Source organism: Antribacter sp. NEAU-D49 (assembly GCF_057158775.1).
This window is the reverse complement of the sequence record NZ_JBXTSN010000011.1, coordinates 1-57,671: the sequence shown is the minus strand read 5'-3', so window position 1 is coordinate 57,671 and position 57,671 is coordinate 1. Positions and strand designations below refer to the sequence as shown.

Here is a 57,671-nt window from a genome sequence, read left to right as displayed (position 1 = left end):
GACCAACGAGTTCGAGCACGACGGCCTGCGGCTCGGTGACGTGCTGGACCGGCTCCTGGCCCGCCTGGACGCGCGGGGCGGCCCCCGCCGTTAGGGCCGCGGCGGCGAGCCGCTAGAGCAGGCCCGCCGCCGCGAAGGCCCGGCCGTAGATCTCACGGATCACCTGCTCCTTGCGCGCGTTGTACTGCATCACGTGCTCGCCGGCCGCGTTCGACGCGGAGGCCGCGGCCAGCTTGGCGTCGCGGTACAGGTCCCGGTCCTGCGGGTCGGCACGGAGCCAGTCCCGGAAGATCCGGTGGCGCACGGGCTCCGCGGCGTCCGGCCCGAACACGTGGAGGTTGGACCGCGGGGCGGTGAACCGGAGGCAGCGGTGCTCGTACCACCAGGGCTCGCGCACGGTGAGCACGAAGCCGGCTGCCTCCAGCGCGGGCAGCCACGCCGGCTCGTCGGCCGGGTCGGCGACGATCAGGTCGACGTCGATCACCGGCTTGGCGGGCAGGCCCGGGACGGACGTGGACCCGACGTGGTCGAGATCGAGGACGGCGTCGCCCAGGGCGGTCCGGATCGTCACGGCGAGGCTCTCGTACAGGGCGGGCCAGGCCGGGTCCGGGTCGACGACGGCGATGGTCTCGCCCCGCGGCGGGCCGGCCACCCAGGGCACCGCCCCCTCAGGGGGCTCGAAGGTGTCGAACGTCGTGATCTCGGCGGGAGTCGGCATCCGCCCAGGCTAGCGCCAGGATCCGGGGCGCTCAGCGGCGAGGCACGAGGTGCGGCACGGACGCCACGAGGTACACGCTCGACGCCACGATGTCGCCGGGCCGCATCGGCACGTCGAGCGCGGGCACGCAGAGGTTCACCTCGAAGCCGCCGGTCCGGACGCGTGCCGTGTCGAAGGACTGGCCGGTCCTCGACACCGTGCGTCGCGACACCTCGAGCACCGTCCCGTTGAGCCGGCCCACGGCGTCGACCTGAGCGGTGAACGCCCCGTCCGGGCTGAACGACTCGGGCTCGAACCGCAGCGGCTCCATGCCGTCGTCGTCCGGCTGGTCGGCAAACGTCATGAGGGAGGCGTCGGAGGCGTAGAACGCGTCCTCGTCGGGGAACACGTCGAGCGTGCGCCCGAGGCCCACGATGCAGGCAGGGCCCAGGACGGGCTGCGCCGCGGCGCCGAGGAGGGCGATCTCCTCCAGCTCGCAGGCGAACGCGGCCACGACCTCCTCCGTCTCGTCGAGCACCTCGGCGATGACGAGGCCGCCGTCGGCCGCCTGGACGTCGGCCATCCGGGCGCCCAGCGGACCGGCGAACGAGATGGTCACGGCCCGGACCAGGTCGCCCTCGGTGGTGATCACGAGGCGGGCGCCGGACGGGTCGGTCCACACCTGGAGCGTCACGTCGCGCTCCCGGGCGATGACGACGCTCTCGCCGAGCGCGGCGTGCACCAGGTCGCGGAACCCGCTGCGGTTCCGCACGTCCAGTCCTACGCAAGCAAGATTGGTGGCCATGGGGTCACACGTTAACGCCCGTTTGTTGTGGGTATGGCTGTGGCGCCAATTCTGACCGGAATTCCCGCCACAGCCATACCCACAGCGGAACGGGGTCAGTCGGGGGCATGCTTCTCCAGGAACGCGTAGACCTCGGTGTCGTCCACGCCGGGGAACGCGCCGCGCGGCAGGGCGGCGAGCACCTGCTGGTGCATGCGTGCGGACGGCCAGGCGGCGTCGGCCCACCGCGCGGCCACGTCGGGCGCGGGGCGCTGGCAGCAGGACGGGTCGGGGCAGGTGGAGACCCGCCGGACGGTGGTGTCCCGCCCTCGGAACCACTTGGCGTGCGCGTACGGCACGCCCACGGTGATCGAGAACGCCCCCGCTCCGGAGGGACCGAGCGAGCCGGTCTGCGTCGAGCACCAGAAGGTCCCCGCCGGTGTGTCCGTGTACTGGTAGAACTCCGTGGCCCGGTCGCGGCGCGTGAACGACTCCCGCGCCGCCCAGCGGCGGCAGATCAGCTGGCCCTCGATGGCCCCGGTGACGTCCTGGGGGAACGGCAGGCCGTCGTTCGCGTACCCGCGGAAGAGGGCGCCGTCGTCGCCCACGCGCAGGAAGTGCAGCGGGACGCCGAGGTGCACCGTCGCCAGGTTGGTGAGCCGCATGGCCGCGGCCTCGTGCGTCACGCCGAACGCGTCGCGGAAGTCCTCGACCGCCAGGTCCTTCTCCCGCTTGCGCGCCTCGAGGAACGACACCGCGAACGACTGGGGCACCAGGCACGCCGCCGCGAAGTAGGTGATCTCCACGCGCTGGCGCAGGAACTCGGCGTACGACCGGGGCCGCGCGTGGTCGAGCACCCGGTGCGCGATGGCCTGCAGCGCCAGTGACCGCAGCCCGTGCCCGCCCGGCGTCGAGGCGGGCGGCAGGTAGATGCGGCCGTTGCGCAGGTCGGTGACGGTCCGGGCGGAACGCGGCAGGTCGTCCACGTGCAGCAGGGTGAACCCGAGGTCCTCGGCCAGCCGCGCCACCGTGCGGTGCGTCAGCGCGCCCCCGGTGTAGCCCGCCCGGCGGACGAGGTCCTCGGCGATCGCCTCGAACTGCGGGTAGTGGTTGTCGCGTGCCTGACGCTCCAGGCGCAGCTCCGTGTTGGCGCGACGCGCCTCCTCGGGGGTGGCGATCGCCTCCTCCTCGCGCCGCGACAGCTCCTCGTGGAGGCCCACGAGCTGCTCCAGCACCGGGGTGGGCAGCTTCTGGCTCGGCTTGACCGCAGGCAGGCCCAGGCCCGCGAACAGCGGGCCTCGCTGCGCGCGGTCGAGCGCGATCTCCAGGGCCGCCCGGCGCGACGGCGGCTCGCCCGACAGCAGGTCGTTGAGCGGCACGCCCACCGCCTCCGCGATGCCGCGCAGCAGGGACAGCCTCGGCTCCCGCCGTCCGTTCTCCACCAGCGACAGCAGGCTCGGCGCGGCGTTCACCAGCTCGCCGAGCGCGTCGAGGGTGAGCCCGCGCGCGGTGCGGGCATGCCGCACGCGCCGTCCGAGGGTGATCAGGTCGGTGTCGGTGGCGCCGCCCGTGCCCGTGCCCGACGTCGCCCCGGCCTCCCGCGCCTGCACCATGTCGCCTCTCCCGTCCGCCGGACTGCCCGGGACCGGGCAGCAGGACCTCACTCCTTCACCGTACGTGAAGATCGGCGAATCTTGACAGCAGATTCGCTAGAAATCCAGTCCCGATAGCGGACATCGTGGAAACCCGGACCGCATCAGCAGATCGGAGCACACCATGTCCATGCTCGCCAACCCCCGCCGCACCCGACTCGTCGCCGAGCTCGTCGAGTCCCCCGAAGCCACCACCTACGAGGCCGGCGCCGCCCCGCACGCGGCGACCCGCTCCGCCGTCGGGCAGAAGGATGTGCGCGCCTGGGTGGAGAGCGTGGCAGCTCTGACCCGGCCGAGCGAGATCGTGTGGTGTGACGGCTCCGCCGGCGAGAAGCAGCGCCTGATCGACCAGATGATCGAGGCCGGGACGCTGGTGCCCCTGAACCCCGAGCTCCGCCCCGGCTCGTACCTGGCCCGGTCAAACCCGAGCGACGTGGCGCGCGTGGAGTCGCGCACGTTCATCTGCTCCGAGCGCGAGGACGACGCCGGCCCCACGAACAACTGGCGCGAGCCGGCCGCCATGCGGGCCGAGCTGCAGGGCGTCTTCGAGGGCTCCATGGAGGGCCGCACCATGTACGTGGTGCCGTTCTCGATGGGTCCCGTCGGCGGCCCGATCTCGCAGGTCGGCGTCGAGATCACCGACTCCCCGTACGTGGTGGTCTCCATGCACGTGATGACGCGGGTGTCGGCCCGCGTGCTCGACCTGATCGACGGCGGGCAGCAGTGGGTCCCGGCCGTGCACAGCGTCGGCGCTCCTCTGGCGGAGGGCGAGGCCGACGTGCCGTGGCCCTGCAGCGACACCAAGTACATCGTCCAGTTCCCGGAGAGCCGCGAGATCTGGTCGTACGGCTCGGGCTACGGCGGCAACGCGCTGCTCGGCAAGAAGTGCTTCGCGCTGCGGATCGCGTCCGCGATGGCGCGCGACGAGGGCTGGCTCGCCGAGCACATGCTCCTCATCCGGGCCACCTCCCCCGTGGGCCGCCAGTACCACCTGGCCGCGGCGTTCCCCAGCGCGTGCGGCAAGACGAACCTCGCCATGCTGCAGCCCACCATCCCGGGCTGGAAGGTCGAGACCCTCGGCGACGACATCGTGTGGATGCGCCCCGGCCCCGACGGGTCGCTGCGGGCCATCAACCCGGAGGCCGGGTTCTTCGGCGTCGCGCCCGGCACGGGCGTGGACACCAACCCCACGGCCGTGGCGACCTTCTCGCACGACACGATCTTCACGAACGTCGCCCTGACGGACGACGGCGACGTCTGGTGGGAGGGCCTCACGCCCGAGCCGCCGGCCCACCTCATGGACTGGCAGGGCAACGACTGGACGCCGGCCGACGGCGCCGCCGGCCGCCCGGCCGCCCACCCGAACTCGCGGTTCACGGTGTCCGCGGCACAGTGCCCCACCATCGCGGACACCTGGGAGGCGCCGGAGGGCGTGCCGGTCGACGCGATCATCTTCGGCGGGCGCCGCGCCACGAACGTGCCGCTCGTCGCGCAGTCGTACGACTGGGAGCACGGCGTGTTCATGGGCGCCACGATCTCGTCGGAGCGCACCGCCGCTGCCGAGGGCGCGCTCGGCGAGCTGCGCCGCGACCCCTTCGCGATGCTGCCCTTCTGCGGCTACAACATGGCCGACCACTGGGCCCACTGGCTGCACATGGGCGAGGTGCTGCGCGACGGCCGACGTCCGTTCATCTTCCAGGTCAACTGGTTCCGCCGCGGCGAGGACGGCTCGTTCCTCTGGCCCGGGTTCGGCGAGAACTCGCGCGTGGTCGAGTGGATCGTCGGCCAGGTGGAGGCGGAGCGCGGCCTGCGTCCCGACGCCTCGTACGGGTCGCCGGTGGGCCGGCTGCCCCGGCCGGGCGCGCTCAACCTGGACGGCCTGGACCTGACGGAACGCGACCTCGAGGCGCTCTTCGACGTGCCGACCGAGCCGTGGTTCGCCGAGGCCGACCTGACGCGCGACTTCTTCGACCAGTTCGGGGACCGGGTGCCCGAGCAGCTGTGGGTCCAGCTCGCGCGCCTGCGGGACCGTCTGGCGCGCTGACCGAGCTCCCCCGGCGAGGAAGAGGCACCTGGCCGGGGGCCGACGGAGTGACGACCTCGCCGGTGTGGAACCGCCGAGGGAGTCAGGCTGTCCGACGAGCTGACTACCTCGCCGGTGTGGGATCGCCGGGGTAGTCAGCTCGTCCGCCGTTGCGGCGACCGTAGGGGGTGGGGCGGCGACCGTAGGGTAGGGCTGTGCTCCGCCAGACCCTTCGCCGGCAGCTCGACCTCACCTGGTCGCTCGCCGACCAGTACCACCTGCCGGCCGTCACCGAGGAGAACGCCTTCTGGCACCCCTCGCCGAACGTCTGCACCGTGCTGCCGGACGGGACCGTCCAGCTGCCGGACGAGACCTCCTCGCCGGTTCCGACGCCCACCGTCGCCTGGCTCCTGTGGCACGTCACCTGGTGGTGGACCAACGCCCACCGCTGGGCTGACGGCGGGACGCCCGTGCCCTGGGACGAGCACCCGTGGCCCGGGTCGGCCGGGGCTGCGGTCGCGCAGGTCCGCTCGCTGCACGCCGCCTGGGTCCCGAGGGTCGAGGAGGCCGACCTGGACGCCGCGGTCTCCGGCCCCTGGGCCGACGACGCCACGTTCGCCCGCCTCGCCGGCTGGGTCAACCTGGAGCTCATGAAGAACGTCGCGGAGATCGGGCAGCTCGTCGGCCTGCACCTGAACCGCTGACGCCCGCCCGCGGCCCCAGGGGCGCCGTCGGCTGGGAGAATGGGCCCGTGCTTCCCGACCACGCCGCCGCCGAGCCCGCCGTCCCGCTGGTCCACGTCGTCTACTTCGAGCCGCGCATCCCCGGGAACACCGGCTCCGCGATCCGGCTCGCGGCGGTCACCGGCGCTCGGCTGCACCTGGTCGAGCCGCTCGGCTTCGACCTGTCGGAGGCCAAGCTGAAGCGCGCCGGCCTCGACTACCACGACCTCGCGGTGATGGACGTGCACCCGTCGCTCGACGCCGCCCTCGACGTGCTCCCCGGCTCCCGGGTCTTCGCCTTCACGACCCGCGCGACCACGGGCTACACGGACGTGAAGTACCGGCCGGACGACGTGCTGCTGTTCGGCCCGGAGCCCACCGGCCTGCCGGACGAGGTGCTGGCGCACCCGCGCATCACCGACCAGGTGAAGATCCCGATGTTGCCGGGCCGCCGGTCGCTCAACCTGACGAACGCGGCCTCGATCGCGGTCTATGAGGTCTGGCGCCAGGCCGGCTTCCCGGGCGCCTGAGCTTCGCGGCCCCGGCCGGCCCGCCAGCCCGCCCACCCCGCCCGAGAACAACACTGTGCAGGCAACCGGCGTCGGTTGCCTGCACAGTGTTGTTCTCGACGCGGACGCTCAGCCCCGCCGCCACCCGTGCAGCCTCAGAAAGTGCACCAGCTCTCCCGTGACCGCCCCGGGTGGCCAGAGCTGGTCCGCGTAGTACCTCAGCAGGACGACGCCACCGTCGCCGACCAGCCCGTTCTGCCGCCCGGTGTCGTGCCGGAGCGCGGCGTCGCCGGTGTGGAACTCCACGCTGTCCATCTCGACCACGAGCCATCGTCCGTCACGCAGCCACCAGAGCAGGTCACCCCTGCCGAGGAAGCGGCCGCCGGCGTCGCGGAGGTCGCGCTGGAGATCGTCCGGCGGTATCCCCGCGTCCGTGGCCTGGAGCCGGAGATACGTCTCCGGGGGCGACTCGGCCCGCCCGTCTGCCTCGTCCACCCGGGCCGCACAGGCTGCGGCGGCCCGACGGCCACGGAGCGACTCCCGCACCCTCGTCAGCCCCGCCGGCTCGATCAGCCTCCGGTTGAGGGCCGAGTCCAGCGCGGCGACGGCGGCGAACCGAGGCAGTGCCGGGAGCGCCTGCACCAGTGCGCTCTCGACCGATGCGACCGTCACACCGCCCACCTGGGCGGTCTCGAAGGACCGGTACTGCCGCACCGTCACGGTCGAACCCTCCCGGCCGAACCGCCCGCCGGGGAGAACGACCTCGGGCACGATCCTCCTCGGAAGACCCCTGACGCCGTGCAGGACCAGTGCGGCGGCCCCGACCACGACGGCCTCGGGGTGCGACAACCGACCGAGCCAGGCGGAACGTCGTCGGGCCACGTCATACGGATGCAGACGGTTGTCCACCTCGCCGGTGTCGAGGACGCCGCGTGCGGCACGCCTCCACAGGCCGCATCCGACGAGCCTCTCCCGATGGCTCCGGGTCACGCCGTGGGCGTCGCACTGCTCGACACTGAGGAGCCCCGCCTGCCGACGCGCAAGGATCACGAGAGCCTGCGGTACGGCTCGGGTTCGGGGCATGCGTCGATGCCACCAGATTTCACCGCACGGCGCCGATGGTCATCCACAGGCGCGCCGCCTCTGCCCGCCCGAGAACAACACTGTGCAGGCAACCGGCGTCGGTTGCCTGCACAGTGTTGTTCTCGGCGCAGGGCCTTAGCCCAGCAGCCAGGCGGCCGCCCGGCGCAGCAGCTCCTGGTGGGTGGGCGACGCGTACGACCGCAGGTCGTGGCCCAGCGCGCTGTAGACAGTGCGCCCGCCGTGCGCCTCCTGGACCCACAGCACGGGGTGCGACGTGGTGCCGGACCCGGCCGAGCCGTCGTCGGCCACCGCGTCGCCGGGCCCGCCGCCACCCGCAGCCGGGCCCTCCACCGAGCCCAGGACCTGCGCGCCGGGGCCGACCCGGAGGAAGCAGTACCGCTCGTCGAAGGCCTCGACCGCCGGGAGCCCGTCGGTGATGGCGTGGCCCGGCTCCAGGCGGAACGTCGCCTCGCTGATCGGCGGGTGCATCGAGGTGCCGGCGATCCATCGTCCGCCCAGGACCTCCTCCCAGCCGGGCGCGTCGGAGAAGGTGTTGGCCGCCTGGTGGACCGCCAGGATCGCGCCGCCGGCTCGTGCCCACTCCTCGATACGGGCGTGGAACGCGCGCCAGTCGTCGTCGGCGCCGTCGAACTCCGGGTCGGGGCGGCCGTGGCCGCTGTTCACGGCCAGGAGGTCGACGGTGTCCAGGTCCTCCAGAACGTCGCGGAACGCGGAGCGGACCTCGACGTGCGGCTCGCCCCCGGCCGTCACCTGGCCCAGGATCGTGGCGAGGGCGTGGGACGTGGCGGCGTGGTCGTGCCAGGGGTCCTCGTACCGCCCGCGCCCGGCGAGGACGACGATGTGCCGCTCCGCCGTCACAGCGCCCGGGCCAGCGGCTCGATGGCCTCGATCTCGTCGGCGCTCAGCGGCGCCGCGTCGAGCGCGGCGACGTTGTCCTCGAGCTGCTTCACGGACGACGCGCCGATGAGCGCCGACGTGACGCGCGCGTCACGGAGCACCCACGTCAGGGCGAGCTGGGCGAGCGTCTGGCCGCGGCCGGAGGCGATCTCGTTCAGCGTGCGGGCCCGCGACAGGTAGTCCTCGGTGAGGTTGCCCGACGACAGGAACGGCGAGTCCGGGCGCGCCGCCCGCGACCCGGTGGGGGCGTCGCCGGAGAGGTACCGGTCGGTCAGAAGCCCTTGCTGGAGGGGCGAGAACACGATGGTGCCGACGCCGAGGTCGCCGACGACGTCGAGCAGCGACTCGGTCTGCGCGCCGTCGTAACCGTCCACGTGCCCGGCGTCCTCGATGTGCCGGTTGAACATCGAGTACGACGGCTGGTGGATCAGCAGCGGCACGCCGAGGTCGCCGAGGATCCGGGCGGCGTCGCGCGTGCGCGCGGGCGAGTAGTTGGAGACGCCGACGTACAGGGCCTTGCCCTGCTGCACCGCGCTCGCGAGCGCGCCCATGGTCTCCTCGAGCGGCGTCGAGGGGTCGGGACGGTGGTGGTAGAAGATGTCGACGTAGTCGAGCCCCATGCGGGTGAGCGACTGGTCGAGGCTGGACAGCAGGTACTTGCGCGACCCGTGGTCCCCGTACGGGCCCGGCCACATGTCGTAGCCGGCCTTCGTGGAGACGACCAGCTCGTCGCGGTAAGGCGCGAGGTCGGCGGTCAGGTGACGGCCGAAGTTCGCCTCCGCCGCGCCGTACGACGGCCCGTAGTTGTTCGCCAGGTCGAAGTGCGTCACGCCCAGGTCGAACGCCCGGCGCAGGATCGCGCGCTGCGTCTCGAACGGGTTGGTGTCGCCGAAGTTGTGCCACAGGCCGAGCGAGAGCGCGGGCAGGTCGAGGCCGCTGCGGCCGCAGCGGCGGTAGGTCATGGCGTCGTACCGGGCGTCGTCGGCCAGGTAGCGGGGTGCGAGAGGCATGCCCCCATCTTGCCCCGGCGTCGGGCGCGGCGGGGTCAGTGACCGCCCGAGACGAGGAAGGCGAGACCCGCCAGGACGGCCCCCACACACACCGCGAGGCAGAGGTAGCCGCCGGCGCGGCGGACAGCGCCGGGCTTCGCCAGCAGGCGCAGACCCAGCGCGAACAGCGCGGGCACCCCGCCACCGACGAGCAGCCCCACCGCCACGACGAGGCCGAGGGCCTCCCACTCGATGATGCCGCTCATGCGCCCGTCCCCTTCGTGCCTCCGCCGACGACCTCGACGGCGTCGATCGCCTGGGCGACCGGCGAGGCCGCCCCCGTCTCCACCGGCGCCACGTGCATGGGCCCGGCCTCGCCCGTGGTCGCGGCGACGGGCTGCAGAGCGGAGCCCTTCTCCTCGTCCCAGGCCTCGTTCACGTTGGTGTGGTCCACCGGCTTGCGTCGCGACGCCAGCCAGATGGCCAGCGACGAGCCCAGGAGGATCGCGAGCACCAGGACGCTGCCCAGCGCCCCGCCCACCCCGTGCTGCACGCCGTAGCACGCGGCGCCCACCAGGCCCGCTGCGGGCAGGGTGAGCATCCAGGCGGCGAGCATGCGACCGGCGACGCGCCAGCGGACGGTGGCGCCCGGCATGCCGACGCCGGAGCCCAGGATGGAACCGGTCGCGACGTGGGTGGTCGACAGGGAGAACCCGAAGTAGCTGGACAGCATGATGACCGACGCCGACGACGTCTCGGCCGCCATGCCCTGGCGGGTGTCGATCTCGACGAGCCCCTTGCCGAGCGTGCGGATGATGCGCCAGCCGCCCAGGTACGTGCCCACGGCCATGGCCGCCGCGCAGGAGACGATCACCCAGAACGGGACGCTCGCGTCAGCCGGGACGGCGCCCGCCGTGATGAGGGCCAGCAGGATGATGCCCATGGACTTCTGGGCGTCGTTGGTGCCGTGCGCCAGCGAGACCAGGGAGGCCGAGCCCACCTGTCCCCAGCGGAAGCCGCGCGACGTGGCGTCCTGCGGCAGCCCCCGGGTCAGGCGCGCCACGAGCCAGGTACCCGTCGCGGCGACGCCGACAGCGACCACGGGGGCGACCAGGGCCGGGACCAGCACCTTGGCCAGCACCCCGGTCCAGAGCACGCCGGAGGAGCCGACCGCCGCGAGGACCGAGCCCACCACGCCGCCGACCAGGGCGTGCGACGAGCTCGACGGCAGGCCGAGCAACCAGGTCAGCAGGTTCCAGACGATGCCGCCCACGAGACCGGCAAAGACGATCTCGAGCGTGAGGATCTCGGCGTCGACCAGCCCCTTCGCGATGGTGGCCGCGACGGACAGGGAGAGGAACGCGCCGACGAGGTTGAGGACCGCCGACAGCAGCACTGCTGTACGCGGCTTGAGGGCCCGCGTGGCGATCGAGGTCGCCATGGCGTTGCCCGTGTCGTGAAAGCCGTTCGTGAAGTCGAAGGCCAGCGCCGTCAGCACCACGACGGCGAGGAGGAGCGTCTCAGTCACTGCTCCATGGTGCGGTGTGCATGGATCACAGTTGACCAGGAAGTGTCTGATAGGTGAACAGTTCGGGAAGTGTTCACCTGATGTTCATGTTGCGTCAGGGTCAGCCCGAGTCACGGACCACGAGCGTGGGCTCGAAGATCACCGAGCGCACGGCGGGCTCTCCGGCGTCGACCTGCTCCAGGAGCATCCGCGCCATCTCGGCGGCCATCTCCTCGACGGGCTGGCGCACGGTCGTGAGCTTCGGGCGCGACTGGGCGGCCACGGGGCTGTCGTCGAAGCCGACCACGGCGACGTCGTCGGGAACCCGCCGGCCCGCCGCCTCCAGGGCGTGGACCGCACCGCGCGCCATCAGGTCGTTCGACACGAAGACGCCGTCGAGGCCGGGCGCCGCCGCAAGGAGCTCTGCCATGGCGGACTCCCCGCTCTCGAACGTGAAGTTGCCCTCCGCGCTCGGTACGAACGCGTGCCCGCGGCGGGCCGCGGCGTCACGGAAGCCCTCGAGGCGGTCACGCGCGGCGGGCACGCCGACCGGGCCGGAGACCACGCCGAGCGACCGGCAGCCCCGGTCGAGCAGGTGGTTCGCGGCCAGGCGCGCGCCGTCGGCGTTGGCCACGTCCACGTAGCTGACCGGGACCGCCCGGCCGGGCCGGGCGAACAGCACGGTGGGCCGGCCGGTGGCCAGCAGCCGCCCGGGGAGCGGGTCGTCCGCGTGGGTGGAGACGAGGAGGGCGCCGTCGGCGTTGCCGAACCGGACGTAGGAGACCACCTGGTCCCGGGTCTCGTCGTTGTCGGCGAACATCAGGACGGGGTGCACGTCGTGCGGCCGGAGCGCCCGCACGAACGAGCCCACCACCCGGCCGAAGAACGGGTCGGCGAAGACGCGGGACAGGTCGAGCTCCTCGCCGGGGTCGGGGTCCGCCCCCGACACGACGACGGCCACCGTGCCCGTGCGGCGTGTGACCAGCGAGCGCGCGGCACGGTTGGGCACGTAGCCCGTTGCGGCGACCGCCTCGAGGACGACCTCCTGGACCGCCGGCGCGACCTTCCGCTTGCCGTTGACCACGCGGGAGACGGTGGCGCGCGAGACGCCGGCGACCTTCGCCACGTCTTCCAGAGTCGGCGCCGTCCGCCGCGGATCCTCGCTCACAGGGCGACGATAGCAGGGTAAGAGCGCTTTCCCTCTGGTGGCCGGCAAGGCGTCGTCGGTGCAGCGGCAGGGCCGAGGCGGACCGGCCTTTCCCTGCTGCTGTCGCGGCAAGACCTACTAAACCGCTAGTTCTTGCCCAAAAAGAGGTCGCAGCACCCGTGAGAGCGCTCTTGACGCCCCGCCAAGCTCGGGTAAAGACTGACCCCGGTAAGAGCGCTCTCCCACCTCTGCCCGCGGCGCACCGGAGCGGCGCGGGACCCGGCTCGACGACGAACCACGCCCACCGGCCGCCTCGGCGGACCGCGGGCCACGGAGAGGAAGTACCCATGATCACCAGTCCGTCCGGCGCGCCCACGCGCCGGTCCCGGCGCGGGCTCCGCGCCGGCGCTGCCGCCCTGGCGACCGGCCTCCTGGCCGCCACGGCGCTGCTCGTGCCCGCCACCACGGCCCAGGCCAAGCCCGTCCTGCTCTCGCAGGGCAAGCCGGCCACTGCGTCCTCGGTGGAGAACCCCGACTACACGCCCGCGAGCGCCGCCGTGGACGGCAACCTCGGGACGCGCTGGTCCAGCGCGTTCAGCGACCCGCAGTGGATCCGCGTCGACCTCGGGGCGAGGGCCGACCTCGACCGGGTCGAGCTGGTCTGGGAGGCGGCGTACTCCACGGCGTACCAGGTCCAGGTGTCCGACGACGGCACCACCTGGTCCACCGTCTACTCGACGAGCTCGGGCGACGGCGGCACGGATGTGCTCGCCGTGGACGGCACGGGCCGCTACGTCCGGCTGCTGTCCACCGCGCGCTCCGGCGGCTATGGCAACTCCCTGTGGGAGCTGCGCGTGTTCGGCGAGCCGGGCGGCGGCCCGACGCCCACTCCCACCCCCACGAACCCGACCGACCCCTCCTACGTGAACCCCGGCCACCCGGCCGTGCCGGTGCGGGACTCCGGCCCCAGCGTGGTGAAGGTGGTGGGCGGTAACGGCGCCTGGGACCTCCAGGTGGACGGGCGCCCGTACACGGTCCGCGGCTTCACGTGGGGGCCGTCGTTCAGCGCGGCGAACCACTACCTGCCGCCGCTCACCCGGATGGGCGCCAACACGATCCGGACCTGGGGCACCGGGGCAGACACGGTCCAGCTCCTCGATGCCGCGGCCGCGCACGACGTCCGCGTGATCATGGGCTTCTGGCTCCTGCCGGGCGGCGGCCCGGGCTCGGGGGGCTGCATCGACTACCGCACCGACACCGCCTACAAGAGCAGCACCAAGGCCGACATCCTGAACTGGGTCCAGACGTACAAGAACCACCCCGGCGTCCTCATGTGGAACATCGGCAACGAGGCGATCCTGGGCCTGCAGAACTGCTACTCGGGCACCGACCTGGAGCAGATCCGGCACGCGTACGCCGCCTTCGTGAACGAGGTGAGCGTCGCGATCCACCAGGTGGACCCCAACCACCCCACCACCAACACGGACGCCTGGGCGGGTGCCTGGCCGTACCTCGAGGCGAGCGCCCCCGACCTGGACCTGCTGTCGATCAACGCGTACGGCGACGTCTGCAACCTCGAGGAGGCCTGGACGGCGGGCGGCTACGACCGGCCCTACGTCCTGACCGAGGGCGGCGCGGCCGGCGAGTGGGAGGTGTCGGACGACGTCAACGGCGTCCCCGACGAGCCCTCCGACCTGGAGAAGGGCGCCGCGTACGTGGACTCGTGGCGCTGCCTGCGGGAGCACGAGGGTGTGGCCCTCGGCGCGACGTTCTTCCACTACGGCACCGAGGGCGACTTCGGCGGCGTGTGGTTCAACGTGATCCCGGGTGACAACAAGCGGCTGGGCTACTACTCGATCGCGCGGACCTGGGGCGTGGACACGTCCACGATGAACACCCCGCCCCGCATCACGTCGATGGCGGTTGCCGACGCCACGGCCGTCGAGGCGGGCGAGCAGTTCACGGTCACGGTGGACGTCAGCGACCCGGACGGCGACCCGATCCGGCCGAACGTGATGCTCAACAGCAAGTACATCAACGGTGCGGGCGGCATCGCGCAGGCCACGTTCACGCAGACCGCGCCCGGCACGTTCCGCGTGACGGCGCCGCAGCTGCTCGGCGTGTGGAAGGTCTACGTGTTCGCCGAGGACGGCCAGGGCAACGTCGGCGTCGAGACGAGGTCCTTCCGGGTGGTCGCCCCGCAGGTGGACGGCACCAACATCGCCCAGGGCCGGCCTGCGACGGCGTCGTCCTTCGACCCGTGGAACGGCGACTGGACGCCCGGCCGCGCGGTCGACGGCGACCCGGCGACGCGGTGGGCGAGCCAGTGGGGGCCCACCGCCTGGTACCAGGTGGACCTCGGCTCGGTGAAGACGTTCCACCACGTCCAGCTCGTGTGGGAGACGGCGTTCGGTCGCTCCTACCAGGTTCAGACGTCGAACGACGGCACCACCTGGACCACTGTCCGGACCGTCACGGGCGGCGACGGCGGCGTCGACAGCCTCGACGTCTCCGGCACCGGCCGCTACGTGCGGCTCAACCTGACCGAGCGCGGTACCGAGTGGGGCTACTCCCTGTACGAGCTCGGCGTCTACCAGTGAGACCACCAGTGAATGGAGGAGGAACCATGCGCACTCCCCGCATCCTGGCGAGCATGCTCGCCACGACCCTGCTCGCTTCGTCCCTGACGGCTGCGGCCGGCGGCGGCGCGGCGGCCGCGCCGAACACCCTGCTCTCGCAGGGCCGGCTCACGGCGGCCTCGAGCTCGGAGTCCGCCGGGCTCGGACCGCGCTTCGCGGTCGACGGCGACCGCACCACCCGCTGGGCCAGCGCCGCGACCGACGCGGAGTGGATCCGCGTCGACCTCGGCGCGGTCCACGACCTCGACCGCATCGTCCTGGAGTGGGAGGCCGCGTACGGGTCGGCCTTCACGCTCCAGGTCTCGTCCGACGGCGCGGCGTGGAGCACCGTGCGGTCCGTGACCGGCGGCACCGGCGGAGTCCAGTCGTTCGCCGTGGACGCGTCGGGCCGCTACGTGCAGCTCGTCGGCTCCCAGCGGGGAACCGGCTACGGCTACTCCCTCTGGGAGTTCCAGGTCTTCGGCGAGGGCACCGCGGTGGACCCGGACGAGCCGCCGCAGTGGCCCGGGGACGAGGTGACCCACCACGAGTTCCAGGCCAACTGCACGTTCTCCCACTTCCGGCCCGACGACCCGATCGTCTTCCCGGGGCAGCCGGGCGCGTCGCACCTGCACACCTTCGTCGGCAACCGGGTGACGAACGCGTTCACCACGGCCAACGACCTGTACGCGAGCCCATCGTCGACGTGCACCGTGCCCCAGGACCACTCGTCCTACTGGTTCCCCGCGCTCGAGAAGGGCGGCGTGCCGGTCCAGCCGAACATCCCGATGACCATCTACTACAAGTCCGGGATCGACGACTACCGGGACGTGGTCCCGTTCCCCGCCGGCCTGCAGTTCGTCGCCGGCAACATGATGGCCACGGTGGACGAGTTCCGCACCGCCCCCGGAGCGGTCGAGGGCTGGGAGTGCGGCGACATCTCGCGCAGCTGGGAGATCCCCGCGTACTGCGCGCCGGGCACGCAGCTCAACATCCGGTACCAGGCGCCGAGCTGCTGGGACGGCGTGCACCTCACGCCCGAGGCGGCGTCGCACATGGGCCACGGCACCCACATGGCGTACCCGGTGGCGGGCCAGTGCCCGCTCACCCACCCAGTCGCGGTCCCGATGCTCGAGTTCAAGATCGCGTGGCCGGTCAGCGGCGACATGTCGGACGTCCGCCTCGTCAGCGGGTCCGACCAGTCCTGGCACTACGACTTCATCAACGCCTGGGAGCCCGTGGTGCTCGAGCGGCTCGTCGAGCACTGCATCAACGGTGGCCTCCAGTGCAACCCGCGGGGCTACGACCTGTACAAGCCGCACCGCGGCACGGTCCTCGACGAGAACTACCAGCTGGTGGGGTAGGTCGTCGCTGCCCGACGGCGGCCGTGGGCGCCTTCCGTACGGAGGGCGCCCAGGGCCGTCGTCGGGCTGCCGCGAAGACAACCTCAGTTGGCATCCGCTCCGCCAAAGACAACCAAACGCGGGTGCGAGTTGCTATCTTCGGATCAAGAGCAACTTGCGCGGCTGCTCGGAAGGCAGCGTTTCACCTAGTTGACTAGGTTTCATTCATGGACGCTTCGCGCTTTGCCAAGAGCCCTCTGGGCCAGCTCGTCCCGATCTCGGGCCACGATGGCCGGAACCGGCGATCATTCGAGCACGTCGCGTTCGTAGCGAACCCACTTGGTGAAGACCCCGCACTCGATGGCGAGACGTGGCGCTCCGTCTCCCGGGCGGGGCGGGCGATCGCCCGTCTGGATCAAGCCTCCCGCCAGATCCCGAACCCCGAACTGCTCCGGCAGCCCACCCTTCGCCGGGAGGCGCAGAGCACCTCCGCGCTCGAGGGAACCTACGCGCCGATCGAAGACGTCCTGGCCGCCGACGGCGGCCCCTCGGACGCGCCGTCGGACGAGCTCCGCGAGGTGATGAACTACGTCGCTGCCGCCGAAGCCGCTTTTCGATCGGTCGCCACGTATGAGCGCATCACCATTCCACTCTTACTGGACGCCCATCGAACGCTCGTCGCCGGGACTCAGTCGGACAACGACGACGCAGGCCGGGTTCGTACCACGCAGGTCGTCATCGGCAGCCCGAACGGGCGGGTCGAAGACTCGCGATTCATCCCCGCGCCACCCGAGCACGGCCTTGAGCCGGCACTGCGAGACCTCACGGACTGGATCAACGACAGCGGATCACGCGAGCCGGTTATCGCTGCCGCGATGGCGCACTACCAGTTCGAGACCCTCCACCCCTTCAATGATGGCAACGGTCGCATCGGCCGGCTGCTCATCGTCCTCCAACTGATGCGAGAGGGTCTGCTCGCCGAACCGCTGCTCACGGTGTCACCGTGGTTCGAAGCCCGCCGGGCCGAATACCAGGAGCATCTGGCCGAAGTGTCGGCCACAGGTGACTGGGCGCCATGGGTGCGCTTCTTCAGTGCGGGCCTGGAGGCGTCGGCGATCGACACGGCCCTCAGGGTGGATCGCCTGCTTGCCATCCGGTCGGACCACGTCGCACGCCTACAGAGGGGCAACGTGCGTGGGTCACTTGCTCGCGACATCGTCGACATCCTCGTCGAATCACCCATCGTGACCGTACGCGGTCTGGCGCGACGCTTCGGCAAGTCCATCCAGGGTGTGGAGAAGGCGGTAGGCCGGCTCGTTGAGCTCGGAATCCTCCAGGGACCCATCGGGTCCTACAACCGGCGGTTCGTGGCCCGCGACCTCGTCGACGCGATCGTTGGACCCGTCGCCGGCTGAGGCCGACCAGGCAGCTGTTCCCCGTCTGCGCGTCATCCGGAGAACAGTTACCTGGTCGTCGGCCCGCGATCAGCGGCCCCAGGCCTCGCGGCTCTCCAGCGCCTCGCGGGCCTCGCTCTGCCCGGCCCCGGTGAGCTCCCGGTAGCGCTGGATCGCGGTGGTCCGGTGCCCCTCGCGGAGGAGGTCGTCGACCTCCGCCAAGGCCGAGTCCGTCAGCACCGTGAGGCCGAGGTGGGCCATCAGCACGTCCGCCTTGCGCTCCATCCGCCGGGCGGACTCGTCGATCGCCCGCAGCCGGCCGGAGATCGAGATCGCGGCGAAGATCATGCAGACCAGGAAGGCGACGAAGATGAAGTCCATGGCCGCCAAGGTAGCGGTGCGAGGAAGGCTTACGTCACCGTGCCGAGCTGCCACGGGACGAACTCCTCGCCACCGATGTCGAGGTCCTCGCTCGACGTGAGCTCGCCCGACGCCACGGCCAGGATCCGGTCGAAGATCTCCCGGCCCACCTGCTCCACCGTGGCCACGCCGGTGACGATGCGGCCGCAGTCGATGTCGATGTCGTCGCCCATCTTCTCGAACAGCTCGGTGTTGGTGCCCAGCTTGATCGAGGGGGTGGGCTTGCACCCGAACACGGATCCGCGGCCCGTGGTGAAGCAGACCACGGTGGCCCCGCCGGCGACGATGCCCGTCACGGAGACAGGGTCGTAGCCGGGCGTGTCCATGAAGACGAAGCCGCGCTCGGTGATGGGCTCCGCGTACTCGTAGACGGCGGCGAGGTCCGCCTGTCCGCCCTTCGCGACGGCGCCGAGCGACTTCTCGAGGATCGTGGTGAGGCCGCCGGCCTTGTTGCCGGGCGAGGGGTTGTTGTCGAGGGATCCGCCGCCCGCGGCGGCGTACGTCTTCCACCACTCGATGCGCCTCAGCAGGCGCTTGCCGACCTCGGGCGTGACCGCCCGCCGGGTCAGCAGGTGCTCGGCCCCGAAGACCTCGGGCGTCTCGGCCAGCACGGACGTGCCGCCGTACGAGACGAGCAGGTCGGACGCCCAGCCGAGCGCCGGGTTGGCGGTGATGCCGGAGTAGCCGTCGGAGCCGCCACAGTTGAGACCGAGCACGAGCTCGGCGACGTCGCACTCCTCGCGCTCCCAGCGGTCGTCGATCTCGGGCAGCATCTCGCGGACCGCCGCGACACCGGCCTTGACGGTGGCCCGGATGCCGCCGGTGTCCTGGATCGTCAGGGTCTTCACGACGACGTCGGGGCTCACCTCCGCCCCGCCCAGGATCGTGTCGAGCTGGATCATCTCGCAGCCGAGGCCCAGCACGAGCAGGCCGGCGACGTTGGGGTGCTGCGCGTACCCGCGCAGCGTCCGGAGCAGCACCTGGCCGCCCTCCGACGTGGGGACGAGCCCGCAGCCGCTCTGGTGGGTGAGCGCGACGACGCCGTCGACGTCGTCGAACTGGTCCATCGCGAAGCCGCGGAACTGGTCGGCGATCATCTTGGCCGTGGACGCCGAGCAGTTCACCGAGGTGAGGATGGCGACGTAGTTGCGGGTGCCGACCTTGCCGTCGGCCCGGCGGTAGCCCCGGAAGGTGGGGCGCGGCTCGGGCGGCGCGGGCAGCTCGGTGTGGACCGTGGCGAGCTCTGCCTCGCGGTGCCCCTCCTCGAACCCGAGGTTGTGGCTGTGCACGTGCTCGCCGGGCGTGATCGGTCGCGTGGCCACCCCGATGACCTGGCCGTACTTGCGCACCTCGGCGCCGGCCGGCAGGGCGCGGAGCGCCACCTTGTGGCCGCGGGGCACGGCACCCTGCACGACGACGGGGTCGCGCCCGGGTGCACCGGCCTCCTCTCCCGCGCTCAGGTCGTGCGTGGCGACGGCGACATCGTCGTCCCCGCGCAGGAGAAGCAGCTCTGCTGCGGCCACCGTGGGCCTCCCGTGCTCGTTGAACCGTTTCATTCGATCGTACTCCCGCCAGCGGGGCGGGTGTTCGGCAGTTCGTCGGATGATCGGCAACCCGGGTTACCGATCATCCGACGAACTGCCGGACGCGAGGCGTCAGGCGCGAGGCGTCAGGCCCGGACGCGAGGCGTCAGGCGCGAGGCGTCAGGCCCGGACGCGAGGCGTCAGGCGCGAGGCGTCAGCGTCAGCCGACGGCCGCTTCGACCTCGGCCAGGAACTGCTCCGCCGCCTGCTCGGGGGTCAGCCGCGCGAACAGCACCTCGGCGTTGAGCCGCTCGGTGATGTCGGCGACGTCGCCCGAGCCGTTCGGCGGGACCGGGGGCGAGTCGACGATCGTCGGCTCGATCTCGGCCATGAACTCCGCGACCAGGGTGTTGGGCGCGTCCAGCTTGTCGAGGATGCCCTCACGGACCTCGGTGTTCGCCGGCAGACCGCGGTCGGTCAGCATGATCTCCGCCGCAGCGGGGCTGTTCAGCAGGTAGTCGACGAACTTCGCCGAGGCCTGGGGGTACTCGCTCGTCTTCGAGATGGAGTAGAACATGGCCGGCTTCAGGTACATGCCGGTGCGCTCGCCCTCCGACTCGCCCGGGAGCCGGAGCAGCTGCAGCTCGCGGCCGGACGCCTTGCTCAGCGCGCCGAGCTGGTTGCTCCACCAGATGCCCATGGCGCCCGTGTTGGTGCCCAGCAGCGAACCCTCCGGCCCGGCGTCCTGGACCTCCATGGTGCGGGCCGCGTCCGGCTCGCCGCCGCCGGCCTGCAGGTCGAGCGAGACCTGGAAGAAGTCGGCGACGGTCTCCTTCGAGACGCCCAGCTTGCCGTCCTCCGTGTAGAGGGACTCGCCGCGCTGACGCGCCAGGATGTTGATGCCGGCCTCGTTGAAGCCGTAGTCCTGGGCGCCGTACACGCCCTCGGGGGCCTTGGCCGAGATCTCGTTCGCGATCTCGACGTAGTCGTCCCAGGTCCAGGTCTCGTCGTCCGGGATCTCGACGCCCGCGGCGGCGAAGATCTCGGGGTCGATGACGACGGCGTACGCGTTGACGCCGGTCGGGATGCCGAACTGGCCGTCAGCCGTGGCGCCGCCCGCGAGGATCGCGTCGTCGATCTTGGACGTGTCGATGGGGAGCGAGGCCAGGTCGGCCAGCACGCCGCGCGAAGCGTAGTCGGAGATGTAGCGCTCCTCCTGCGTGATGACGTCGGGAGCGTCCCCGGCGGCCACGGAGGTGGCGAGCTTGTCCCAGTAGCCGCCCCAGTCGGTGAAGTCCGGGACCACCGTGATGTCGGGGTTCTCCGCCTCGAAGGCGTCGATGATCTGCTGCGTCGCTGCGTGGCGGGAGTCGGAGCCCCACCACGAGAAGCGGATCTCGCAGGGGCACTCCTCGGCGGGGGCGGCCGAGGTCTCCTGGGTGGCGGGTCCGAGCCCGGAGTCGCCGCCGGCACAGGCGGCCAGGGCGAGGACCGCGACGGTCGCGCTCGCCGCGGTGGCTGCGCGCCGTGCGCGGGTGGTGGTGAATCGCATGATGCTCCTTCAGGTGCGTGACGAAACGTCGTCGTCCGGTCGTGCGGATGAGGTGCGGGTCGTGCGGGGGTCCTGCTACTTGATCCCGGTCGTGGCGATGCCCTTGACGAGGTACTTCTGCCCGAACAGGAAGACGAGGAAGACGGGGATCAGGGACACGATCGACATGGCGAACAGCGATCCCCAGGACGTCTCTCCGGTGCTGTCCTTGAACGCGGCGAGCGCGACAGGGACTGTGTACATGTCGGGACGCGTGAGGAAGATCAGCTGGCTGAAGAAGTCGTTCCACGTCCAGATGAAGGTGAAGATCGCGGTGGTCGCCAACGCCGGCAGCGCCAGCGGCAGCATGATCCGCAGGTAGATGCGGACGTGGCCGCAGCCGTCCAGCCGCGCCGCCTCGTCCAGCTCCTTGGGGATGCCCCGGAAGAACTGGACCATGAGGAAGATGAAGAACGCGTCCGTCGCAAGGAGCTTCGGCACGATCAGCGGCAGGAACGTGTTGATCCACTGCAGCGAGGAGAACAGCACGTACTGCGGCACGATCACCACATGGATGGGCAGCATGATCGACATCAGCATGATGGCGAACCAGAGGTTGCGGCCCCGGAACTCCAGGCGGGCGAACGCGTACGCGGCCATCGAGCAGGCCACCAGGTTGCCGATCACGGAGCCCAGGACCACGAGCCCCGAGTTCAGCAGGTACGTGCTGAACGGGTGCACGAGGGCGGTCCACCCGTCCGTGTAGTTGCTCATGTCGATCTCGGTCGGGATCAGGCCGGGCTCGCGGAAGATGAGCGCCGACGGCTTGATCGAGCTCGCCAGCATCCACAGCAGCGGGTACAGCATGATCAGGCCGAAGCCGATGAGCAGGGCGTGCCGGAGCAGGCCCGTGATGGCGGCGCGGCGCCGGGCGCGGACCTGCCGGGCGGACGGCGCAGGGAGCTTGCCGGCGGTGGCGGAGATCCGCGCGCGGAGGCGGGTGCCGTCGTCGGGCAGCGTGGGGGCGGTGAGCTCAGTCATCGTAGAAGACCCAGTACTTGGAGGCGACGAAGTTGATGGCGGTCATGCCGCCGATGATCAGGAGCAGGAACCAGGCCATGGCCGACGCGTAGCCCATGTCGAGCGAACCGAAGCCCTTGAGGTAGAGGTAGAGGGTGTAGAACATGGTCGAGTCCGCCGGGCCGCCGGTGCCGCCGCTGACGACGTACGCCTGCGTGAACGACTGGAAGCTGCCGATGACCTGCAGCACGAGGTTGAAGAAGACGATCGGCGAGAGCAGCGGCATCGTGATGGTGAAGAACTGCCGCACCCTGCCGGCGCCGTCGATCGAGGCGGCCTCGTAGTACATCTGCGGGATCTGCCGCAGGCCGGCCAGGAAGATCACCATCGGCGAGCCGAACGTCCAGACGTTCAGGACGATCAGGGTGCCGAGGGCGTAGTCCGGGTGCGACACCCAGCCCTGACCCTCGATGCCGAACCACGCGAGGAACTGGTTCAGCAGGCCGTCCGCGCCGAACACCTGGCGCCACAGGATGGCGACCGCCACGCTGCCGCCGAGCAGCGACGGCAGGTAGTACACCGACCGGTAGAACGACAGGGCGCGCAGGCCCTTGTCGAGGATCAGCGCCAGCGCCAGGGACAGCGCCAGCTGGATCGGCACAGACACCAGGACGTAGGTGAACGTGACCTGCAGCGCGTTGAGGAACCGCGGGTCGGCGAACATCCGGGTGTAGTTCTCGGGGCCGATCCACGTGGGTGGCGTCAGCAGGTCGTAGTCGGTGAACGACAGGTAGAGCGAGGCGACCATGGGGCCGGCGGTGATCAGCACCAGTCCGGCGAACCATGGGGCCAGGAAAATGATGGCCGCGCGGCCGTCTCCCCGGCGCGTGGCGCCGGTTCGCCCCCGCGTACGGCGCGCAGGTGCGTCCGCCCGCCGGGGGATGTCGGTGGTGCTCATGTACCGCCCTCTCGGATCGTCGTCGATCCCCGGATCTCGTCCTGTGCCGCGCGGTGCTTCTCTGGTCTGCGCGGCTGAGAAACCGGTTCCTGCGCAGGAACGTATCACACGAGGAACCGGTTTCCTATGGTGTACGGTCAGCAATGTGAAGCCCGGTGCACGGCGCCCTGTCGCCACGATCGCGGATGTCGCCGCGGCGGCTGGAGTCTCGCGCGCCACGGTGTCGCGAGTCATGAACGGCCGCAGCACGGTCGACCCAGAGATCTCTGCCCGCGTCCGCGAAGCGGCCGCGGGCCTCAGCTACCGGCCCAGCAACGTGGCCCGGAACCTCGCGCTCGGGCGCACCACGACGGTCGCCGTCGTGGTCCCCGACCTCGGCAACCCGGTGTTCCAGCAGATCCTGCGGGGGGTCGCGTCCGCGGCCGCCGAGGACGGCTACCGCGTGCTCGTGGCCGAGACGGCTGAGGACGAGAAGCAGGAGGCGGCGATAGCGCTCGAGGCGCGCCTGCGCTGCGACGCGCTCGTCCTCGTCTCCCCCCGCATGCCCGACGCGGAGCTCGTGGCCCTGATCGGCGACGCCGAGCCCGTGGTCCTCGTGAACCGCGAGGTGGGCCTGGCCGCAGAGGCGGCCGACGGCACGCCGTCGGGCACCACGCCCGGTGGCCGCCGCCCGGGCGCCGCGCTGGCCCCGAGCCTCGTCGTGGACTATGCGGACGCGACGGTCCAGGTGGTCTCGCACCTCGTCGGCCTGGGCCACCGCCGCGTGGCCTACCTCGCCGGCCCGCGCGCGAGCGCCTCCGACGGGCAGCGTCGCGCGGGGCTGGCCCGGGCGCAGGAGCTGCACGAGGGCCTGCGGCTCGAGGTGCTCCCCGCCGGACCCGACATCGCGGCCGGCCACGCCGTGACCGCCGCGGTGCTCGCCGGCCGGTTCACGGCCGCCGTCGCGTACAACGACCTGGTCGCCTTCGGCCTGCTCGCGGGCCTCAACGAGGCAGGCGTCGCGGTGCCGGGCGACATCTCGGTGGCCGGCTTCGACGACATCGACCTGGCCCGCTACGCCACGCCCGCGCTGACCACGGCGGCGGTACCGCAGTCCGACCTCGGGCGCCACGCGTGGCGGGAGCTGCACGCCGTCATCACCGACGGCGCCAACCCCGCGGTCACCGCGCGCTTCGCCGCGCGGCTCGAGATCCGCGCCAGCACGGGCCCGCTGCCGCGGCGCCCGGAGAGGGTGCACCTGGCCGACGACGGCCGGGACGCCGACACGACCCCCACCCACACCACAGCGACAGGAGGGCCCGTGGACGACAGTGTCGCCGCTCCGCCGGGAACAGCACCGCAGGAGACCGCACCGACCGACGGGCGCGTGCGGACACGTCCGGACGCCCGCAAGAACCCCGTCTGGACCGCCGACGGCGACACGATGGTGCTCCGGGCGGGGGCCGACGGCGCGCCGCTCGCCCGCCGCGAGCCCGGCGACCGGGTCCCCCGCATCCACGCCCCCCGGCCCTACCTGCACCCGGTCCACACGCTGGCGGGGGTCCCGCTCACGGACGCGGGCCCGGTGGACCACCGGCACCACTACGGCGTGGGCATCGCCGTCCCGGACGTGAACGGCACCAGCCACTGGGGCGGCCGCACGTTCGTCCGGGACGTGGGCCCCACGCTGCTCGAGAACCACGGCACCCAGGTGGCGACAGGCCTGCGCGTGGCGCCCGACGACGCGGGCACCCTCCTCGAGGACGTGCTCTGGAGCGACGAGCACGGCGCGCCGCAGCTCACCGAGGAACGCCGCCTGCACGGGTCGCGGCTGGTGGGCGTGCTGCCGTCCGACCTGTGGGTCCTGGGCTGGCACAGCACGCTGCACGCGTCGCACGGCCCGCTCGAGATCCGCTCCCCCGCGACGAACGGCCGCCCGGGCGCGGGCTACGGCGGCCTGTTCTGGCGGCTGCCGGTCGCCGAGCGCACCCGCGTGCTCAGCGCCGCGGGCGAGGGCGAGTCGGCTGCGCACGGCAGCTCCGCGCGCTGGGTGGCGTTCACCCAGGTGCACGCCGCCGGTCCGTCCACGCTCGTGCTGGTCCAGCCGGGCGAGGTGCGGCCGTGGTTCCTCCGCTCGGCGGAGTACCCCGGCGCCTGCCCGGCGCTGGCGTGGGACAGCCCGCTGGTGGTCCCCGACGGGGGCAGCGTGCAGGTCGGTCTCGTGGCCGCGCTGGTCGACGCCGAGCTCACGCTCGACGAGGCCGCCGCCGTCGCGGAGGCCGTCCGATGAGCCTCCCGGCCAAGGTCGCGGTCGTCGGCATCCATGGCCACGGCGCCTCCCACCTGCGTGCTGTCGCCGAGCTCGAGGGGCGCGGTGCCGCCCGGCTGAGCGCCGTCGTCGACCCGCGGGAGCCCGGGCCCGACGGGCCCGACGCACCCTGGTTCCCCACCCTCGGCGACCTGCTGAGCAGCCCGGACGAGAGCGCGCGGCCCGACGTCGTCGTGCTCGCCACGCCCATCCACACGCACCTGCCGCTCGCACGCGTCGCGATGGAGGCGGGCGTGGACGTGCTGCTCGAGAAGCCCACGGCGGCGTCGCTCGCGGAGCACACCGAGCTGGTCGCCGTCACGGAGCGCACCGGCCGGCTGTGCCAGGTCGGCTTCCAGACCTTCGGCTCGCACGCGGTCGCGGCTGCTGCCGACCTCGTCGGGCGCGGTGAGATCGGCGACATCGTCGGCGTGGGAGCGGTCGGGACCTGGGTGCGGACCGCCGGCTACTGGGGTCGAGCGCCCTGGGCCGGCCGGCGGCGGCTGGACGGCCGGGCCGTCGTGGACGGCGTCGTGACCAACCCGCTCGCTCACGCCGTGGCGACCGCGCTCCGCATCGGCGGCGCCCGGGCCACCGAGGACGTGGCCTACGTGGACGTGGACCTCTGGCGCGCCAACCCGATCGAGGCCGACGACACCTCTGCGGTGCGCGTGGTCGGCACGGACGGGACCCGGTACGGCTTCGGCCTCACGCTGTGCGCCGCCGAGCGGACGCCCGCACGGATCCTCGTGCTCGGCACCGAGGGCGAGCTGGAGCTCGAGTACGAGCACGACATCGTCCGGCTCCGCACCCCGCGGGTCACCGCCGAGAAGTCGTACGTCCGCACGCCGCTGCTCGACGACCTCCTCGCCGCGCGCCGCGACCCGGCGCGGGAGCTGCTGTGCGACGTGCGCGAGACCGGCGCCTTCATGCGCGTCCTCGACGCGGTGCGGACGGCGTCCGAGCCGTCGGGCATCGGTCCCGCACACGTGGAGTGGCTCGGCGAGGGCGACGACCGCCGCCCCGTGGTCCGCGACGTCGCCACCTGGTGCGAGCGCGTCGCGCGGGAGCAGCGCACGTTCACCGAGCTGGGCGCGCCCTGGACGAGCTGAGCTGTGCGGCCGTGAGGACCCCGGCGGCCGTCCGGACCCCGGCGGCCGTCCGACCGGCAGTTTGTCGGATGATCGGCAGCCCGGGCTGCCGATCATCCGACAAAGTGCCGAGTACGCGACTGCCCGGCACCCGGGAAGGGCACGCAAGAAGGGTGAGCCGGTGAGCGCCGTCCTCCTCGCCCTCGGGTCGATGGGGGCGGTGGTCGCACTCGGCTGGCTCACGCAGAGGCGGCGGCTGCTCCCCGAGCAGGCACGCGAGGTGCTCGCCGCGGTGTCGTTCACGCTGGCGGCGCCCTGCCTCCTGTTCGTCACGCTCGCCCGGACGGACCTCGCGACGGTGGTCTCACGCCCCGCCTTAGTCACCTGGGGTACGACGGCGGCGCTCGCCCTGGTCGTCGCCGCCCTCGCCCGGGCGGTGGTCCGGCTCCCGTGGCGGCCGGCGATCATGACGACTCTCGCCGGGTCGTACGTCAACGCCGGCAACATCGGCATCCCGCTCGCGGTCTACCTGTTCGGCGACGCCCTGGCCGTGGTGCCGACCCTCCTCTTCCAGCTCCTGATCCTCGCGCCGGCCGCGTTCGCGGTGCTCGACCGGGCCGGGCCTGACAAGGCCGGGCCCGACCGGGCCGGGCATGTGGCCACCTCCGGTCCGCGCGGACCGCGGGGCGGCGTGCTCCTCGTCGCCCTGCGCAACCCGGTCACGCTCGGCACGCTCGCCGGGGTGGTCGCCTCGCTGGTCGGATCCGCGCTGGGGCACCGCCTCCCCGAGCCGGTCCTGGCGCCGTTCGACCTGCTCGGGGCGGCGGCCCCACCTCTCGCCCTGCTCACGTTCGGCATGACGCTCGCCCTGCCGCGACCGGCGGCCTCAGCCTCGGCGGGCGCGCCCTCGGCTGGCATGCCCGACCCGGACGGGGTCCCGGTCGCCCGCGAGCGCTGGGTGGTGCTGCTCGTGGTTCTGGCGCGCAACGTGCTCCACCCGCTCCTCGCGTGGTTGACGGGCCGGGCAGTCGGGCTCGACGCGGCAGCGCTGGCGGTCGTCGTCACCATGGCAGCCCTGCCTACGGCGCAGAACGTCGTCGTCTACGCGACGCGGTACCGCTGCTTCGAGGGCCCGACGAGCCGCGCGTGCCTGGCCACGACAGCGGTGTGCGTCCCGGTGCTCCTGGCTGTGGGCGCCCTGCTCGCGTGATCTCGACCGGGTCGGCGATGCGGGGGCCTGGACATCGGGCGGCAGAGCCTGCCACCGTCAACCCTGTCCATGACCGCTCGGAACGACCCGGAGGCCAGCTGGTGCGCGCAGTCCAGATTCTCGAGTACGGCGGGCCTGAGGTCCTGACAGTGACGGACATCCCCGAGCCGGTGCCGGCACCGGGCGAGGTCCTGGTGCGGGTCAGCGGGGCGGGGGTCAACTACGCCGACACCCACCAGGTGGAGAACTCGTATCTCGCGCCCGCCAAGCTGCCCCTGGTCCCCGGTTCCGAGGTGGTCGGCCGCACCGCGGACGGTCGCCGCGTGATGGCGCTGGTCGACGACGGAGGCTACGCCGAGGTGGCCGGCGTGCCGGAGCACCGGCTGCAAGAAGTCCCCGACGGCGTCAGCGACGGTCAGGCTCTCGCGCTCCTCGTGCAGGGGCTGACCGCCTGGCACCTGCTGCGGACGTCGGCTCGCCTGGCCGAGGGCGAGTCCGTCGTCGTCCAGGCCGCGGCCGGCGGTACCGGCTCGCTCGCCGTCCAGCTCGCCAGGGCCTTCGGCGCGGGGCGCATCATCGCGCTCGCCTCGACGGAGGAGAAGCGGAAGCTCGCCCTCGACCTCGGGGCCGACGTCGCCGTGGACAGCTCCCCGGACGGCCTCACCGAGCGGCTGGTCGAGGCGAACCAGGGACGGCCCGTCGACGTGGCGCTCGAGATGACCGGCGGACCCGCGTTCGACGCGACCCTCGCGGCCCTCGCCCCCTTCGGGCGCCTGGTCCACTACGGCATGGCGTCGCGGGTGCCGCCCCGGCACGTCCGGCCGGCAGACCTGATGGGCACCTCGAGGACGGTCTCCGGCTTCTGGCTCAAGCACTGCCTGGCCCGGCGTGGCATGGTCTCCGCCCCGATGGCCGAGCTGCTGCAGCTGGTCCTGGACGGCCGCCTCGCACCCCAGCTCGGGGAGTCCTACCCGCTGGCCGAGGCTCGACGCGCGCACGAGGACCTGCGCGCTCGGCGGACGACCGGAAAGCTCGTCCTGGACCCGTCCCGGTAGTCCGCTGTGGGTACACGAATGGTCGCCTTCCGGCGCGGAAAGGCGACCATTCGTGTACCCACAGCGGCGGGAGGGGGGTCAGGCGAAGGGGACGCCCACGCCCAGGTCGTCCAGCGCCACGGGGTCACCCGTCGCGAGCGAGCGGTTGCCCGCATAGCCGACCGCCGAGGCCCGCACGCCGTCGAGGTAGCCGGCCGCGCGACCGAGGGGGTCGTCGGCGGGCGGGCCGGTGAAGACGTCGCGCAGCAGGAAGGCGTCGCCGCCGCCGTGCCCGCCGATGCCCTCCGCGATGGGCCACTCCCGGGCCCGCTCCCAGTGGCGCTGCACCACGAGCCGCTCGCCGAACGGGCGCGGGTCGTTCTCCCAGGCCTCGGGCGTGGCGCTCGGGTCGATCACCGCGGTGCCCGTGTCGCCGAACGCGACCGACCCGCGCTCCACGACCTCCAGCTCCGCGCGCCCGCGCGTACCGGTCACCACCACGCGGTAGCCCTCGAACGGGGCGTGCGCCACGAGGGAGTAGGTGAGCACCGCTCCCTTCTCGTACTCCACGACGAGCGACAGCGTGTCCTCGAGCTCGATGCCGGGGTCGAAGACGGAGCGGTCGCGGCGGTAGCCGTCGACGGCCTGGGCCTCGGGCCCGTAGAGCTCGCTGAGGTAGGGGTTCTTCTCCAGGTCGAGCGCCCACGGGTCGATGCCGCGGGCGCGCAGGTCCTGCTCGGTCTCGTTGGGCTCGTACGAGGCGTGGCCGGCGTCGTCGCCGTAGAACCGGCGCCCGCCCGCGGCGAACACGCGGCGCGGGGCCAGGCCCGTCCACCAGTTCACGAGGTCGAAGTGGTGGCTCGACTTGTGCACCAGCAGACCGCCGCTGACGTCCTTCTCGCGGTGCCAGCGGCGGAAGTAGTCGGCACCGTGCACGGTGTCGAGCGCCCAGTCGAAGTGCACCGCGACGACGTCGCCGATCTCGCCGCTGCGGATCACCTCGCGCAGCGCAGCGTTCCGCGGGGAGTACCGGTAGTTGAACGTCATGGTGACGTCCTTGCCGGTCTCCTGGACGGCGTCGACGATGAGCCGAGCCTGCTCCGCGGTGGCGGCGATGGGCTTCTCGACCACCACGTCGGCTCCGGCCCGCAGGGCGCGGGAGACCAGGTCGGCGTGGGTGCGGTCGGGCGAGGTCACGATGACGCGGTCCACGCGCTCGTTCTCGATCGCCTTCTCGAGGTCCTCAGGGCCGTACACCGGACGCGTCCCGCCGACGACGGCAGCGACCCGCGCCTCGTGCACCGCGGCCCGGACGGGGTTCGGCTCGACCCACGCGACGATCTCGCCGTCGGCTGCATGGGCGTCGAGCAGGGCGCCCACGTACATCCCGGCACGGTGTCCCGTACCGATCACGGCGTAGCGCCGGCGTCCCGTGGTGGTCGCAGCGTCGGTCATGTCGCGGTGCTCCTTCGTCGTCGTCGACCCGGCCGCCGCCGGCGACCGCATCACGACCCTACACACGCGCACCCGGCTTGGGGAAGCGCTTCCCCATGGTCGGGAAACCGTTCTCAGCGCTCCGGGGTGAGGACCACCTGGCCGGCCCACGCGAAGCCGCCGCCGAACCCGAACAGCAGAGCCGGGACGCCGGCCGGGATCTTGCCGGCGTGCCACCACTTCGACATCCCCATCGGGATGCTGGCCGCCGACGTGTTCCCCGACTCCACGATGTCCGTCACGACGATGCGGTCGTCCATCCCCAGCGACTTGGCCAGCGGCTCGATGATCCGCAGGTTCGCCTGGTGCGCCACCAGCACCTCCACGTCGTCGAGCGCGAGCCCCGACGCGGCGACGACGGACCGCGCCCGCTCCGCCGCCCGGGTGATCGCCCACTTGAAGACCGACCGGCCGTCCTGCTGGAACTTCACCAGCGGCTCCTCGATCCGCACGGCGGGTGTGAGCTCCGGCTCCGTTCCCCATACCACCGGGCCGACCGCCGGCTGGTCCGACGCCCGCAGCACCGCCGCCCCGGCACCGTCCGCCGTGAGGATGCAGGTGGAACGGTCGGTCCAGTCGGTGAAAGCGGTCAGCTTCTCCGCGCCGATCACCAGCGCGGTCCGCGACGTCCCGGTGCGGATCGCCTGGTCGGCGAGGCCCATCGCGTGCGCGAAGCCGGAGCACGCCACGTTCAGGTCCAGCGCCGCCGGGCCGACGACGTCGCGCAGGTCGAGGGGGACCGCCTCCTCCGGCGTCGACTCACCCGGCTGGAACCCGGTGCGCAGCGCGTACGCGACGCGCCCGGCCGTGTTGGGCGAGCGGTCGACGTTCGTGGCGGTCGCGACGATGACGAGGTCGACGTCGTCGGCCGCCACACCCGCGTCCTCCAGTGCATGCCGGCCGGCGGCGGTCGCCATGTCGGCGACCGTGACGTCGTCGGCGGCCACGTGACGCGTCACGATGCCGGTCCTCGACCGGATCCACTCGTCGTTGGTCTCCACCCGCTCGGCGATGTCGTCGTTGGTGAGGACCTTCTCCGGCTGGTGGTGCCCCAGCCCGACGATGCGGGAGCCGGCGGCACCGGCAGGGAGCGAGAGTGCGGTGGCCATGGAGCCAAAGTACGCGATCCGCGAGCGCCTACCCCAGGACGGCCGCGCCCTCCGGCTGCTCCGCCGCCGCAAGGATCTCCCGGAGCTCCGACTCGTACCGGGCCCCCATCGCGACGGTGCGGCCGTGATACGTCCAGGACAGCAGGTGGGCCGCGGTGAACCGGCGCGCGCACAGCGAGCACGAGAGGGGGCGCACGGGTCGCCGGAACCGGGTGACCCGGTGCCCGGCCGTGCACACGCCCGCCCACGGCCCGTCGATCGCGGGCGCCTGCGCGTCCACGCACCTGTGCCCCGACGACCCGATCCGGTGAGCGGCAGCCCGCCAGGTGGCGTCGTGCCCGTGCCGGGGTCCCACGAGCGCGTGGGCGATCTCGTGGAGCACCGTCTCGCGCACGTGCGCCTCGTCGTACAGGCGCGCGAGCGGCGCCGAGAGGCTGATCCGCCGCCGTGCGTGGTCGCAGAGCCCGGCCCGGCGCATCGCGTCGTCGAACCCGAAGGTCCAGCCCTGCAGACCGTGCTGGTCCATGAGCTCCCGCGCCGTCTGCGTGACCCGCTTCAGGTCCATGTGTGCCCCCTGTGGTGGTGCCGTCGGTACTGCCAGAAACCTACCGACCGGCGCCGCCGGGCGTGCGCGGTCGTCCACAGGGCCTGTGCACAGAGAAGCGCCGAGGCAGTGCGCTCGTCCGCCGCAGGTCACCCTGCGCAGGGACGGACGGTCGCACTACCTCGGCGTGCTGCTCCCGAGCGCGGAAGGGATCAGCTCACGTCGCCCCGCCACGCACCGGTCTCGGTGCCGCGCGACTCGATGAACTCCTTGAACCGGTCCAGGTCGCCGGCGACCCGGCGGTCGTCGAGGTTGAGCGCGTCACCGGCCTTCTCGAGGAATCCCTCGGGCTCCCACTCGAGCTGCACCGTGACACGCGTCTGGGAGTCGCCGAGCTTGTGGAACGTCACCACCCCGGCCTGCGTCGGCCCGGTCGTGCTGCGCCAGGCGACCCGCTCGTCCGGGTGCTGCTCGGTGATCTCCGCGTCGAACTCCCGCTCGACCCCGCCGATCTTGGTCTTCCAGTGCGTGTTCGTCGGGCCGAGCTGGTGCACCTCCTCGACCCCCTCCATGAAGCGGGGGAACTCCTCGAACTGGGTCCACTGGTTGTACACGGTGCGGACGGGGACGTCGACGTCGATGGACTTCGTGACGCTGGCCATGTCTGCTCCTCTCGTGCGTCCGGGTCGGTCCTGCCCACCGTCTCCCGAGCCCGGCGCACTCGCAGCCCGTCAGCTGCCCCCGAGGCCCGTCTCGCGGTAGAAGCCCTCGATGTGCGCCCGGATCAGCTTCTCGGCGGTGTCGCCGTCGCCCGCCCCGATGGCGTCGAGGATGGTGCGGTGCTCCGCGGAGAGGCGTGCCGACGTCGTCCCCCAGGCGGGGAGGCGCTCCGCGCCTGCCGTGACGTACGAGCCCACCGCCGACCGCATGCCCGTCATGATCGCCTCGACGAGCTGGTTGCCGGCCATGCGCGCCACCTGCAGGTGGAAGTCCTGGTCGCGCTCGACGAACTCCGCGACCGAGAGGCCGGGGTCGTCCATCGCCGCCAGCAGCCGCCAGGCGTCGTCGAGGGCCTCGTGCCCGGCGTCGTCCGCGGCCCCCGTGTCGTCCGCGCCCCCCACCCGGGCGGCGGCCTCACGGGCCGCCCACGACTCGAGCAGGGTGCGCGTGGCGACGACGTCGGACACCGGGAGCGTGCCGGACGCAACGTGCAGGCGGACGGCCGCGCCGAGGCCCGCGGCGGGGCGGTCGATCACCGTGGCACCCGACGTGGGGCCGGAGCCGACGGCGGTACGCACGATGCCCATCGCCTCCAGGATCCGGATGGCCTCGCGGACCGACGGACGCGAGACGCCGAGCTGCTCGGCCAGCGCCCGCTCGCCGGGCAGCCGCTCGCCGAGCCCCCACTTGCCGGACCGGAGGTCAGCCTCGATCTGCGCGAGGACGCGCTCGTGAGTACGCACGAGCCGATCCTACCTGTGGTCGGTCCACACCGCCGTCCCCCGGCGCAGGCGGGCCCGCCGGGGGAGTCACTTCGTCGGACGAAGCGGCTCCCCCGGCGAGCAGGCCCGGTGTCAGCAGGCGCCCAGGTCCCGCCAGGGACCCCAGTCGCTCGCCGTGGGGACGTCGCCCTGCGTCCAGTACCGGGCCGACCAGGAGCGGCCGCCGTACGACACCGTCGCCCCGCCGTTGTAGGCCACGGCGGCGGACCAGGCTGCGGCGGAGCACCCGGTGCCACCGCCGCCACCCCCGCCGCCGGAGCCCGCCGGCTGCACGACCGTGACCCCGCGCGGGTTGTCGTACGTGGCCGCGTAGGCCACCCCGTCGATCACGACCCGCACGTTGGAGAACTGGGCCATGGGCAGCTGCCACGACATCGTGGTCCAGGCGGACCCGCCCGCCGGGATCCCGCCGGACGGCACCGTCAGCCGCACCGTGTGGAACGGCCCGTCGAGCCCGCCGACGTTGTTGCCGCTGTGGCCCGGGGTCACCTGGATGCCCCAGCCGTTCTGCTCGCCGATCGTCGCCGGGGTGGAGGTCGCCACGTCGAACGTGATGGTCGAGCCGCCCGGGATCGCCACCCCGGACCGGTTGGTGAACGTGACGCGCGGGTTGATCGGGTAGTTGTTGTCGCCCAGGGCGAAGCTCGAGTACGACACGTCCAGGTCGATCGCCTGGGCCGGAGCGCCGGCCACGGACTTCGTGGACCCGTAGGGGGTGGTCTGCGACAGCGTCTGGTGCATGCGCGTCACGAGGGTGTCGCCCATGCCGTACTCGCCCGTCGCGGAGTCGTAGCCGTAGTCGCCCGCGAGCTCCCAGATCATGATGCCGCCGAGCCCCTGCTGGGCCACATAGTCGGCCTTGGCCTGGATGGCCTGGTCGGAGTCGCCCGAGAGGAAGACCCGCGTGGTGGGGTTCCACCACCACTCCGTCTTGGTCACGCTGTCGAAGTGGTGCTGGTACGTGCCCGTGAGCGGCCCGGCCGGCGACCCGTAGGCCGCGGCGTACGACCCCGGCCGCCCCGCCTGGAGGTTGAGCACGTGCCAGATCGGGTTGCCCCCGGAGGCGATCTGCGTCCCGTCGGGGTTGAGGTCGTGCCACACGTTGTCGATCCCGTCGGCCCCGTTGCCGCACGGCGTCGTGCTGCCGACGCTCGACCCGGTCCCCGCCGGGCACTGCTGCTGGTTGGGCAGGGCCGCCGTGCCCCACAGCCCGTTGGTGCCGCCCTGCACGTTCTTCCAGCCCCGCGTGTAGAACGGGACGCCGATGTTGATCCGGCCGGCCTGGACCGCACCGCGGAAGTAGTGCGCCGCCCAGTCGGCGTTGAGGTAACCGATCCCCGCGTAGGCGCCGTAGACACCGGCCGCGGCGAGCTCTCCGTCGCGCCCGTCGTCGAACAGCGGGCCGTTGCCGCCCACGAAGTGGTTCCACGTGCCGTGCAGGTCGTACGACATGAGGTTCACGTAGTCGAGGTACTCCACGACCTGGTGCACCTCCTGCCCCCTCAGCAGCCAGCCGGAGGCCGGCGCTGCGATCGTCAGCAGGTAGTAGTCCCCGTCCTGCGCGGCCGCCCGGTCCAGGGCCTCGCGCGTGGTCCGCAGCAGTGCCGTGTAGTTCGCCCACAGCTGGCCGCGGCGCGGGTTCGCGAACGAGAAGTCGTCCGGGTTGCCCGCGTTGTTGTTCGACGTCGCGTACTCGTAGTCGATGTCGATCCCGTCGAAGCCGTAGGTACGGACGAAGTCGACGGCCGACGCCGCGAACGCGTCGTACTCCGCCTGCGTGTCCAGGGCGTAGAACCCGCCCGACGCGACCCGGGCGCCGTCGGCCCCGAAGTAGCCGCCCGACTCGGCCCAGCCGCCGACCGAGAGCAGCGTCTTCACGCCGGGGTTCTCCCGCTTGTACTTCGTCAGCTGGTTCAGGTGCCCCCGGTACGCGAGGGACGGGTCCATCGCGTTCTCCGCGCCGGGGAAGGTCGCGTCCGTGGCGACGTTGCCCGGGACGTCCTCGCTCACGGAGATGCGGGCGTTCGGCCGCACGTGGCCGAAGGCGTAGTTGACGTGCGACAGCTTGTCCCACGGGACGTCGCTCGCGAGGTACGACGGCGTGCCGTCGGCTCCTGTGCGCCACGAGGTGAAGTACCCGATGACGCGCCGCTCGAGGCCGTTCGGCAGCAGCTCGCGCCCGTCCTCGCCGTAGACGTCGCAGAACGGCACGTCCACGCCAGGCGTGATGTGCAGCCCGTCCGGGCGGCAGCGCTCGTCGGGGTTGTCCGAGATCGGCTCGCCCGTGGGGGCGGGGGTCGGGGAGGGGCTCGGGCTCACCGACGGGGACACCGTCGGAACAGGGGAGGTGGACGGCGACGCCGTCGGTGAGGGACCCGTACCGCTGCAGGCGCCGAGGTCGCGCCAGAGGGTGGGTGTGGCCGCAGGGTTCCACCCGGTGCCCGCGTAGGCGGTGTGGGTGACGATCGCCTGGTACTGGCGGCCCTGGTAGCTGGCGGCGGAACCGGCCGCGTACGTGGCCCCCTCCGACCAGGCCGGGCCCGTGCACGCGGCAGCGTGGGCGGCTCCGGCGCCGAGCACCTGAGCGGCAACGAGCGCGGGGACCAGGCCCACGATCGCGGCCACGGCGGCCGCGGCCACGGCCCGACGTCGGCGCACGGCCCGGCCGGGCGGTCGGTTCTTCCTGCGGGTCGCCATCGCGCTGGTGAAGTTCGTCATGGGACGTGCCACCTCCTGTACGCCGGCGTGCAGGGCGGGGTGCCCTGGCACCGGCGACAACGATATGTAAGGACGCTTGAGCAATTCGTCAGGGTTCTCCCCATGATCGTCAAGAAGAGGTGCGGGAACTCCCTCAGAGGGGTATTGCCTACTGTGGTCGGTCCACATGGGCTACAGTGGCGCCTGCGTGGTCCGGCCACACGAAGCCGTGTGCAGTCCGCGCCCCGTCCCCGAGGAAGGAGACCCCATGCGGATCGCACTCGCCGCGACCTGCATCGCCGACGCGATGTTCCCGCAGGCCCCCCGCGCGACCGTCACGCTGCTCGAGCGGCTGGGGCACGAGGTCGTGTTCCCCGCCGGCCAGGCGTGCTGCGGCCAGATGCACGTCAACACCGGCTACGCCCGCGAGGCGGTGCCGGTGATCCGCAACCACGTCGAGACGTTCGCCCCCGTGCTCGACGGGGAGTGGGACGCCGTCGTCGTGCCCTCGGGGTCGTGCACGGGTTCCATCCGGCACCAGCAGGCGTCGGTGTGCCGCCGCGCCGGCTTCGACGAGCTCGCCGGCACCGCCGCCGCCGTCGCCGCGCACACGTACGAGCTGTCCGAGCTGCTGGTCGACGTGCTCCAGGTGACCGACGTCGGCGCCTGGTTCCCGCACCGGGTGACGTACCACCCCACCTGCCACTCCCTCCGGATGCTGCACGTGGGCGACCGGCCGCTGCGCCTGCTGCGGGCCGTCGAGGGGCTCGAGCTCGTGGACCTCGGCGACGCCGAGGGCTGCTGCGGCTTCGGCGGCACGTTCGCCCTGAAGAACGCGCCCACCTCGGCCGCGATGCTCGACGACAAGGTCGCCAGCATCCGCGCCACCGAGGCCGAGGTGGTCACCGCCGGCGACTGGTCCTGCCTCATGCACATCGGCGGTGGCCTCTCCCGGCAGGGCACGGGCGTGCGCCCCATGCACCTCGCAGAGATCCTCGCCTCCACGCGGGAGGCGCCGGTCGCGCTGCCGGGCGCTGTGGGGAGCAACCGATGAGCCGCACGTTCCTCGGCCTGCCGGGGCTGCGCCGCCCGGCCGAGCCCGTCGCCGAGCCCTTCGGGCCGGTGCCGCACCCTGCCGAGCCGCTGCGTTGGGGTCCGTCGTTCCCCGACGCCGCCAAGGAGACCCTCAAGAACGCGCAGCTGCGCCGCAACCTCGCGCACGCGACGTCGACGATCCGGGCCAAGCGGGCTCGGGTGGTCGACGAGGTGACCGACTGGGAGGCGCTGCGCGACGCCGGGTCCGCCCTCAAGGAACGGGTCATGGACCGCCTGCCCGAGCTGCTCGAGGAGCTCGAGCGCAACGTCACCGCGCGCGGCGGCGTCGTGCACTGGGCCCGCGACGCCGCGGAGGCGAACCGCATCGTCGCCGGCATCGTCAAGGCCAAGGGCACCGACGAGGTGGTCAAGGTGAAGTCCATGGCCACGCAGGAGATCGGGCTCAACGAGGCCCTCGCCGAGGAGGGCGTCGCGGCCGTCGAGACCGACCTCGCCGAGCTGATCGTGCAGCTCGCCGACGACATGCCGTCACACATCCTCGTGCCCGCGATCCACCGCAACCGCTCGGAGATCCGCGACATCTTCCTCGCCCGGATGGGCGACGCGCCCGCCGACCTGTCGGACGTGCCGCGCGAGCTCGCCATGGCAGCGCGGGCGCACCTGCGGCGCAAGTTCCTCTCCGCGAAGGTGGCGGTGTCGGGGGCGAACTTCGCGGTGGCCTCCACCGGGACGCTCGCCGTCGTCGAGTCCGAGGGCAACGGACGCATGTGCCTCACGCTTCCCGAGACGCTCGTGACGGTGATGGGGATCGAGAAGCTCGTGCCGTCGTACGAGGACCTCGAGGTGTTCCTGCAGCTGCTCCCGCGGTCCTCCACGGGCGAGCGGATGAACCCGTACACGTCCCTGTGGACGGGCGTGACGCCGGGCGACGGGCCGCAGGAGTTCCACCTCGTGCTGCTCGACAACGGCCGCACCTCCGTGCTGGCCGACGAGGTGGGCCGCTCCGCGCTGCACTGCATCCGCTGCTCCGCGTGCCTCAACGTCTGCCCGGTGTACGAGCGGGTGGGCGGCCACGCCTACGGGTCCGTGTACCCCGGCCCCATCGGGGCGATCCTCACGCCGCAGCTGACGGCGTCGTCGGGCGGGGTGTCGGGGCACGGTGATCCCAACGCCTCGCTGCCCTACGCCTCGACGCTGTGCGGGGCCTGCTACGAGGTGTGCCCGGTGAAGATCGACATCCCGTCGATCCTCGTGGACCTCCGCACCCGGGAGGTCGACGCCGACCGGTCGCACGTCACCGTGTGGGGCGCGGCCATGAAGGCGGCGTCGTTCGCGATGGCCGACGGCAAGCGGTTCGCCCTCGCCGAGAAGCCGCTGCGAGCCGGGCGGGTGCTCGCGCGCGACGGGGTGATCGGGAAGCTGCCGTATCCCGGGTCCCTGTGGACGGACGCGCGCGACCTGCCCGTGCCCCCGAAGCAGACGTTCCGGGAATGGTGGGCGGAACGGCCGGACCCGGACCAGGAGGAGGAGAAGTGACCGACGCACGCACCGAGATGCTGGCCACGATCCGGGCGGCGCTGGGCCGGACTGCGCCTGAGCCCTCCGATGTGATCGGTAGTTCGGTGCGTGATCGGCAGTCCGAACTGCCGATCACGCCCCGAACTACCGATCACATCGAGGGGGCGGCCGACGTCCCGCGCGAGTACCGGACCACCGGGGAGCACGCGCCCGGGTCGGCCGAGGTGCTCGAGATCCTGGTCGACCGGCTCGTCGACTACAAGGCGCGCGTGGTCCAGGTCCCGGCCGGCCACGTGGCAGAGGCCGTGGCGGAGGCCCTGGGCGTCTCTGGGCCTGGCCCTGCCCCCGCCCGATCGGCAGAACGTCGGATGATCGGCAGCCCGGGCTACCGATCATCCGACGAACTGCCGATCACGCCGCAGGTGGCGTCGATCGTCGTCCCACCCGGCCTCGACCCGGCCTGGCTGGCCGGGCTCGGCACGCCCGGGCCCGACGGCGGGGCCGGCGTCGACGTGCGGACCGACTCCCCCGAGGCGCCGCTCCCGGCCACCGAGCTCGACACCCTGGGCGCCGTCGTCACGGCGGCCCGGGTCGCGATCGCCGAGACGGGCACGATCGTGCTCGACGCCGGGCCGGACCAGGGCCGCCGCGCGATCTCGCTGGTCCCGGACGTGCACGTCTGCGTGGTCCGGGCAGACCAGGTGGTGCAGACGGTCCCGGAGGCCGTCCGCCTGCTCGGCGCGCACCCCGAGCGCCCGCAGACGTGGATCTCGGGACCGAGCGCCACGAGCGACATCGAGCTGGACCGGGTGGAGGGTGTCCACGGCCCGCGGACGCTGCACGTGATCCTGGCGACCTGACCGACGCGACCGACGTCACCCTCCTCGGGTTCGCCCTGTCCGCCGTCCGGCCCGACAATGGATCCCCGTGACCGTCGCCGCGCCCGAGCCCGAGCCTCTCTTCGACGTACCGCCGGGCGCCCGCCGCCCGCTGGCGCGGATCGTCCTGCTGACGGGCCCTTCGGGCTCGGGGAAGACGTCGCTGGGACGGCGTCTCGGTGCGCCGGTGGTACAGCTCGACGACTTCTACTTCGACATCGACCATCCGGGACTGCCGCAGCGGTACGGGAGCGCCGACTGGGACAGCCCGGCCACGTGGGACTCGGCGGCGGCCATGGAGGCGTTGCGCTCGATCGTGACGACGGGGCGCACGGAGGTGCCCGTCTACGACATCCCGACGTCACGCCGTACGGGCACCACGGTCGTCGAGACCCAGGGCTGCCCGGTCGTGATCGCGGAGGGCATCTTCGCGGCCGAGCTGGTGTCCGCCTGCCGGGAGGAGGGGATCCTGGGCGACGCGATCTGCCTGCAGCAGCCGCGCCTGGTCACCTTCTGGTTCCGGTTCCTCCGGGATGTTGCCGAAGCACGCAAACCTCTGGGTACTCTTCTCCGGCGCGGCTTGGGGTTGCTCAAGGCGGAACCGAGTCTCATTGAGCACTGGGTCTCCTTGGGGTGCCGCACAACCTCTCCCGCCCAGGCGCTGAGAGATATTGCGGAACTCATGGGCAAAATCTCCCCCAGGACGTAATCTGCACGTAACCGTAATGCCATGTACTCCACATGAGCAGGAAGAACCCTGTGGAACTGGAGGTGGTTGCTGTGATCCAGCGCAACGGATTGCGTGTGCTCTCCCTGTACGAGGGCTTTTTCAGTGGTGGCGCCCGGGCGCTGCACACCACGGTGGTCGCAGGGCTGCACCAGGCCGGCCGGCAGCAGCACTCGGTGCTGAGCATCCACACCGAGATGCGGCGCGAGGCCACCCTCCAGCGCATGGTGGACGACCCCCGCTACCGCGCCCTGCGGGCCGCCGGCGTGCGCGTCACCTCGCTGGGGCGCAGCACGGAGGCGGGCCTGGACCCGCGCGAGTTCACGGACGCGGAGCTCGCGGCGGCCTCACGGAACGCGCTGAGCGCCCACGTGATCCTGTCGCTGAAGGAGCAGCCGCTCCGGCTCGTGAACCAGCCGGGCTTCCCCGAGCGCCCGGTGGTCGCGTGCCTGCACCGGTCCGACCCCGAGCACCAGGGGCAGGCCCTGGGCGACCTGCTCACCGCGGCCGACGCCGGCAGGCTCACCGCCGTCGTCGCCTGCGCGGAGTCCACCCGCGACGCGTACCGCGCGGCGGGCGTGCCCTCGCACCTGCTGCGCGTCGTCCCCAACGGGATCAACCTGGCGCGGTTCCGCCCGGCGTCGGGCGCCCGGCGTCTCGCGCTGCGCGGGGCCATGGACCTGCCGTCCGACGCCACCGTCGTCACGTACGCCGCGCGGTTCGACGCCATGAAGAACCCCGAGCTGTTCCTCCGGTCGGCGCGGGTGTTCCTGGAGCTCGAGCCCGCCGGCCGGGCGCTGATGTGCGGCGCGGGCATGAGCACGTCCAACCCCGACCTCGTGGCCGCGCTGGGCCAGGTCTTCGGCGACCGGCCGGACCTGCTCGACCGGCTGCACCCGCTCGGCGTGCGGCACGACATGGAGCTCGTGTACGCCGTGTCCGACGTCGTCGCTCTGACCTCGGCGTTCGGCGAGGCGGCGCCCCTCTGCCTCATCGAGGGCGCCATGTGCGGCGCGGTGCCCGTCACCACTCCCGTGGGCGACTCAGCGTCGATCGTCGACCGCATCGGCTTCGTCACGAGCTACGACCCGCACGAGATCGCCGCGACGTGGATCGAGGCATCGGCCCGGCGGGTCGAGCTGGAGTCGGCCCGGACGGCCGCCCGGCCGCGGTTCAGCCACGTCCGGATGCTGGCCGGGTACGCGAGCGTCATCGAGCGTGCGTACCGGGACACCGGCATCCGGATGGCCCGGGTCTGACGCCGTCCCACACGAGAGGGCCGCGGGCGGGCAGGATATGCCCATGTCCACCGACGGCCCCGTCACTCTCAGCCAGGTCGCGCGCGAGGCGGGCGTGTCACTCGCCACCGCCTCGCGCGCGATCAACGGCAGCGCCACCCGTACCGTGCGCTCCGACCTGCGCGACCGTGTCCTCGAGGCGGCGCGCCGCCTCGACTACTCCCCTGACCCCAGCGCACAGGCCATGGCCCGGGGCCGTACGGCATCCCTCGGCCTCGTGGTCCACGACATCGCCGACCCCTACTTCTCCACCATCGCCGCCGGCGTCGCCGCAGCCGCCGAGCGCGAAGGCCTCATCGTCACGCTCGCCTCGACCGGCCTGCGACCGGAGCGCGAGCTCGCGTTCGTCGAGCTGGTGCACCGCCAGCGCGCCCGGGCGGTGATCCTCGCCGGGGGCCGCTTCCTACCCGACGACGGCGCGGCCGCCCCCGCCGGCGACGCCAGCGACGCCGGCTCCGGCCCCGCAGGCCCGGCCGCGACCGCCGAGGCTCTGGCGGTCGCCCTGGAGCGGTTCCGCCGGTCCGGCGGCGGCGTAGCGGTGGTGGGTCAGCCGGTGGCAGGCCTGCCCGTGGTTGAGATCGCCAACGCGGAGGGAGCCGCCGAGCTCGCCCGGACCCTGCACGGGCTCGGCTACCGGCGGTTCGCCGTGCTGGCCGGACCGCCCACGCACCACACGGCCGTGGACCGGGCCGGCGGCTTCGTCGACGCCCTCGCCGAGCTCGGCTGCGACGTGCCCGCCGAGAACCTGGTGTCGTCCGCGTTCGGCCGGGACGGCGGGTACACGGCGATGCGGTCGCTCCTCGAGCGGCCCGGCCGCCGGCCGGAGCTGGTGTTCGCGGTCGCCGACGTCATGGCCGTGGGCGCCATGGCCGCGGTCCGGGACGCAGGCCTGCGCGTGCCCGACGACGTCGCCGTCGCCGGCTTCGACGACATCCACACCCTGCGCGACGTCACGCCCGCCCTGACGACGGTGCGCGTACCCCTCGAGCAGATCGGCGAGCTCGCGACCCGGCTCGCTCTGGGCCCGGACGAGGACGCGAACCGCGTGCCGGTCCGCGGCGAGGTGGTGGTGCGGGAGAGCACCCCGCCCCTCACGCCGAGACAGTGACCTCCTCGGACAAAGCCACTCCCTCGGCCCGCCGCCGCCTGCTGACCTGCCCCGCAATACCGGGCGTTGACCCGCACACCCACCCTCGCCTACGCTTTCGGAAAGCGCATTCCGCGCCGCGACGACGAGGAGTCCTCCGATGACCACACGCACCCTGCGCATCGCCATGAACGGCGTCACCGGCCGCATGGGCTACCGCCAGCACCTGGTCCGCTCGATCCTGCCCATCCGCGAGCAGGGCGGCGTCACCCTGGCCGACGGCACCAGGGTCCAGGTCGAGCCCGTCCTGGTGGGCCGCAACGAGGAGAAGATCCGGGAGCTCGCGGCGAAGCACGACGTCGAGCACTGGACCACCGACCTCGACGCCGCCATCGCCGACGACAGCATCGACATCGTCTTCGACGCCTCCATGACGTCGCTCCGCGCCGCCACGCTGTCGAAGGCCATGAAGGCCGGCAAGCACATCTACACGGAGAAGCCCACCGCGGAGACGCTCGACGAGGCCATCGCGCTCGCCCGCCTGCGCGAGGAGACCGGCGTGACCGCCGGCGTGGTGCACGACAAGCTCTACCTCCCCGGCCTCGTGAAGCTTCGCCGCCTCGTGGACGAGGGCTTCTTCGGCCGCATCCTGTCGCTGCGCGGCGAGTTCGGCTACTGGGTCTTCGAGGGCGAGACCCAGGCCGCCCAGCGCCCCTCGTGGAACTACCGCAAGGAGGACGGCGGTGGCATGACCACCGACATGTTCTGCCACTGGAACTACGTCCTCGAGGGCATCCTGGGCCCGGTCCGCACCGTCACGGCCCGCACCATCACGCACATCCCCACCCGCTGGGACGAGTCGGGCAAGCAGTACGACGCCACCGCCGACGACGCCGCGTACGGCATCTTCGACGTCGAGACGCCGGACGGCGACCCGGTCGTGGCGCAGATCAACTCCTCGTGGGCCGTGCGCGTCTACCGCGACGAGCTCGTCGAGTTCCAGATCGACGGCACCCACGGCTCCGCGGTGGCCGGCCTGCGCAAGTGCGTGGCCCAGCAGCGCGCCCACACCCCCAAGCCCGTGTGGAACCCGGACCTCCCCGTCACCGAGCCGTTCCGGGACCAGTGGCTCGAGGTCCCGGCCAACGCCGACCTCGACAACGGCTTCAAGCTGCAGTGGGAGGAGTTCCTGCGCGACGTCGTCGCCGGCCGCCCCCACCGCTTCGACCTCCTCTCCGCCGCCCGCGGCGTGCAGCTCGCCGAGCTGGGCCTCCAGTCGTCGGCCGAGGGCCGCCGCCTCGACGTCCCGGAGATCTCCCTGTGAGCGCGGCGACCACCGGCAGCGCCCCGGTGCTCGAGGCGAGCGGCGTGTCGGTGACGCTCCCCGCCCTGGGCGACCGGTCGCCGTCGGGCACCCTGGCTCTGCGGGCCCCGGGCCCGTGGACGACGCCGGAGCGCCCGCTGGTCTCCCGCGTCGCCTTCGCGGCCGCGCACGTGGTGCCGCGGGCCGGTGCCGAGAACGTGCCCGGCGCTCCCGCCGACGTGGACTGGGACGCGACGCTCGCGTACCGGCACCGCATCTGGTCGTACGGGCTGGGCGTCGCCGACGCGATGGACACCGCGCAGCGCGGCATGGGCCTCGACTGGGCGGCCACGCAGGAGCTCGTCCGCCGGTCGGCGGCGGAGGCCCGGTCCGTGGGCGCCCGCATCGCGTGCGGCGCGGGCACGGACCAGTTCGACCCGTCGGCCCTGGAGCCGGGCGAGGCCGGCCTCCAGGCCGTGACCGACGCCTACCGCGAGCAGGTGCGCGTGGTGCAGGACGCAGGCGCGCAGGTCATCGTCATGGCGTCGCGCGCGCTCGCCAATGTGGCCCGCGGCCCCGAGGACTACGCCCGCGTCTACGACGCGGTGCTCGCCGAGGCCGGCCAGCCCGTGATCCTGCACTGGCTGGGCACCATGTTCGACCCGGCGCTCGAGGGCTACTGGGGCTCGGCGTCCGTGGACACGGCCACCGGCGTGTTCCTCGACCTGATCAAGGCCCATCAGGACCGGGTCGACGGCGTCAAGGTGTCCCTTCTGGACGCCTCGCACGAGATCGGCCTGCGCCGGTCGCTCGCGGCGCTGCCGGGCTCGCCCGTGCGGCTGTACACCGGCGACGACTTCAACTACCCGGAGCTCATCGCCGGTGACGAGCAGGGGCACTCCGACGCCCTGCTCGGCATCTTCGCGGCGATCTACCCCGCGGCCTCCACGGCGCTGCAGGCGTTCGACGCCGGCGACGCCGCACGGGGCCACGCGATCCTGGCGTCGACCGAGGCGCTGGGGCGGCACATCTTCGCCGCGCCCACGTACTACTACAAGACCGGCGTCGCGTTCCTGTCCTGGCTCAACGGCTTCCAGCCCGCCTTCTCCATGGTGGGCGGCCTGCAGGCCGGACGGTCGGTGCCGCACCTGGTCGAGCTGTTCCGGCTCGCGGACGGCTGCGGGATGCTGCTCGACCCCGAGCTCGCGGCGCGACGCCTCGCGTCGTTCCTCGCGGTGAACGGCTTCGACGCGGAGGTGACGGCGTGACCCGCGCATCGCTCAACACGGCCACCGTCAAGCACGCCACGCTGGAGGAGGCCGTCGAGGCGGCCGCCACCGCGGGCTTCGCCGCCGTCGGCCCGTGGCGCGACCGTGTGCAGGAGGTCGGTGCGGCCAAGGCCGGGCGGATCATCGCCGAGGCGGGCCTGCGGGCGTCGTCGCTGTGCCGCGGCGGGTTCCTCACCGCGGCCGACCCCGCCGGGGTCGCCGCCGCACTGGAGGACAACCGCCGGGCCATCGAGGAGACCGCCGCCATCGGGGCGAGCGAGCTCGTCTTCGTCGTGGGCGGGCTGCCCGCCATGTCGGCCCCCGGCGCCGGCCCGCGGCCGGACGCCACGGCCGCGGACCGCGACCTGGTCGCCACGCGCGCGCGTGTGGGCGACCGCATCGCCGACCTGGTGCCGTTCGCCCAGGAGCACGGGGTGCGCATCGTCCTCGAGGCGCTGCACCCCATCTTCGCCGCCGACCGGGCGGTCATCTCGACCCTCGGGCAGGCGCTCGACCTGGCGGCGCCGTTCCCGGCGTCGGCGGTGGGCGTCGTCGTCGACACGTACCACGTGTGGTGGGACCCGGCGCTGCGCTCGTCCATCGAGCGGGCCGGGGCCGAGGGCCGGATCGCGTCGTACCAGGTGTGCGACTGGATCCTGCCCCTCGCGGCGGACCCGCTGCTCTCCCGGGGCCACGTGGGCGACGGGTACGTCGACTTCGCCACGATCACCCGCTGGGTGACCGAGGCCGGGTACATGGGCGACATCGAGACGGAGATCTTCAACGAGGAGATCTGGGCCGCTCCGGCGGCCGACACCGCGGCGACGGTGCTCGCCCGGTACGAGGAGCACGTGGCGCCGCACCTCTAGGCGCCCGGTGCCGAGGCAGTCACCCCGTCGGACGGGGTGACTGCCTCGGCACATTTCCGGGTGGTCCAGCGGCGGCGCGGCGGCTCGGGGGGTAAAGTCGGGGGCTGTGACCCGGGGCCGGATCGTACGGCCCCTGTCCCGACCGCAGGACCTGGGGAGGAGCACACGGTGGGCCAGCATGGCGACGTCCGAGTCGAGGACGAGGACTGCCTCTGGGTGATGGCGGGCGAGATCGACGCCGCCGTCCAGGCGAGGTACGAGGAGCTGCTCGTCGACGCCGCGACCAGGGCCGAGCAGCGGCTCGTCATCGATCTCTCAGCGGTGACCTTCATGGACTCGGGCGGGCTGCGCCTCCTCTACCACGCCGCCGAGCACAGCTCCGAGCCCCCGCTGCTGCGCGGGGTCCCGGACCGCATCCTGGACCTTCTCGAGCTCTCCGGAGTGGCGGGACTGTTCACGATCGAGCTGGCAGAACCGGCCAAGTGACGGGGGACGGCACCATGACACTCACCGAGGCCCCGCCGCCGCCCACGATGGCCGAGGTCCACTCGTGGACCCTCGCCTCCCTCGACGACCTCGCAGACATGCGCAACGGGCTCCAGGCCATGCTGTCGCACGTCCCGGGCGAGGTGCCCGGCGCAGCACCGGGCATCGACGTCGACCGCATCGTCCTGGTGGCCAGCGAGCTCGCCACCAACGCCCTCCGCCACGGTCGCCCGCCGGTGCAGGTCCGGCTCCTGTCCGACGGCCGGGCCGCCACGGTGGACGTCGTCGACCACCGGCCCGAGACGCCTCCCGTGCTGGCAGCGGGCCGCCGCCCGGGTGCCGGCGGCTTCGGCCTGCTGCTCGCCCGCCGTGCCGCCCGCGACATCGGGTGGTTCCGGGCGGGCGACGGCGAGAAGCACGTCTGGGCGCGCTTCGCCTGAGCACGGTGTACCCCTGGCCGCCGGTTCCGGCGGCCGTCAGTCCCGGCGGACCACCAGGAGCGTCGCGTCGTCGGCCGACCGCTCGTCGCGGGTGCGGCGCACCACCTCGTCGACGTCCGACGACGGCCCGCCGGCGAACGACTCCTCGAGCCGCGCCAGGCCGGCCCTGATCGTCTCGTCCCGGCGCTCCACCAGACCGTCGCTGTAGAGCACCAGCGCGCCGCCCACGGGCACCTCGAGAGTGCGGGCGAGCGGTACCTCCCGGGCGATGCCGAGCGGCGGGGCGTCGGCCTTGGCCGCCCACTCGGGCGTCCCGTCCGCGTGCACGACCAGCAGCGGCGGGTGGCCCAGCACCACGTTCTCCACCATCCCGGTCGCCGGGTCGAGGACAGCGACCGTCAGGGTGGCGACCTCGCCCGGCAGGGTCCAGCGCGCCACCTCGACCAGGCGGCGCACCGCCTCGCGCGCCGAACCGGTGATGACGAGCGAGGCCCGCAGCGAGGTGCGGAGCTGCCCCATGGTCGCGGCAGCCTGGAGCCCGTGCCCGGTCACGTCGCCCACCACGAGGGCGAGCGCGCCCGAGGGCAGATGGAGGGCGTCGTACCAGTCGCCGCCCACGAGGCCGGAGCCCGCGGCGTCGTACCGCGCCTGGACGGTCCAGCCGTCCACGCCGGGGAGCGCCTCGGGGAGGAGGCTGCGCTGCAGCTCCTCGGTGGCCCGCACGTCCTTGCGGCCGCGCAGGTAGAGGGCCTCGACGAGGTGGCCGCGCAGCGCGGCGGCACTCTCGATCTGGTCCTCGGTCCACGGCAGGCTGTGCCCGTCGACCACCTCGCGCCAGCGCTCGTTCGAGGCGCGGAGCATGGTGCGGATCGGGTCGTCCGCCCGGACCGGGCGGCTCTCGGTCGGGTCGCCGCCCCAGTCGACGCGACGCTGGACCTCGTTGCGCAGCCAGACGACCACCTGGCCCTCGGGCAGCGCGATGGCCATGACGCCCGCGACGTCGGGCACCGCGGCCGCGAGCTCGGGCGCGGTCTCCGCCAGGCAGTCGGTCGTGAAGACCTCGTCGCCCGTCTCGCAGACCCAGTCGAGCAGCGCCTCCTGCGCCTCGCCCTCGGGGACCGAGCCGACGGTCGTGACGCGGCCCTCGGCCCGCACGATGGCGCCGTCCGCGCTGACGAGACGCTGCGTCCAGCCGGAGCGGGTGATGGCCACGCCGAGGGGCACGCTCTCGTCGCGCGAGTCGGCGGCGAGGTGCGCGAGCACCCGCTCCTGCCGTCCGGACTCCACGTCGCGGTCGCGGCCGAGCTGGGCGGAGCTCAGGGCGGAGAGCGTGGCGCAGAGGAGCTCCACGGCGGTCCGGGTGTCGTACGGCACGTCGACCGGGGCGTCGTACCCGTGGCACTTGACGAGGCCCCAGAGCCGCCCGCCGTGGAACAGCCCGACGCTCAGGACCGGCCGCAGGCCGCGGGAGCGGTAGATCTCCTCCTGGTGGGCGTCGGGGACGCCCAGCGCCGCCGAGGCCAGGTCGAGCGGCACGGCTGCCGCCGGCACCACCGCCGAGCGCACCTCGGAGGGCGGGGCCGCGAGGTCGGCCACGTAGTGGACGCCGCGCCGGCGGTACATCCGGCCGGCCGTGGGCGGCAGGTCGGAGGACGGGAAGTGCACACCGACCGCGGAGCCGATGCCCGGCCGGTACGCGTCGGCCACCACCTCGGCGTTGCCGCTCGGGTCGAGCCGGTAGACGGCGACCCGGTCGAAGCCGGTCAGCTCCCGGACCGCCCGGACCGCCACGTCGAACAGCTCGTCGAGGGAGGTCGCCCTGCCGAGATCGGCCAGCGCCTTGCGGACCACCCCGTACGTGGACGAGGCGGTTCCCTCGTGCCGGCCCGCGGCGGGCTCCAGCTCCACGACGACCAGCCCGTCGTCGGACGACGACCGGTGCAGCACCGCGTCGAAGCAGCGGCTGCCGGCACGTGACGGGGGCAGCGAGACGGCGAGCGGGTTGACCGCCTCGAGGTCGTCGGTGGTCGCGACCCGGTCGAGCAGCCAGCCGGCGGCCTCCTCGCCGAGGGCCACGGCGAGGGGCGCCCCGAGGACGTCGTCGACGGGCAGCCCCAGGTGCTCCTCCACGCTCGTCGAGGCGTGCACCACCACGCCGTCGTCGGGCCGCACAGCGAGCAGCGCACCGCGCCGCTGGATCATGGGGGGCGTGCGGAGGATCATGCTCCGGTCGCCTGCGGGGTCGCTCGTCCGCACCGTCGACGCGGCTGACGCCGCTGCGGACTCCGTCACAGGTGCCCCTCTCTCCGGGGTCGGTCAAAGCCCACAGGATACGTGAGCCTGCAGGCCCAGTATCCCGGAGCGACGAGTGATGAAGCACATTTACTTGGCAACGGCAACGGCAAGGGCGGGCGCCGACCGGGACCCGGTCAGCGCCCGCCCCACGGCCGGCCTACCGCTCCGGCAGATACGTCCGGACGTCGGCGCTCTCAGCGACGACCTGCCGAAGGTGCGCCAGCGTCACGTCACGCGGGTCGCCCAGCGCGCCCGCCGCCCGCGCCTGGACCAGCACGTTGCCCAGCGCCGTGGCCTCGACCGGCCCGGCCAGGACGGGCAGCCCCGTCGCCTCCGCGGTGAGCCGGCACAGCAGCTCGTTCCGCGCGCCGCCACCCACGACGTGCACGGCGGTGACCTCCACCCCCGCGAGGACGCCCGCCCGCTGCACCACCCGGGCGTACGCGGCGGCGAGGCTGTCCAGCACCACCCGGGCGAGCGCGGGCCGGGTCGTGGGCGGCTCGCCGCCCGCCGCCGCCACGGCCGCCCGGACCCGGCGCGGCATGTCGCCGGGGGCGAGGAAGGCGTCACCGTCCACGTCGACGAGCACGCCGGAGCGAGGCTCCGCGGCCGCCGCGTCGAGAAGCTCGCCGAGGTCGACCGGGTCGCCGTCGGCCGACCACGCCCGCACGCACTCGTCGAGCACCCACAGTCCCATGACGTTGCGCAGGTAGCGGACCGTCCCGTCGAGCCCGAGCTCGTTGGTGAAGTTGGCCGCACGGGACGCCTCCGTGAGCACCGGCTTCTCGAGCTCCAGGCCCACGAGGGACCAGGTGCCGGACGAGATGTACGCGCACGTCGCCGAGCTGAGGGGCGTCGCCGCCACAGCCGAGGCCGTGTCGTGCGAGGCGACGGCGATCACGGGCACCTCGCCCAGCCCGGTCGCCTCGCGCACGGGCTCGCACAGCGGGCCGACGACGGCGCCCGGCTCCACCAGGTCCGCCAGCCGCTGGCGCAGACCCGCGAGCTCCGGGTACGCCGAACCGAGCCGCGCGAGCAGGTCGTCGGACCAGGTGCGGGTCCGGGCGTCGAGCAGGCCGGTCGTGGACGCGTTCGTCACCTCGGCCACCCGCCGCCCGGTGAGCCAGTACGACACCAGGTCGGGGACGAGCAGCAGGTGCCGCCCGTTCGCCCAGGCGGCCTCACCCCGGCCCGCGACGAGCTGGAACTCCGTGGTGAAGGGCAGGTGCTGGAGGCCGTTCACCGCGTAGTGGTCGGCGGCCGGGACGTGCGCGTAGACGTCCTCAGGCACGCCCGTGGTCCGGTCGTCGCGGTAGCTCCAGGGTGTGCCGGCGAGCCGGCCGTCGTCGTCCAGCAGGCCGTAGTCCACGGCCCACGAGTCCACGCCGATCCCCTGGATCTCCAGGCCGAGGCGCTGCGCCTCACGGCCCGCCACCCGCAGACCCTCGACGATCCCCCGCCACAGGCCCACGACGTCCCAGTGCAGCCCGCCGTGCACCTCCCCCTCCCCGGAGGGGAGGAGGACCGGGCCGTTCGGGAACCGCCCGCACTCGACGATCTCGACGCGGGCGACGCCGTCCGGTCCCGTGGAGCCGGGGGCGCCGCCGTCGGCCGCCGGGTGGAGCGCCGCGAGGACGACCCGGCCGCTCGTCGCGCCCAGGTCGATCGCCACGAAGGCGGGCCGGGCGCCCGGCCCGGCGCTGCCGCCCGGCCCGGCGCTGCCGCCCGGCCCGGCGCTGCCGCCCGGCCCGGCGCTGCCGCCCGGCCCGGCGCTGCCGCCCGGCCGAGCCGGGGCGCCGTCGGGCATCCCGCGGCCGGGCGCGACGCCGCCGGGCCCCCCGGCCCCGCCCTCCGTGCTCACCGCAGGAACGCCGCGGCCACGCCCGAGTCGACGGGAACGTGCAGCCCCGTCGTCAGGGCCAGGTCCGGCCCGACGAGCGCGAAGACGGCCGAGGCGACGTGCTCCGGGAGCACCTCGCGCTTGAGCAGCGTGCGCTGGGCGTAGTAGGCGCCCAGCTCCGACTCGGGCACGCCGTAGACCGCGGCGCGCTTGGCCCCCCAGCCGCCCGCGAAGATGCCCGACCCGCGCACCACCCCGTCCGGGTTGATGCCGTTCACGCGGATGCCGTGCTCGCCGAGCTCGGCGGCGAGGAGCCGCACCTGGTGCGCCTGGTCTGCCTTCGCGGCCGAGTAGGCCACGTTGTTGGGCCCGGCGAACAGCGAGTTCTTGGACGCGATGTAGACGATGTCGCCGCCCAGGCCCTGGTCGATCATGACCCGCGCCGCCTCGCGGGCGACGAGGAACGAGCCCTTGGCCATGACGTCGTGCTGGAGGTCCCAGTCGCGCTCCGTGGTCTCCAGCAGCGGCTTGGAGATGGACAGGCCGGCGTTGTTGACCACGAGGTCCACCCCGCCGAACGCGAGGTTCGCCTGCCCGACGGCGGCGCTCACCTCGTCCGCGGAGGTCACGTCCGCGCGGACGGCGACGGCGACGTCGGGTCCGCCGAGCGAGTCGGCGACCGCCTGGGCGGCGTCGAGGTCGAGGTCCGCGATGACGACGCACGCGCCCTCGGCGGCGAGCCGCTCGGCGATCGCCTTGCCGATGCCCGACGCCGCGCCCGTGACGAGCGCGACCCGGGTGGCGAGGGCCTTCGGCTTCGGCATGCGCTGGAGCTTGGCCTCCTCCAGCGCCCAGTACTCGATGCGGTACTTCTCGGACTCCGCGATGGGGGCGTACGTGGAGATCGCCTCGGCGCCACGCATCACGTTGATCGCGTTGACGTAGAACTCGCCGGCCACGCGCGCCGTCTGCTTGTTGCGCCCGAACGAGAACATGCCCACGCCCGGCACCAGCACGATCGCCGGGTCGGCGCCGCGCATCGCGGGGTCGCCGAGGGCGGCGTTGCGCTCGTAGTAGGCGGCGTAGTCGGCGCGGTAGGCCTCGTGCGCGGCGCGCAGCGCAGCCACGGTGTCCTCCACCGAGCTGCTCGCCGGCACGTCCACGACCAGCGGCTTCACCTTGGTGCGCAGGAAGTGGTCGGGGCAGGAGGTGCCGAGCTCCGCCAAGGGGCCCAGCTTCTCGCGGGACAGGAAGTCGAGGACCACGTCCGAGTCGGTGAAGTGGCCCACCTGCGGCACGTCCGCGGAGGCGAGACCACGGACCACCGGCGCCAGCGCGGCGGCCTTCGCCTGCCGCTCCTCGGGCGTCAGCGCCGCGTAGCCGGGGCGGACGGCGCCGAACGGGTGCTCGGCGCGCTCGGCCGTGCGCGCGGCGATGAACTCCTCGGCCCGGCGGATGATGTCCAGCGAGCGGGCCTCGACCTCCTCGGAGGTGTCGCCCCACGCGGTGATGCCGTGCCCGCCCAGGATGCAGCCCACGGCCTGCGGGTTGGCGGCCTTCACCGCGGCGATGTCGAGGCCGAGCTGGAACCCGGGCCGGCGCCACGGCACCCAGACCACGTCGCCACCGAAGATCTCGCGCGTCAGCGCCTCACCGTCGGCGGCGGTCGCCAGGGCGATGCCCGCGTCGGGGTGAAGGTGATCGACGTGCGGTGCGTCCACGAGCCCGTGCATGGCCGTGTCGATCGACGGCGCCGCGCCACCCCGCCCGTGCAGGCAGTAGTCGAACGCGGCGACCATCTCGTCCTCGCGCTCCTCGCCCGGGTACACGTCCGCGAGGGAGCGCAGCCGGTCGAGGCGCAGCACCGCGAGGTTCTTCTCCGTCAGGGTGCCGAGGTCCCCGCCCGAGCCCTTGACCCAGAGCAGCTCCACGTCGGAGCCGGTCACCGGGTCGGTGTCCACCCCCTTGGCGGAGGTGTTGCCGCCGGCGTAGTTCGTCACCCGGGGGTCGGACCCGAGGCGGTTCGACCGGCCCACCAGGGCGGCGACCACCTGCGCGGCCGCAGCCTGCTCGCCTGTGTCGTTTCCGTCGGCGCGCTGCCCCGTAGTCACCATGCTCATGCTCCCCATCCCGCCTGCGCGCCGCCGACCCGCTCGGCGGCGACCTTCTCCGCGTAGCCCGAGGCCGCGAACGCGGCCATGGGGTCCTGCTCGAGGCCCATCTCCGTGCGGAGCTCCGCCAGGAAGGGCCGCACGTCGGTGTTGTAGGCGTCCATGAGGACGCCGTGCGCGCCGAGCACGTCGCCGGCCTGCTGGGCCGCGAGGAGCGCCTCGGCGTCGACCAGGAGCGCCTTGGCCGTGGCCTCCTGCACGTTCATGACCGACCGGATCTGGCCGGGGATCTTGGGCTCGATGTTGTGGCACTGGTCGAGCATGAAGTTCACGCCGGAGTCCGGCGCCAGGGCTCCGGCCTGGACGATCTCGTGCATGACCCGGAAGAGCTGGAACGGGTCCGCGGCGCCGACCATGAGGTCGTCGTCGGCGTAGAACCGGCTGTTGAAGTCGAAGGCGCCGAGGCGGCCCTGGCGCAGCAGCTGGGCCACGATGAACTCGATGTTGGTGCCCGGGGCGTGGTGGCCCGTGTCGAGGACCACCGAGGCGCGGTCGCCGAGCGCGAGGCAGTGCAGCAGCGAGGTGCCCCAGTCGGGCACGTCGGTGATGTAGAACGCCGGCTCGAAGAACTTGTACTCGAGCACCAGGTGCTGGTCCTCGTCGAGCGCTGCGTAGACCTCCTGCAGGCTCTCCGCCAGCCGGTCCTGACGCCCGCGGATCGAGTCCTGGCCGGGGTAGTTCAGGCCGTCCGCGAGCCAGACCTTGAGGTCCTTGGACCCCGTGGCGCGCATGACGTCGATGCACTGCTTGTGGTGGTCGATCGCCTTGCGCCGCACCCGGGCGTCCGGGTGGGTGAGGGAGCCGAGCATGAAGTCGTCGTCCTGGAAGACGTTCGAGTTGATCATGCCGATGCTCACGCCCAGGCCGGCGGCGTGCCTGGCCAGGTCCGTGAAGTCGTCGACGAGGTCCCACGGGATGTGGAGGCTCACCCGCGGCGCGACGCCCGTGTACTGGTGCACCTGGGCGGCGTCGGCGATCTTCTCGTACGGGTCGCGGGGGACGCCCTGCTGGGCGAACACCTTGAAGCGAGTGCCCGAGTTGCCGAACGCCCAGGACGGCAGCTCGATCGTCTGCAGCCGCAGGGCGGCCTTGGCCGCCTCGATCCTCTGTGTGGATGCCGTCATGGCGTCCTTCCTCTCCGCGCGTCGTCGCGCGCTTGCACGCGCACCGGTGAGCGTGCCCGTGAAACGATTCAAGAGGACTGTATGGCGCGCGTCCGGGTTGGGTCAAGCGAGGGAACTTATTCGAGTGCCGCAGCGTGTTCGGGCGCGGCGGGGCGCGGCGGGCCGCGCACATTGCTTCGGCAGTTCGTCGTCGGTTCGGCAGTTCGAAGTGCCGAACCGACGACAAAGTGCCGAAGTGATGTGCGCGCGGCGCGCGTCCGGGGCCCATCTCGGCGACGAGTTCACCGACAGGGGGGCGGCGACGGGCTCACCGCCGCGTCGGCAGGCCCGCCGCCTCGAGCTGGTCCTCCAGGTGGAACACCTCGTCGAGGATGACGAAGCCCTCGTCCGGGTTGCCCTCGTCCACGAAGAACCCGCTCATCGCGGCCTGCCAGCGGGCGTTGACCTCGGTGGCGGCCATGCCGGCCTGGGCGGCGTCGTAGTCGTCGGTCTCCAGGACGCCGACGAGCAGGCCGTCGCCCCGGAGGTACAGGTGGTAGTCGCGCCAGCCCGTGTCGCGCAGGGCTTCCAGCATGTCCGGCCACACGGCGGCGTGGGCCGCGCGATACTCGTCCAGGCGGTCCGCACGCACCTGCGAGGTGAAGCAGACCCGCCCGCGTCGGGGGGAGGTTCCGGTCATCGTCGACCCCTTCTCGTCGTGGCACGGCACCGCCGTGATGAAACGGTTCATAATGTAGCTGTGCCTGGGGCTCCCCGGGGCGAAGGAGGACACCATGACCATCTCGGCCACCCGGCGCCGGGCGTCGATCGCCGACGTGGCGCGCGTCGCCGGCGTCTCCGTGGGCACCGTGTCGAACGTGCTCAACCGGCCCGAGCGCGTGCTCCCCGCCACCCGCGAGCGGGTCGAGGCCGCCATCGAGGAGCTGGCGTTCGTGCGCAACGGCTCCGCGCGGCAGCTGCGCGCGGGCACCATCACGACCGTCGGCGCCATCGTGCTCGACATCGCCAACCCGTTCTTCACCGACGTGGCACGCGGCATCGAGGCCCGCCTCGAGCGGGACGACTACACGGTCATGATGGCGAGCTCCGACGACGACCCGGCGCGCGAGCACCGCTACCTGCGCCTCTTCGAGGAGCACGGCGTGCAGGGCGTCATGGTGGTGCCCGCGACCGACGACATCTCGCACCTGCTCTCGCTGCGCGAGCGCGGTGTCGGGGTGGTGCTGCTCGACCGTCCGTCGCCGGTCGCGGACCTCTCGTCGGTCGCTGTCGACGACGTGCACGGAGGCGAGCTGGCCGCCCGCCACCTGCTGGAGCAGGGGCACACCCGGATCGCCTTCCTCAACGGCCCGCACACCATCCGCCAGTGCGCCGACCGGCACGCCGGCGTCGTCCGCGCCCTGGAGGCCGCGGGCCTCGACCCGGCCGACGCGCTCGTGGAGGTCACGGTGCCGTCCCTCAACGCCGACGGCGGCGAGGCCGGCGTCCGCACGCTCCTCGCCCGCGGCGTGCGCCCCAGCGCGGTGTTCTGCGTGAACGACCTGACGGCGCTCGGCGCCCTGCGCACCCTGCGCCGCGAGGGCATCGTGGTGCCCGACGAGGTGGCGCTCGTGGGGTACGACGACGTCACGTTCGCGGCCGAGCTGGCCACCCCCCTGACGTCGGTGCGCCAGCCCACGCACCAGCTCGGGGAGACCGCGGCCGACATCCTCCTGCGCGGGCGTGACGTGCCGGCCGAGCAGGTCGTGTTCCAGCCGGAGCTGGTGGTGCGGGCGTCGTCGGCGCGGCAGGTCTGACGCCGAGGGCCAGAACGACTTCACCCATCCGCCCTATTTACGACACTTATCCATAACGCTAACTTTGCCCGGTCGGTGCAGGACACCCCCACCGGGCAAAGGAGCCTTGTGAAACATCCGAAGTTCATCCTTCGAACGATCGCTGTCGTCAACATCGCCCTCGTCGCGTCCATCGGGGTTGTCCTCACCTCGTCCGCCGAGCCCTACAGCGGAATCGGCCAGGAGACCCCCAAGATCGCCGTCTACCCGTACAGCTACAACAGCACGTGGCAGACGCCCATGAACCAGTCGCTCTCGAACTGGAACGCCACGTACTCGCCGGTGAGCCTCACCAAGAGCACCAACTCCGGGTCGAGCATCACGGCCGCGTCGTACAGCGACACCTGGTACGGCTACTACCAGGCGTGCGGCGGGACGTGCCTGTACATCCGGCTGAACTCGCGCACGATCTCGGGCGATGCATCCAACTTCGGCAACTTCGTCCAGAGCGTCCTCGTCCACGAGTACGGCCACGCGCTCTACCTGGGTCACCGCGACGGGGCGGACTCGATCATGAACCGCAACCGGAACCGGAACACCATGACCAAGCCCTCTCTGAGCGACGCGGCGAACGTGCGCAGCTTCTACCCGTCCTGGACGAGCTCATGAGCGCCCGCACCGTGCAGCGCGCGGTCACCGGGTCGGCGCACGGCCTCCTGGTCACGGGGCTCCTGACGACGGCCGCTCTCGCGTCGACGCTCGCCCTGGCCCTCAGCGGCGCGCTCAGCCCGGCCCAGCCGACGATCCTCGAGTTCTCGGCGGACTACCCGGCGTTCGACTCCGTCGAGGACCTCGAGCAAGCTGCCGACCTGGTGGTCGTCGCGCGGTTCTCGGGCGACTCCCGGACCGACCTCGTGCTCCCTCAGGAGTCCAGCTCGACGGACCCGGTGGTCAACCCGCTGGCAGGCGTGGACCCGTCGGTCGAACAGCCCCCGACCCAGCCGATCGTGACCACGCTCCACAGCGCGACCGTGATCCGCTCCCTGTCTGGCGGGCTGGAGGCCGGCTCGGTGATCGAGGTCCGTGAGCTGGGAGGCACGCACGACGGCGTCACGTACGTCTCGGACAGCTCCCGCATCAACAGTCGCGGGACCTACCTGATGTTCCTTGCGGAGATCGAGCCCGGCCGGTACGCGCTCCTCAATCCTGACGAGGCCAAGTTCCCGATGGCGGCGGGCGGAAAGCCTGCCAAACTGACGACGAACGAGAGCCTGGTGACGACGGAGGACCTTCGCGCGTATGTCGACTAGAAAACAGGCCCGGGGGATCGTGGTGATCCTCGCGCTCTCCTCCGTGCTCGTCGGCTGCTCGGACAGTACCGTCCGGTCACGGTGGACGAGCTCCGACGGTGACGCCACGGTGGAGGCCGTGTCCGGAAGCCGGCACTGCGACTGGTCCAGCATCACGTTCATCGACCTCCCGCCCGGCAAGTACGCCGCCGACCCCGACGGGCTCGTCCCCGAGGAGTGGCGGGAGGCCGAGTACGAGGAGGACGTGGACCTCCCGGACGACGCCGTCGACAGCGGCTTCACGTCGGGCGACGAGAAGATCTGGTTCGCCGCCGACGAGACGGTCGCGTTCGTGGGCACCGGGGAGTCGGTCGATGCCTGGCCCAGGATCGTGCCGGGGTACGGCTGCGACTGACACCTTCTGCCCGCCGCGCACATTGC

At 72.7% G+C, this 57,671-nt stretch carries 51 protein-coding genes (1 of these 51 running past the window's edge); 26 read left to right on the top strand and 25 right to left on the bottom strand.

From position 1 onward, the window contains the following. Nucleotides 1-94, top strand: the end of a protein-coding gene (locus AC060K_RS10540) for an alpha/beta fold hydrolase (RefSeq protein ID WP_483765382.1). The gene continues 1,223 nt to the left of window position 1, outside the view; the window shows 94 of its 1,317 coding nt (coding positions 1,224-1,317); its start codon lies off the left edge, out of view; it ends in the stop codon at nt 92-94. Nucleotides 95-112: 18 nt separating this feature from the next. Here the strand turns inward: AC060K_RS10540 and AC060K_RS10535 are convergent, their stop codons facing one another. The 3 genes from AC060K_RS10535 to AC060K_RS10525 form a co-directional block, all read right to left on the bottom strand. After that, nucleotides 113-718 (bottom strand): GrpB family protein, encoded by a 606-nt coding sequence (locus AC060K_RS10535; RefSeq protein ID WP_483765381.1) that lies wholly within the window; start codon nt 716-718, stop codon nt 113-115. 31 nt (nt 719-749) lie between these two features. After that, nucleotides 750-1,469 (bottom strand): hypothetical protein, encoded by a 720-nt coding sequence (locus AC060K_RS10530; protein WP_483765380.1) that lies wholly within the window; start codon nt 1,467-1,469, stop codon nt 750-752. A 128-nt stretch (nt 1,470-1,597) separates the two neighbouring features. Then, nucleotides 1,598-3,094, bottom strand: coding sequence for a helix-turn-helix domain-containing protein (locus tag AC060K_RS10525; RefSeq protein WP_483765379.1), 1,497 nt, complete (start codon nt 3,092-3,094; stop codon nt 1,598-1,600). 163 nt (nt 3,095-3,257) lie between these two features. Here AC060K_RS10525 and AC060K_RS10520 point away from each other — a divergent pair, with 163 nt between their 5' ends. The 3 genes from AC060K_RS10520 to AC060K_RS10510 all read left to right on the top strand — a co-directional run bounded on the left by AC060K_RS10520 (nt 3,258) and on the right by AC060K_RS10510 (nt 6,408). Continuing rightward, a complete protein-coding gene (locus tag AC060K_RS10520; RefSeq protein WP_483765378.1) occupies nt 3,258-5,177 on the top strand; it encodes a phosphoenolpyruvate carboxykinase (GTP) in 1,920 nt (639 codons plus the stop codon). A 194-nt stretch (nt 5,178-5,371) separates the two neighbouring features. Continuing rightward, entirely contained in the window at nt 5,372-5,860 is a 489-nt protein-coding gene (locus AC060K_RS10515; RefSeq protein WP_483765377.1) for a DinB family protein, read from the top strand. Between the two features lie 86 nt (nt 5,861-5,946). Then, nucleotides 5,947-6,408 (top strand): tRNA (cytidine(34)-2'-O)-methyltransferase, encoded by a 462-nt coding sequence (locus AC060K_RS10510; RefSeq protein WP_483765444.1) that lies wholly within the window; start codon nt 5,947-5,949, stop codon nt 6,406-6,408. Nucleotides 6,409-6,516: 108 nt separating this feature from the next. Here the strand turns inward: AC060K_RS10510 and AC060K_RS10505 are convergent, their stop codons facing one another. The 6 genes from AC060K_RS10505 to AC060K_RS10480 all read right to left on the bottom strand — a co-directional run bounded on the left by AC060K_RS10505 (nt 6,517) and on the right by AC060K_RS10480 (nt 12,052). Next, entirely contained in the window at nt 6,517-7,158 is a 642-nt protein-coding gene (locus tag AC060K_RS10505) for a hypothetical protein (RefSeq protein WP_483765376.1), read from the bottom strand. Nucleotides 7,159-7,605: 447 nt separating this feature from the next. Continuing rightward, complete coding sequence (locus AC060K_RS10500; protein ID WP_483765375.1) at nt 7,606-8,349, bottom strand: ThuA domain-containing protein; 744 nt, start codon at nt 8,347-8,349, stop codon at nt 7,606-7,608. Further along, the gene (locus tag AC060K_RS10495) at nt 8,346-9,398 is read right to left on the bottom strand and encodes an aldo/keto reductase (RefSeq protein WP_483765374.1); all 1,053 of its coding nucleotides are present in this window, start codon (nt 9,396-9,398) and stop codon (nt 8,346-8,348) included. Before AC060K_RS10495 ends, AC060K_RS10500 begins: the two co-directional genes overlap by 4 nt. Nucleotides 9,399-9,433: 35 nt before the next feature. Then, nucleotides 9,434-9,643 (bottom strand): hypothetical protein, encoded by a 210-nt coding sequence (locus AC060K_RS10490; protein WP_483765373.1) that lies wholly within the window; start codon nt 9,641-9,643, stop codon nt 9,434-9,436. Continuing rightward, on the bottom strand, nt 9,640-10,905 hold the full coding sequence (locus tag AC060K_RS10485) for an anion permease (RefSeq protein WP_483765372.1): 1,266 nt from the start codon (nt 10,903-10,905) through the stop codon (nt 9,640-9,642). Before AC060K_RS10485 ends, AC060K_RS10490 begins: the two co-directional genes overlap by 4 nt. Before the next feature lie 100 nt (nt 10,906-11,005). Beyond that, the gene (locus AC060K_RS10480; RefSeq protein ID WP_483765371.1) at nt 11,006-12,052 is read right to left on the bottom strand and encodes a LacI family DNA-binding transcriptional regulator; all 1,047 of its coding nucleotides are present in this window, start codon (nt 12,050-12,052) and stop codon (nt 11,006-11,008) included. 326 nt (nt 12,053-12,378) lie between these two features. Between AC060K_RS10480 and AC060K_RS10475 the strand changes: the two genes are divergently transcribed. The 3 genes from AC060K_RS10475 to AC060K_RS10465 all read left to right on the top strand — a co-directional run bounded on the left by AC060K_RS10475 (nt 12,379) and on the right by AC060K_RS10465 (nt 17,407). Continuing rightward, nucleotides 12,379-14,631 (top strand): discoidin domain-containing protein, encoded by a 2,253-nt coding sequence (locus tag AC060K_RS10475; protein ID WP_483765370.1) that lies wholly within the window; start codon nt 12,379-12,381, stop codon nt 14,629-14,631. Between the two features lie 26 nt (nt 14,632-14,657). Next, nucleotides 14,658-16,013 carry a DUF1996 domain-containing protein gene (locus AC060K_RS10470; protein ID WP_483765369.1) on the top strand — a complete coding sequence of 452 codons (1,356 nt, stop codon included), beginning with the start codon at nt 14,658-14,660 and terminating at the stop codon, nt 16,011-16,013. A 206-nt stretch (nt 16,014-16,219) separates the two neighbouring features. Next, nucleotides 16,220-17,407, top strand: coding sequence for a Fic family protein (locus AC060K_RS10465; RefSeq protein ID WP_483765368.1), 1,188 nt, complete (start codon nt 16,220-16,222; stop codon nt 17,405-17,407). Nucleotides 17,408-17,476: 69 nt separating this feature from the next. Here the strand turns inward: AC060K_RS10465 and AC060K_RS10460 are convergent, their stop codons facing one another. From AC060K_RS10460 to AC060K_RS10440, 5 genes are all read right to left on the bottom strand, one after another. Continuing rightward, the gene (locus tag AC060K_RS10460) at nt 17,477-17,767 is read right to left on the bottom strand and encodes a hypothetical protein (RefSeq protein ID WP_483765367.1); all 291 of its coding nucleotides are present in this window, start codon (nt 17,765-17,767) and stop codon (nt 17,477-17,479) included. A 29-nt stretch (nt 17,768-17,796) separates the two neighbouring features. Further along, a complete protein-coding gene (locus AC060K_RS10455; RefSeq protein ID WP_483765366.1) occupies nt 17,797-19,362 on the bottom strand; it encodes a UxaA family hydrolase in 1,566 nt (521 codons plus the stop codon). A 187-nt stretch (nt 19,363-19,549) separates the two neighbouring features. Beyond that, nucleotides 19,550-20,881, bottom strand: a complete 1,332-nt coding sequence (locus AC060K_RS10450) for an ABC transporter substrate-binding protein (RefSeq protein ID WP_483765365.1) — start codon at nt 20,879-20,881, stop codon at nt 19,550-19,552. A 75-nt stretch (nt 20,882-20,956) separates the two neighbouring features. Next, on the bottom strand, nt 20,957-21,901 hold the full coding sequence (locus AC060K_RS10445) for a carbohydrate ABC transporter permease (protein ID WP_483765364.1): 945 nt from the start codon (nt 21,899-21,901) through the stop codon (nt 20,957-20,959). Continuing rightward, nucleotides 21,894-22,838 carry a carbohydrate ABC transporter permease gene (locus tag AC060K_RS10440; RefSeq protein ID WP_483765363.1) on the bottom strand — a complete coding sequence of 315 codons (945 nt, stop codon included), beginning with the start codon at nt 22,836-22,838 and terminating at the stop codon, nt 21,894-21,896. Before AC060K_RS10440 ends, AC060K_RS10445 begins: the two co-directional genes overlap by 8 nt. 145 nt (nt 22,839-22,983) lie before the next feature. On the opposite strand from AC060K_RS10440, the gene AC060K_RS10435 reads away from it, so the two are divergent. From AC060K_RS10435 to AC060K_RS10420, 4 genes are all read left to right on the top strand, one after another. Next, a complete protein-coding gene (locus tag AC060K_RS10435; RefSeq protein ID WP_483765362.1) occupies nt 22,984-25,107 on the top strand; it encodes a DUF6807 family protein in 2,124 nt (707 codons plus the stop codon). Further along, on the top strand, nt 25,104-26,237 hold the full coding sequence (locus tag AC060K_RS10430) for a Gfo/Idh/MocA family protein (RefSeq protein WP_483765361.1): 1,134 nt from the start codon (nt 25,104-25,106) through the stop codon (nt 26,235-26,237). The genes AC060K_RS10435 and AC060K_RS10430 overlap by 4 nt, the downstream gene beginning before the upstream one ends. A 160-nt stretch (nt 26,238-26,397) precedes the next feature. Beyond that, complete coding sequence (locus AC060K_RS10425; protein ID WP_483765360.1) at nt 26,398-27,426, top strand: AEC family transporter; 1,029 nt, start codon at nt 26,398-26,400, stop codon at nt 27,424-27,426. Nucleotides 27,427-27,527: 101 nt separating this feature from the next. After that, entirely contained in the window at nt 27,528-28,481 is a 954-nt protein-coding gene (locus tag AC060K_RS10420; RefSeq protein WP_483765359.1) for a quinone oxidoreductase family protein, read from the top strand. A gap of 78 nt (nt 28,482-28,559) precedes the next feature. On the opposite strand, the gene AC060K_RS10415 is transcribed toward AC060K_RS10420, so the two are convergent. From AC060K_RS10415 to AC060K_RS10390, 6 genes are all read right to left on the bottom strand, one after another. After that, nucleotides 28,560-29,915, bottom strand: a complete 1,356-nt coding sequence (locus AC060K_RS10415) for a Gfo/Idh/MocA family protein (protein WP_483765358.1) — start codon at nt 29,913-29,915, stop codon at nt 28,560-28,562. A 113-nt stretch (nt 29,916-30,028) separates the two neighbouring features. Continuing rightward, nucleotides 30,029-31,063 carry a beta-ketoacyl-ACP synthase III gene (locus tag AC060K_RS10410; RefSeq protein ID WP_483765357.1) on the bottom strand — a complete coding sequence of 345 codons (1,035 nt, stop codon included), beginning with the start codon at nt 31,061-31,063 and terminating at the stop codon, nt 30,029-30,031. Nucleotides 31,064-31,091: 28 nt separating this feature from the next. Then, nucleotides 31,092-31,628: a SprT-like domain-containing protein gene (locus tag AC060K_RS10405; protein ID WP_483765356.1), complete on the bottom strand. Its 537-nt coding sequence runs from the start codon at nt 31,626-31,628 to the stop codon at nt 31,092-31,094. Between the two features lie 191 nt (nt 31,629-31,819). Beyond that, a complete protein-coding gene (locus AC060K_RS10400) occupies nt 31,820-32,269 on the bottom strand; it encodes an SRPBCC family protein (RefSeq protein WP_483765355.1) in 450 nt (149 codons plus the stop codon). A 69-nt stretch (nt 32,270-32,338) separates the two neighbouring features. Continuing rightward, nucleotides 32,339-33,070: a FadR/GntR family transcriptional regulator gene (locus AC060K_RS10395; protein WP_483765354.1), complete on the bottom strand. Its 732-nt coding sequence runs from the start codon at nt 33,068-33,070 to the stop codon at nt 32,339-32,341. A gap of 111 nt (nt 33,071-33,181) precedes the next feature. Next, nucleotides 33,182-35,827 (bottom strand): glycosyl hydrolase family 18 protein, encoded by a 2,646-nt coding sequence (locus AC060K_RS10390; protein WP_483765353.1) that lies wholly within the window; start codon nt 35,825-35,827, stop codon nt 33,182-33,184. 247 nt (nt 35,828-36,074) lie between these two features. On the opposite strand from AC060K_RS10390, the gene AC060K_RS10385 reads away from it, so the two are divergent. From AC060K_RS10385 to AC060K_RS10335, 11 genes are all read left to right on the top strand, one after another. After that, a complete protein-coding gene (locus AC060K_RS10385) occupies nt 36,075-36,860 on the top strand; it encodes a (Fe-S)-binding protein (RefSeq protein WP_483765352.1) in 786 nt (261 codons plus the stop codon). Beyond that, nucleotides 36,857-38,398 (top strand): LutB/LldF family L-lactate oxidation iron-sulfur protein, encoded by a 1,542-nt coding sequence (locus tag AC060K_RS10380; protein ID WP_483765351.1) that lies wholly within the window; start codon nt 36,857-36,859, stop codon nt 38,396-38,398. Before AC060K_RS10385 ends, AC060K_RS10380 begins: the two co-directional genes overlap by 4 nt. Next, nucleotides 38,395-39,240, top strand: coding sequence for a LutC/YkgG family protein (locus AC060K_RS10375; RefSeq protein ID WP_483765350.1), 846 nt, complete (start codon nt 38,395-38,397; stop codon nt 39,238-39,240). The genes AC060K_RS10380 and AC060K_RS10375 overlap by 4 nt, the downstream gene beginning before the upstream one ends. Nucleotides 39,241-39,307: 67 nt before the next feature. Continuing rightward, nucleotides 39,308-39,967 carry a uridine kinase family protein gene (locus AC060K_RS10370; protein WP_483765349.1) on the top strand — a complete coding sequence of 220 codons (660 nt, stop codon included), beginning with the start codon at nt 39,308-39,310 and terminating at the stop codon, nt 39,965-39,967. Between the two features lie 71 nt (nt 39,968-40,038). Then, nucleotides 40,039-41,244: a glycosyltransferase gene (locus AC060K_RS10365; RefSeq protein ID WP_483765348.1), complete on the top strand. Its 1,206-nt coding sequence runs from the start codon at nt 40,039-40,041 to the stop codon at nt 41,242-41,244. A 43-nt stretch (nt 41,245-41,287) separates the two neighbouring features. Further along, nucleotides 41,288-42,391 carry a LacI family DNA-binding transcriptional regulator gene (locus AC060K_RS10360; protein ID WP_483765347.1) on the top strand — a complete coding sequence of 368 codons (1,104 nt, stop codon included), beginning with the start codon at nt 41,288-41,290 and terminating at the stop codon, nt 42,389-42,391. Between the two features lie 139 nt (nt 42,392-42,530). Beyond that, entirely contained in the window at nt 42,531-43,694 is a 1,164-nt protein-coding gene (locus AC060K_RS10355; protein WP_483765346.1) for a Gfo/Idh/MocA family protein, read from the top strand. Between the two features lie 50 nt (nt 43,695-43,744). Beyond that, nucleotides 43,745-44,941: a dihydrodipicolinate synthase family protein gene (locus tag AC060K_RS10350; protein ID WP_483765443.1), complete on the top strand. Its 1,197-nt coding sequence runs from the start codon at nt 43,745-43,747 to the stop codon at nt 44,939-44,941. Next, nucleotides 44,938-45,810 carry a sugar phosphate isomerase/epimerase family protein gene (locus tag AC060K_RS10345; protein ID WP_483765345.1) on the top strand — a complete coding sequence of 291 codons (873 nt, stop codon included), beginning with the start codon at nt 44,938-44,940 and terminating at the stop codon, nt 45,808-45,810. Before AC060K_RS10350 ends, AC060K_RS10345 begins: the two co-directional genes overlap by 4 nt. Before the next feature lie 168 nt (nt 45,811-45,978). Continuing rightward, nucleotides 45,979-46,296, top strand: coding sequence for an STAS domain-containing protein (locus tag AC060K_RS10340; protein WP_483765344.1), 318 nt, complete (start codon nt 45,979-45,981; stop codon nt 46,294-46,296). 14 nt (nt 46,297-46,310) lie between these two features. Then, on the top strand, nt 46,311-46,736 hold the full coding sequence (locus AC060K_RS10335) for an ATP-binding protein (RefSeq protein WP_483765343.1): 426 nt from the start codon (nt 46,311-46,313) through the stop codon (nt 46,734-46,736). A 36-nt stretch (nt 46,737-46,772) separates the two neighbouring features. Here AC060K_RS10335 and AC060K_RS10330 read toward each other — a convergent pair whose 3' ends face one another. The 5 genes from AC060K_RS10330 to AC060K_RS10310 form a co-directional block, all read right to left on the bottom strand. After that, complete coding sequence (locus tag AC060K_RS10330; RefSeq protein ID WP_483765342.1) at nt 46,773-49,028, bottom strand: SpoIIE family protein phosphatase; 2,256 nt, start codon at nt 49,026-49,028, stop codon at nt 46,773-46,775. A gap of 160 nt (nt 49,029-49,188) precedes the next feature. Continuing rightward, nucleotides 49,189-50,892 (bottom strand): rhamnulokinase, encoded by a 1,704-nt coding sequence (locus AC060K_RS10325; protein ID WP_483765341.1) that lies wholly within the window; start codon nt 50,890-50,892, stop codon nt 49,189-49,191. After that, nucleotides 50,889-53,000: a bifunctional aldolase/short-chain dehydrogenase gene (locus tag AC060K_RS10320; protein ID WP_483765340.1), complete on the bottom strand. Its 2,112-nt coding sequence runs from the start codon at nt 52,998-53,000 to the stop codon at nt 50,889-50,891. The genes AC060K_RS10325 and AC060K_RS10320 overlap by 4 nt, the downstream gene beginning before the upstream one ends. Then, entirely contained in the window at nt 52,988-54,166 is a 1,179-nt protein-coding gene (gene rhaI / locus AC060K_RS10315) for an L-rhamnose isomerase (protein ID WP_483765339.1), read from the bottom strand. Before rhaI ends, AC060K_RS10320 begins: the two co-directional genes overlap by 13 nt. Nucleotides 54,167-54,473: 307 nt before the next feature. Then, on the bottom strand, nt 54,474-54,845 hold the full coding sequence (locus AC060K_RS10310) for an L-rhamnose mutarotase (protein WP_483765338.1): 372 nt from the start codon (nt 54,843-54,845) through the stop codon (nt 54,474-54,476). Between the two features lie 94 nt (nt 54,846-54,939). Here AC060K_RS10310 and AC060K_RS10305 point away from each other — a divergent pair, with 94 nt between their 5' ends. The 4 genes from AC060K_RS10305 (at nt 54,940) to AC060K_RS10290 (ending at nt 57,645) form a co-directional block, all read left to right on the top strand. Continuing rightward, entirely contained in the window at nt 54,940-55,962 is a 1,023-nt protein-coding gene (locus AC060K_RS10305; protein ID WP_483765337.1) for a LacI family DNA-binding transcriptional regulator, read from the top strand. A gap of 108 nt (nt 55,963-56,070) precedes the next feature. Beyond that, the gene (locus tag AC060K_RS10300; RefSeq protein ID WP_483765336.1) at nt 56,071-56,610 is read left to right on the top strand and encodes a matrixin family metalloprotease; all 540 of its coding nucleotides are present in this window, start codon (nt 56,071-56,073) and stop codon (nt 56,608-56,610) included. Continuing rightward, on the top strand, nt 56,607-57,251 hold the full coding sequence (locus AC060K_RS10295) for a hypothetical protein (RefSeq protein WP_483765335.1): 645 nt from the start codon (nt 56,607-56,609) through the stop codon (nt 57,249-57,251). The genes AC060K_RS10300 and AC060K_RS10295 overlap by 4 nt, the downstream gene beginning before the upstream one ends. Next, a complete protein-coding gene (locus AC060K_RS10290; RefSeq protein ID WP_483765334.1) occupies nt 57,241-57,645 on the top strand; it encodes a hypothetical protein in 405 nt (134 codons plus the stop codon). The genes AC060K_RS10295 and AC060K_RS10290 overlap by 11 nt, the downstream gene beginning before the upstream one ends. Nucleotides 57,646-57,671 lie beyond the last annotated feature (26 nt).

Bases quoted from the DNA above. Each gene is read 5' to 3' on its own strand.
- AC060K_RS10490 (WP_483765373.1), bottom strand. From the start codon at position 9,643: ATGAGCGGCATCATCGAGTGGGAGGCCCTCGGCCTCGTCGTGGCGGTG.
- AC060K_RS10415 (WP_483765358.1), bottom strand. From the start codon at position 29,915: ATGACCGACGCTGCGACCACCACGGGACGCCGGCGCTACGCCGTGATC.
- AC060K_RS10355 (WP_483765346.1), top strand. From the start codon at position 42,531: ATGACCACACGCACCCTGCGCATCGCCATGAACGGCGTCACCGGCCGC.
- AC060K_RS10450 (WP_483765365.1), bottom strand. From the start codon at position 20,881: ATGCGATTCACCACCACCCGCGCACGGCGCGCAGCCACCGCGGCGAGC.
- AC060K_RS10320 (WP_483765340.1), bottom strand. From the start codon at position 53,000: ATGGGGAGCATGAGCATGGTGACTACGGGGCAGCGCGCCGACGGAAAC.
- AC060K_RS10290 (WP_483765334.1), top strand. From the start codon at position 57,241: ATGTCGACTAGAAAACAGGCCCGGGGGATCGTGGTGATCCTCGCGCTC.
- AC060K_RS10525 (WP_483765379.1), bottom strand. From the start codon at position 3,094: ATGGTGCAGGCGCGGGAGGCCGGGGCGACGTCGGGCACGGGCACGGGC.
- rhaI (WP_483765339.1), bottom strand. From the start codon at position 54,166: ATGACGGCATCCACACAGAGGATCGAGGCGGCCAAGGCCGCCCTGCGG.
- AC060K_RS10405 (WP_483765356.1), bottom strand. From the start codon at position 31,628: ATGGACCTGAAGCGGGTCACGCAGACGGCGCGGGAGCTCATGGACCAG.
- AC060K_RS10535 (WP_483765381.1), bottom strand. From the start codon at position 718: ATGCCGACTCCCGCCGAGATCACGACGTTCGACACCTTCGAGCCCCCT.
- AC060K_RS10520 (WP_483765378.1), top strand. From the start codon at position 3,258: ATGTCCATGCTCGCCAACCCCCGCCGCACCCGACTCGTCGCCGAGCTC.
- AC060K_RS10380 (WP_483765351.1), top strand. From the start codon at position 36,857: ATGAGCCGCACGTTCCTCGGCCTGCCGGGGCTGCGCCGCCCGGCCGAG.
- AC060K_RS10360 (WP_483765347.1), top strand. From the start codon at position 41,288: ATGTCCACCGACGGCCCCGTCACTCTCAGCCAGGTCGCGCGCGAGGCG.
- AC060K_RS10335 (WP_483765343.1), top strand. From the start codon at position 46,311: ATGACACTCACCGAGGCCCCGCCGCCGCCCACGATGGCCGAGGTCCAC.
- AC060K_RS10495 (WP_483765374.1), bottom strand. From the start codon at position 9,398: ATGCCTCTCGCACCCCGCTACCTGGCCGACGACGCCCGGTACGACGCC.
- AC060K_RS10305 (WP_483765337.1), top strand. From the start codon at position 54,940: ATGACCATCTCGGCCACCCGGCGCCGGGCGTCGATCGCCGACGTGGCG.
- AC060K_RS10460 (WP_483765367.1), bottom strand. From the start codon at position 17,767: ATGGACTTCATCTTCGTCGCCTTCCTGGTCTGCATGATCTTCGCCGCG.
- AC060K_RS10310 (WP_483765338.1), bottom strand. From the start codon at position 54,845: ATGACCGGAACCTCCCCCCGACGCGGGCGGGTCTGCTTCACCTCGCAG.
- AC060K_RS10385 (WP_483765352.1), top strand. From the start codon at position 36,075: ATGCGGATCGCACTCGCCGCGACCTGCATCGCCGACGCGATGTTCCCG.
- AC060K_RS10440 (WP_483765363.1), bottom strand. From the start codon at position 22,838: ATGAGCACCACCGACATCCCCCGGCGGGCGGACGCACCTGCGCGCCGT.
- AC060K_RS10455 (WP_483765366.1), bottom strand. From the start codon at position 19,362: ATGAAACGGTTCAACGAGCACGGGAGGCCCACGGTGGCCGCAGCAGAG.
- AC060K_RS10410 (WP_483765357.1), bottom strand. From the start codon at position 31,063: ATGGCCACCGCACTCTCGCTCCCTGCCGGTGCCGCCGGCTCCCGCATC.
- AC060K_RS10475 (WP_483765370.1), top strand. From the start codon at position 12,379: ATGATCACCAGTCCGTCCGGCGCGCCCACGCGCCGGTCCCGGCGCGGG.
- AC060K_RS10465 (WP_483765368.1), top strand. From the start codon at position 16,220: ATGGACGCTTCGCGCTTTGCCAAGAGCCCTCTGGGCCAGCTCGTCCCG.
- AC060K_RS10445 (WP_483765364.1), bottom strand. From the start codon at position 21,901: ATGACTGAGCTCACCGCCCCCACGCTGCCCGACGACGGCACCCGCCTC.
- AC060K_RS10430 (WP_483765361.1), top strand. From the start codon at position 25,104: ATGAGCCTCCCGGCCAAGGTCGCGGTCGTCGGCATCCATGGCCACGGC.
- AC060K_RS10295 (WP_483765335.1), top strand. From the start codon at position 56,607: ATGAGCGCCCGCACCGTGCAGCGCGCGGTCACCGGGTCGGCGCACGGC.
- AC060K_RS10400 (WP_483765355.1), bottom strand. From the start codon at position 32,269: ATGGCCAGCGTCACGAAGTCCATCGACGTCGACGTCCCCGTCCGCACC.
- AC060K_RS10470 (WP_483765369.1), top strand. From the start codon at position 14,658: ATGCGCACTCCCCGCATCCTGGCGAGCATGCTCGCCACGACCCTGCTC.
- AC060K_RS10390 (WP_483765353.1), bottom strand. From the start codon at position 35,827: ATGACGAACTTCACCAGCGCGATGGCGACCCGCAGGAAGAACCGACCG.